The organism is Asticcacaulis sp. YBE204 (assembly GCF_000495855.1).
GTDB lineage: Bacteria > Pseudomonadota > Alphaproteobacteria > Caulobacterales > Caulobacteraceae > Asticcacaulis.
The window spans coordinates 57672-114604 of sequence record NZ_AWGF01000004.1 but is presented as its reverse complement, the minus strand read 5'-3'; the positions used below and the strand labels follow the sequence as shown (position 1 = coordinate 114604).

Annotated in this window: 55 protein-coding genes (2 of these 55 cut by a window edge); 7 read left to right on the top strand and 48 right to left on the bottom strand. The window is 62.3% G+C overall.

Annotated features, from left to right (window positions below; all coding sequences use genetic code 11):
• The 4 genes from ptsP to AEYBE204_RS27635 all read left to right on the top strand — a co-directional run.
• A protein-coding gene (ptsP, locus tag AEYBE204_RS27650; protein ID WP_235068122.1) for a phosphoenolpyruvate--protein phosphotransferase crosses the window boundary here: on the top strand, nucleotides 1-1046 show its final stretch. It extends 1156 nt beyond the left edge of the window; only the last 1046 of its 2202 coding nucleotides appear in the window; its start codon lies beyond the left edge, outside the window; its stop codon occupies nucleotides 1044-1046.
• 330 nt (nucleotides 1047-1376) lie between these two features.
• Nucleotides 1377-1667: a co-chaperone GroES gene (gene groES / locus AEYBE204_RS27645; RefSeq protein WP_023461702.1), complete on the top strand. Its 291-nt coding sequence runs from the start codon at nucleotides 1377-1379 to the stop codon at nucleotides 1665-1667.
• Nucleotides 1668-1751: 84 nt separating this feature from the next.
• The gene (groL, locus tag AEYBE204_RS27640; protein WP_023461701.1) at nucleotides 1752-3395 is read left to right on the top strand and encodes a chaperonin GroEL; all 1644 of its coding nucleotides are present in this window, start codon (nucleotides 1752-1754) and stop codon (nucleotides 3393-3395) included.
• Nucleotides 3396-3481: 86 nt separating this feature from the next.
• On the top strand, nucleotides 3482-4252 hold the full coding sequence (locus AEYBE204_RS27635; RefSeq protein ID WP_023461700.1) for a hypothetical protein: 771 nt from the start codon (nucleotides 3482-3484) through the stop codon (nucleotides 4250-4252).
• 268 nt (nucleotides 4253-4520) lie between these two features.
• Here AEYBE204_RS27635 and AEYBE204_RS27630 read toward each other — a convergent pair whose 3' ends face one another.
• From AEYBE204_RS27630 to AEYBE204_RS27550, 17 genes are all read right to left on the bottom strand, one after another.
• Nucleotides 4521-5546: an alpha/beta hydrolase gene (locus AEYBE204_RS27630; protein WP_023461699.1), complete on the bottom strand. Its 1026-nt coding sequence runs from the start codon at nucleotides 5544-5546 to the stop codon at nucleotides 4521-4523.
• Between the two features lie 337 nt (nucleotides 5547-5883).
• The gene (locus tag AEYBE204_RS27625) at nucleotides 5884-6444 is read right to left on the bottom strand and encodes a DUF3916 domain-containing protein (RefSeq protein WP_023461698.1); all 561 of its coding nucleotides are present in this window, start codon (nucleotides 6442-6444) and stop codon (nucleotides 5884-5886) included.
• 2 nt (nucleotides 6445-6446) lie between these two features.
• Nucleotides 6447-6740 carry a type II toxin-antitoxin system mRNA interferase toxin, RelE/StbE family gene (locus tag AEYBE204_RS27620; RefSeq protein ID WP_023461697.1) on the bottom strand — a complete coding sequence of 98 codons (294 nt, stop codon included), beginning with the start codon at nucleotides 6738-6740 and terminating at the stop codon, nucleotides 6447-6449.
• Nucleotides 6733-7014: a CopG family ribbon-helix-helix protein gene (locus tag AEYBE204_RS27615; protein WP_023461696.1), complete on the bottom strand. Its 282-nt coding sequence runs from the start codon at nucleotides 7012-7014 to the stop codon at nucleotides 6733-6735. The genes AEYBE204_RS27620 and AEYBE204_RS27615 overlap by 8 nt, the downstream gene beginning before the upstream one ends.
• A gap of 118 nt (nucleotides 7015-7132) precedes the next feature.
• Nucleotides 7133-7618, bottom strand: a complete 486-nt coding sequence (locus AEYBE204_RS27610; protein ID WP_023461695.1) for an SRPBCC domain-containing protein — start codon at nucleotides 7616-7618, stop codon at nucleotides 7133-7135.
• Nucleotides 7615-7959, bottom strand: a complete 345-nt coding sequence (locus tag AEYBE204_RS27605) for a helix-turn-helix transcriptional regulator (RefSeq protein ID WP_023461694.1) — start codon at nucleotides 7957-7959, stop codon at nucleotides 7615-7617. The genes AEYBE204_RS27610 and AEYBE204_RS27605 overlap by 4 nt, the downstream gene beginning before the upstream one ends.
• A 58-nt stretch (nucleotides 7960-8017) precedes the next feature.
• A complete protein-coding gene (locus AEYBE204_RS27600; protein ID WP_023461693.1) occupies nucleotides 8018-9868 on the bottom strand; it encodes a polysaccharide lyase family protein in 1851 nt (616 codons plus the stop codon).
• A gap of 105 nt (nucleotides 9869-9973) precedes the next feature.
• Nucleotides 9974-11566, bottom strand: a complete 1593-nt coding sequence (locus AEYBE204_RS27595) for a sodium/sugar symporter (protein ID WP_023461692.1) — start codon at nucleotides 11564-11566, stop codon at nucleotides 9974-9976.
• A 352-nt stretch (nucleotides 11567-11918) separates the two neighbouring features.
• On the bottom strand, nucleotides 11919-14486 hold the full coding sequence (locus tag AEYBE204_RS27590) for an exo 1,3/1,4-beta-D-glucan glucohydrolase (protein ID WP_023461691.1): 2568 nt from the start codon (nucleotides 14484-14486) through the stop codon (nucleotides 11919-11921).
• 554 nt (nucleotides 14487-15040) lie between these two features.
• Nucleotides 15041-16072: a LacI family DNA-binding transcriptional regulator gene (locus tag AEYBE204_RS27585; RefSeq protein ID WP_023461690.1), complete on the bottom strand. Its 1032-nt coding sequence runs from the start codon at nucleotides 16070-16072 to the stop codon at nucleotides 15041-15043.
• 111 nt (nucleotides 16073-16183) lie between these two features.
• Nucleotides 16184-16813 carry a bifunctional 4-hydroxy-2-oxoglutarate aldolase/2-dehydro-3-deoxy-phosphogluconate aldolase gene (locus AEYBE204_RS27580; RefSeq protein WP_023461689.1) on the bottom strand — a complete coding sequence of 210 codons (630 nt, stop codon included), beginning with the start codon at nucleotides 16811-16813 and terminating at the stop codon, nucleotides 16184-16186.
• Between the two features lie 61 nt (nucleotides 16814-16874).
• Nucleotides 16875-17885, bottom strand: coding sequence for a glucokinase (gene glk / locus AEYBE204_RS27575; RefSeq protein ID WP_023461688.1), 1011 nt, complete (start codon nucleotides 17883-17885; stop codon nucleotides 16875-16877).
• Between the two features lie 7 nt (nucleotides 17886-17892).
• Nucleotides 17893-19707, bottom strand: coding sequence for a phosphogluconate dehydratase (gene edd / locus AEYBE204_RS27570; protein ID WP_023461687.1), 1815 nt, complete (start codon nucleotides 19705-19707; stop codon nucleotides 17893-17895).
• Nucleotides 19708-19716: 9 nt separating this feature from the next.
• Nucleotides 19717-20457 (bottom strand): 6-phosphogluconolactonase, encoded by a 741-nt coding sequence (pgl, locus tag AEYBE204_RS27565; RefSeq protein ID WP_023461686.1) that lies wholly within the window; start codon nucleotides 20455-20457, stop codon nucleotides 19717-19719.
• Nucleotides 20450-21931: a glucose-6-phosphate dehydrogenase gene (zwf, locus tag AEYBE204_RS27560; protein WP_023461685.1), complete on the bottom strand. Its 1482-nt coding sequence runs from the start codon at nucleotides 21929-21931 to the stop codon at nucleotides 20450-20452. The genes pgl and zwf overlap by 8 nt, the downstream gene beginning before the upstream one ends.
• A gap of 300 nt (nucleotides 21932-22231) precedes the next feature.
• Nucleotides 22232-24904, bottom strand: a complete 2673-nt coding sequence (gene ppc / locus AEYBE204_RS27555; protein ID WP_023461684.1) for a phosphoenolpyruvate carboxylase — start codon at nucleotides 24902-24904, stop codon at nucleotides 22232-22234.
• Nucleotides 24905-25199: 295 nt separating this feature from the next.
• Complete coding sequence (locus AEYBE204_RS27550) at nucleotides 25200-25601, bottom strand: group III truncated hemoglobin (protein ID WP_023461683.1); 402 nt, start codon at nucleotides 25599-25601, stop codon at nucleotides 25200-25202.
• Between the two features lie 136 nt (nucleotides 25602-25737).
• Here AEYBE204_RS27550 and AEYBE204_RS27545 point away from each other — a divergent pair, with 136 nt between their 5' ends.
• The 3 genes from AEYBE204_RS27545 (at nucleotide 25738) to AEYBE204_RS27540 (ending at nucleotide 27809) form a co-directional block, all read left to right on the top strand.
• Nucleotides 25738-26322, top strand: coding sequence for a hypothetical protein (locus tag AEYBE204_RS27545; protein ID WP_023461682.1), 585 nt, complete (start codon nucleotides 25738-25740; stop codon nucleotides 26320-26322).
• Nucleotides 26323-26465: 143 nt separating this feature from the next.
• On the top strand, nucleotides 26466-26939 hold the full coding sequence (locus AEYBE204_RS0120070; protein WP_023461681.1) for a hypothetical protein: 474 nt from the start codon (nucleotides 26466-26468) through the stop codon (nucleotides 26937-26939).
• A gap of 114 nt (nucleotides 26940-27053) precedes the next feature.
• Nucleotides 27054-27809, top strand: a complete 756-nt coding sequence (locus tag AEYBE204_RS27540; RefSeq protein WP_023461680.1) for a sensor histidine kinase KdpD — start codon at nucleotides 27054-27056, stop codon at nucleotides 27807-27809.
• 173 nt (nucleotides 27810-27982) lie between these two features.
• Here the strand turns inward: AEYBE204_RS27540 and AEYBE204_RS27535 are convergent, their stop codons facing one another.
• The 31 genes from AEYBE204_RS27535 to AEYBE204_RS27400 all read right to left on the bottom strand — a co-directional run.
• Nucleotides 27983-29230 (bottom strand): dicarboxylate/amino acid:cation symporter, encoded by a 1248-nt coding sequence (locus tag AEYBE204_RS27535; protein ID WP_023461679.1) that lies wholly within the window; start codon nucleotides 29228-29230, stop codon nucleotides 27983-27985.
• A 109-nt stretch (nucleotides 29231-29339) separates the two neighbouring features.
• Nucleotides 29340-30569, bottom strand: coding sequence for a caspase family protein (locus tag AEYBE204_RS27530; protein WP_031230176.1), 1230 nt, complete (start codon nucleotides 30567-30569; stop codon nucleotides 29340-29342).
• Nucleotides 30570-30572: 3 nt separating this feature from the next.
• Nucleotides 30573-31088 (bottom strand): hypothetical protein, encoded by a 516-nt coding sequence (locus tag AEYBE204_RS27525; RefSeq protein ID WP_155908301.1) that lies wholly within the window; start codon nucleotides 31086-31088, stop codon nucleotides 30573-30575.
• A 50-nt stretch (nucleotides 31089-31138) separates the two neighbouring features.
• Nucleotides 31139-32731, bottom strand: a complete 1593-nt coding sequence (locus AEYBE204_RS27520; RefSeq protein WP_023461676.1) for a sodium/solute symporter — start codon at nucleotides 32729-32731, stop codon at nucleotides 31139-31141.
• 319 nt (nucleotides 32732-33050) lie between these two features.
• Nucleotides 33051-34559 carry a Do family serine endopeptidase gene (locus AEYBE204_RS27515; protein WP_369751811.1) on the bottom strand — a complete coding sequence of 503 codons (1509 nt, stop codon included), beginning with the start codon at nucleotides 34557-34559 and terminating at the stop codon, nucleotides 33051-33053.
• 154 nt (nucleotides 34560-34713) lie between these two features.
• Nucleotides 34714-35298 carry a cytochrome c-type biogenesis protein gene (locus tag AEYBE204_RS0120065; protein ID WP_023461674.1) on the bottom strand — a complete coding sequence of 195 codons (585 nt, stop codon included), beginning with the start codon at nucleotides 35296-35298 and terminating at the stop codon, nucleotides 34714-34716.
• Complete coding sequence (locus tag AEYBE204_RS27510; protein ID WP_023461673.1) at nucleotides 35295-37265, bottom strand: heme lyase CcmF/NrfE family subunit; 1971 nt, start codon at nucleotides 37263-37265, stop codon at nucleotides 35295-35297. Before AEYBE204_RS27510 ends, AEYBE204_RS0120065 begins: the two co-directional genes overlap by 4 nt.
• A complete protein-coding gene (gene ccmE / locus AEYBE204_RS27505; RefSeq protein WP_023461672.1) occupies nucleotides 37262-37756 on the bottom strand; it encodes a cytochrome c maturation protein CcmE in 495 nt (164 codons plus the stop codon). Before ccmE ends, AEYBE204_RS27510 begins: the two co-directional genes overlap by 4 nt.
• A gap of 83 nt (nucleotides 37757-37839) precedes the next feature.
• The gene (gene ccmI / locus AEYBE204_RS27500; RefSeq protein WP_023461671.1) at nucleotides 37840-38913 is read right to left on the bottom strand and encodes a c-type cytochrome biogenesis protein CcmI; all 1074 of its coding nucleotides are present in this window, start codon (nucleotides 38911-38913) and stop codon (nucleotides 37840-37842) included.
• 58 nt (nucleotides 38914-38971) lie between these two features.
• The gene (locus AEYBE204_RS27495) at nucleotides 38972-40336 is read right to left on the bottom strand and encodes a hypothetical protein (RefSeq protein WP_031230172.1); all 1365 of its coding nucleotides are present in this window, start codon (nucleotides 40334-40336) and stop codon (nucleotides 38972-38974) included.
• 112 nt (nucleotides 40337-40448) lie between these two features.
• Nucleotides 40449-41858 carry a sensor histidine kinase gene (locus tag AEYBE204_RS27490; protein ID WP_023461669.1) on the bottom strand — a complete coding sequence of 470 codons (1410 nt, stop codon included), beginning with the start codon at nucleotides 41856-41858 and terminating at the stop codon, nucleotides 40449-40451.
• Between the two features lie 193 nt (nucleotides 41859-42051).
• Nucleotides 42052-42732, bottom strand: coding sequence for a response regulator transcription factor (locus AEYBE204_RS27485; protein WP_023461668.1), 681 nt, complete (start codon nucleotides 42730-42732; stop codon nucleotides 42052-42054).
• Between the two features lie 180 nt (nucleotides 42733-42912).
• The gene (locus tag AEYBE204_RS27480; protein ID WP_023461667.1) at nucleotides 42913-43275 is read right to left on the bottom strand and encodes a hypothetical protein; all 363 of its coding nucleotides are present in this window, start codon (nucleotides 43273-43275) and stop codon (nucleotides 42913-42915) included.
• 53 nt (nucleotides 43276-43328) lie between these two features.
• Complete coding sequence (locus tag AEYBE204_RS39895; protein ID WP_200862169.1) at nucleotides 43329-44111, bottom strand: DUF3800 domain-containing protein; 783 nt, start codon at nucleotides 44109-44111, stop codon at nucleotides 43329-43331.
• A gap of 67 nt (nucleotides 44112-44178) precedes the next feature.
• Nucleotides 44179-45162 (bottom strand): DnaJ C-terminal domain-containing protein, encoded by a 984-nt coding sequence (locus tag AEYBE204_RS27475; protein WP_023461665.1) that lies wholly within the window; start codon nucleotides 45160-45162, stop codon nucleotides 44179-44181.
• Between the two features lie 197 nt (nucleotides 45163-45359).
• Nucleotides 45360-48989, bottom strand: a complete 3630-nt coding sequence (locus AEYBE204_RS27470; RefSeq protein ID WP_023461664.1) for a glycoside hydrolase TIM-barrel-like domain-containing protein — start codon at nucleotides 48987-48989, stop codon at nucleotides 45360-45362.
• A gap of 128 nt (nucleotides 48990-49117) precedes the next feature.
• On the bottom strand, nucleotides 49118-49549 hold the full coding sequence (locus AEYBE204_RS27465) for a peptidase (protein ID WP_023461663.1): 432 nt from the start codon (nucleotides 49547-49549) through the stop codon (nucleotides 49118-49120).
• A complete protein-coding gene (locus AEYBE204_RS27460; RefSeq protein WP_023461662.1) occupies nucleotides 49542-50210 on the bottom strand; it encodes a DUF2163 domain-containing protein in 669 nt (222 codons plus the stop codon). Before AEYBE204_RS27460 ends, AEYBE204_RS27465 begins: the two co-directional genes overlap by 8 nt.
• Before the next feature lie 36 nt (nucleotides 50211-50246).
• Nucleotides 50247-50855 carry a DUF2460 domain-containing protein gene (locus tag AEYBE204_RS27455; protein WP_023461661.1) on the bottom strand — a complete coding sequence of 203 codons (609 nt, stop codon included), beginning with the start codon at nucleotides 50853-50855 and terminating at the stop codon, nucleotides 50247-50249.
• On the bottom strand, nucleotides 50855-51373 hold the full coding sequence (locus tag AEYBE204_RS27450) for a hypothetical protein (protein ID WP_023461660.1): 519 nt from the start codon (nucleotides 51371-51373) through the stop codon (nucleotides 50855-50857). The genes AEYBE204_RS27455 and AEYBE204_RS27450 overlap by 1 nt, the downstream gene beginning before the upstream one ends.
• The gene (locus AEYBE204_RS39890) at nucleotides 51363-51533 is read right to left on the bottom strand and encodes a phage tail assembly chaperone (protein WP_023461659.1); all 171 of its coding nucleotides are present in this window, start codon (nucleotides 51531-51533) and stop codon (nucleotides 51363-51365) included. The genes AEYBE204_RS27450 and AEYBE204_RS39890 overlap by 11 nt, the downstream gene beginning before the upstream one ends.
• Nucleotides 51534-51597: 64 nt before the next feature.
• Nucleotides 51598-51897, bottom strand: a complete 300-nt coding sequence (locus AEYBE204_RS27445; RefSeq protein WP_023461658.1) for a GTA-gp10 family protein — start codon at nucleotides 51895-51897, stop codon at nucleotides 51598-51600.
• Nucleotides 51884-52291, bottom strand: a complete 408-nt coding sequence (locus AEYBE204_RS27440; protein ID WP_023461657.1) for a phage major tail protein, TP901-1 family — start codon at nucleotides 52289-52291, stop codon at nucleotides 51884-51886. The genes AEYBE204_RS27445 and AEYBE204_RS27440 overlap by 14 nt, the downstream gene beginning before the upstream one ends.
• Nucleotides 52292-52427: 136 nt before the next feature.
• Nucleotides 52428-52844: a DUF3168 domain-containing protein gene (locus AEYBE204_RS27435; RefSeq protein WP_023461656.1), complete on the bottom strand. Its 417-nt coding sequence runs from the start codon at nucleotides 52842-52844 to the stop codon at nucleotides 52428-52430.
• Nucleotides 52844-53167 (bottom strand): hypothetical protein, encoded by a 324-nt coding sequence (locus tag AEYBE204_RS27430; protein WP_023461655.1) that lies wholly within the window; start codon nucleotides 53165-53167, stop codon nucleotides 52844-52846. The genes AEYBE204_RS27435 and AEYBE204_RS27430 overlap by 1 nt, the downstream gene beginning before the upstream one ends.
• Entirely contained in the window at nucleotides 53164-53433 is a 270-nt protein-coding gene (locus tag AEYBE204_RS27425; RefSeq protein WP_023461654.1) for a head-tail connector protein, read from the bottom strand. The genes AEYBE204_RS27430 and AEYBE204_RS27425 overlap by 4 nt, the downstream gene beginning before the upstream one ends.
• A gap of 140 nt (nucleotides 53434-53573) precedes the next feature.
• Complete coding sequence (locus AEYBE204_RS27420; RefSeq protein ID WP_023461653.1) at nucleotides 53574-54782, bottom strand: phage major capsid protein; 1209 nt, start codon at nucleotides 54780-54782, stop codon at nucleotides 53574-53576.
• Nucleotides 54783-54874: 92 nt separating this feature from the next.
• Nucleotides 54875-55321, bottom strand: a complete 447-nt coding sequence (locus AEYBE204_RS27415; RefSeq protein ID WP_023461652.1) for an HK97 family phage prohead protease — start codon at nucleotides 55319-55321, stop codon at nucleotides 54875-54877.
• Nucleotides 55318-55542 carry a hypothetical protein gene (locus tag AEYBE204_RS27410; protein WP_023461651.1) on the bottom strand — a complete coding sequence of 75 codons (225 nt, stop codon included), beginning with the start codon at nucleotides 55540-55542 and terminating at the stop codon, nucleotides 55318-55320. Before AEYBE204_RS27410 ends, AEYBE204_RS27415 begins: the two co-directional genes overlap by 4 nt.
• The gene (locus tag AEYBE204_RS27405; RefSeq protein ID WP_023461650.1) at nucleotides 55535-56734 is read right to left on the bottom strand and encodes a phage portal protein; all 1200 of its coding nucleotides are present in this window, start codon (nucleotides 56732-56734) and stop codon (nucleotides 55535-55537) included. Before AEYBE204_RS27405 ends, AEYBE204_RS27410 begins: the two co-directional genes overlap by 8 nt.
• Nucleotides 56735-56857: 123 nt before the next feature.
• Nucleotides 56858-56933, bottom strand: the 3' end of a protein-coding gene (locus AEYBE204_RS27400; protein WP_023461649.1) for a DNA-packaging protein. The gene runs 1112 nt beyond the window's last position; only the last 76 of its 1188 coding nucleotides appear in the window; its start codon lies beyond the right edge, outside the window; its stop codon occupies nucleotides 56858-56860.

Below are 56933 nucleotides of genomic sequence, written 5' to 3'. Positions count from 1 at the left end.
TCCTGCGGCCGCGTCAGGACGTGCTGGAGGCCGCCCATGCCCGCCTCGACATGCGCGCCGCCCGCCGCGCCGAATTCGACAAGCTGATCGGCGTTCAGGCGGCGACCCGCGACGGCCACCGCATCTCGATGCTGATGAACGCTGGCCTTGAGTTCGACCTCGAACTGATGGACGAGACGGGTGCCGAGGGCATCGGCCTGTTCCGCACCGAGTTTCAGTTCATGGTCTCCGAAGACCTGCCGCGCCTCAAGCGTCAGACCGAACTCTATGCCCGCGTGCTCGATCTGGCAGGCGACAAGCCGGTGACCTTCCGCACGCTCGACCTCGGCGGCGACAAGATCCTGCCCTATATGGAAACCGAGCGCGAGGAAAACCCGGCACTGGGCTGGCGCGCCATCCGCATGGGGCTGGACCGTCCGGCCCTGCTGCGGATGCAGGTGCGCGCCCTGATCACTGCCGCCGCCGGACGCGAACTACGCATCATGTTCCCGATGGTTGCCTCGGTCGACGAATTCCGTCAGGCGCGCGAATATGTCGATGTCGAGCTGGCCTGGGCCAAGCGTCGCGGTCGTCCCCTGCCCAGCGTCCTGCGCGTCGGCGTGATGATCGAATGCCCGTCGCTGCTGTTCCACCTCGACGCGCTGCTGCCGATGGTCGATTTCGCCAGCGTCGGCACCAACGACCTGACGCAGTATCTCTTCGCCGCCGACCGCACCAATCCGCGCATGTCGGACCGCTACGACATTCTGTCGCCGCCGATGCTGCGGGCCCTGTCGATGATCCAGAAGGCCGCCGAGGAATCCGGCACGCCGGTGTCGGTGTGCGGTGAAATTGCGGGCAAGCCGCTGGAGGCCTTCGTGCTGATCGCGCTGGGCTTCAACCGCCTGTCCATGCCGCCCGCCGGGATCGGTCAGGTCAAGCGGATGATCCTGTCGCTCGACCGCGACACGGCCGCGCGTGCGATCCAGAAGATGATGACGAGTTCCTATGGCTCGCTGCGCAGCGAAGTGCTGGCCCTCGCCCGCAAACTGAACGTGAGTCTCTAGCCTCCCTCCTCCCTACGTAGTGGGGAGGTGGATCGGAGCCGACAGGCGACGAGACGGAGGGGGCGACGAAGTCGCAAAACCTCAAACGCCAGTGTCTGACATTCTGACGGAGTCATCCCCTCCGTCAGCTTCGCTACGCTCGCTCCCTCCTCCCCACTGCGTAGGGAGGAGGGAGTCTCACCCCGCACCGCATCATAAAAAATTCGCGGAATAAGATTGCCCGCGTCCTTGACTCTCCCCCTCATCGGCCCTACCTCAAGGGCGCATTAGCACTCACCCCCGGTGACTGCTAACACTCTCATTCAAAAACCGTAAACCGGAGATACCCCAATGAGCTTTCGTCCCCTGGGTGACCGCGTGCTGATCAAGCGCGTCGAAGAAGAAGCCAAGACCAAGGGCGGGATCATCATCCCCGACACCGCCAAGGAAAAGCCGCAGGAAGGCGAAGTCGTCGCCGTCGGTCCCGGCAACCGCAACGAAAAGGGCGAGCAAGTCGCCCTCGACGTGAAGGCCGGCGACCGCGTCCTGTTCGGCAAGTGGGGCGGCACCGAGGTCAAGCTTGACGGCGAAGACCTGCTGATCCTCAAGGAATCCGACATCCTCGGTATTGTGACGCGCTAAGGCGCGTCGGGCTGGGCATCGTCGTGCGTTCATCCGCACCCCTGCCTTTTTTGATATTCACGCAACCAAATAGGAACCACTAAGATGGCTGCTAAAGACGTACTGTTTTCCTCGGACGCGCGCGACAAGATCCTGCGCGGCGTCAACATCCTCGCCAACGCCGTGAAGGTGACCCTCGGCCCCAAGGGCCGCAACGTCATCCTCGAAAAGTCCTTCGGCGCCCCGCGCTCGACCAAGGACGGCGTCTCGGTCGCCAAGGAAATCGAACTGGCCGACCGTTTCGAGAACCTCGGCGCGCAACTGATCCGCGAAGTCGCCTCGAAGACCAACGACAAGGCCGGTGACGGCACCACCACCGCGACCGTTCTGGCGCAAGCCATCGTCGTCGAAGGCCTGAAGTCGGTCTCGTCGGGCCGCAACCCGATGGACCTCAAGCGCGGCATCGATAAGGCCGTCGCCATCGTCATCGCCGAAATCAAGGCCTCGTCGAAGCCGGTTACCTCGAACTCGGAAATCGCTCAGGTCGGCACCATCTCGGCCAACGGCGACACCGAAGTCGGTCAGATGATCGCTGACGCCATGGCCAAGGTCGGCAACGAAGGCGTCATCACCGTCGAAGAAGCCAAGACCGCCGAAACCGAGCTGGACGTCGTCGAAGGCATGCAGTTCGACCGCGGCTACCTGTCGCCGTACTTCGTCACCAACCCGGACAAGATGGAAGCGGTCCTCGAAGACCCGTACATCCTGATCTTCGATAAGAAGATCTCGACGCTTCAGCCGATCCTGCCGATCCTCGAAGCCGTCGTGCAGTCGGGCCGTCCGCTGCTGATCATCTCCGAAGACGTCGAAGGCGAAGCACTGGCGACCCTCGTCGTCAACCGCCTGCGTGGCGGCCTGCGCGTCGCCGCCGTCAAGGCACCGGGCTTCGGCGACCGCCGCAAGGCCATGCTGGAAGACATCGCCATCCTGACCGCTGGCCAAGTGATCTCCGAAGACATCGGCATCAAGCTTGAGACCGTGACCCTCGACATGCTGGGCCGCGCCAAGAAGGTGACGATCACCAAGGAAAACACCACCATCGTCGACGGCGTCGGTGAAAAGGCCGAAATCGAAGGCCGCGTCGCTCAGATCAAGCAACAGATCGAAGAGACGACCTCGGACTACGACAAGGAAAAGCTGCAAGAGCGTCTGGCCAAGCTGGCCGGTGGCGTTGCGGTCATCCGCGTCGGCGGCTCGACCGAAGTCGAAGTGAAGGAAAAGAAGGACCGCGTTGACGACGCCCTCAACGCGACCCGCGCGGCCGTGGACGAAGGTATCGTTCCGGGCGGTGGCACGGCGCTGCTGAAGGCATCGAAGAAGCTGGCCGACGTGACCGGCGACAATGACGACCAGACCGCTGGTATCGCCATCGTGCGCCGCGCGCTTCAGGCTCCGATCCGTCAGATCTCGGAAAACGCCGGCGTCGAAGGCTCGATCGTCGTGGGTAAGATCCTGGAATCGGACGACGCGTCGTTCGGCTTCAACGCCCAGACCGAAAAGTACGTCGACCTCGTCGCCGACGGCGTCATCGACCCGGCCAAGGTGGTGCGTACCGCTCTGCAAGACGCCGCTTCGGTGTCGGGCCTGCTGATCACGACGGAAGCCGCCGTGGTCGAAAGCCCGAAGAAGGACGCAGCCCCGGCCATGCCCGGCGGCGGCATGGGCGGCATGGGCGGTATGGATTTCTAATCCATCCTCTCGGCACACTGCTGAAAACGGAAAGAGCGGGTCGCAAGGCCCGCTTTTTTTCGTTAGGATCGGTGCGGGAGAATGAAATGAGCTTTCGCGCCGGACTTATTGCTATCGGACTGGGTTTAGGCGTGTGTCTGTCGCCTGACCTGTACGCGGCCACACCAACCGAAATTATTCGCGAGACGCGAACAGTCATGGTCGATGGTATAGCCGAGACGTGGTTACTGGTGTGGACAGGAAAACCCAAATCCGCCTGTGGGCCCGATGACGTGGAAATGTCCATCACCTGTCCTTGCTCCGGTTTTGCCTATGGCGAAATGGGGCAGGTCTGGCTCGTCAGAAAACGTGCGGGCCAGAAGATCGAACGACTGAACCTGTCGCAATTTTTTAAAAACACCAGCTTCGAGATGAAAGGTCAGGCGATCCTGCAAAGATGGCCGGAACATCGCGATGACTACGATCGGGCTCAGGCCAATCCAGTGGCGACGGAACAACGAATAGTCCAGCGGACCCCCGTTATTCTCATGAACATAGCCGACTATAACCACGATGGCCGCGCGACAGAGTTTCTGCTTCAGGTGGACACCCTGCCCTGTGGCAAACGGCAATTCATCGCCCTCGGTCTGTCTGCCGACGGCGTGAAATTACAGGCCCTAACGTCAAAAGAATCCGCTGAACCGCTTATACTCAACGCAGGGGGTTGGGCGGCGTTGAAAGCCTCGCCCAAGCCCCGGACGGTCGAGGTCTGGCCCTGCGACGATCACGGCAGCGCGGTTCATAGCACGGTAAGGGTTTCGGCCCACAACGGAATCATATCGGCAAAATTTTACAATCGCCAATGCCGCCCAAACTGATCACCGAGGTCTGAACCGCTTGGCGACGGGTAATTTCAGCATCCGTCATAGCCTCAGAAGCAAAAAAGAGCGGGTCGCAAGGCCCGCTCTTTTTTGCTTCATTTTATCGACTATTGGCCCCGTGCAGAAATAGAACCGCGAAAGTGGCGGTTTGCGACTTTTCGCTCCGAAGCGGACAGTGGCGCCAAGCTTACAGGCTGCTCAATCCCAAATGTAGACGTTGCGGTATAAATCCGGAAGGTCGTTTGTGGGTGTTAAGCCGCAGCGACTACTTTGCACGCACGTCGGCAACCGTCTGTTCAATAGCGTCGATCACCGCCTTAGGCTGATTAATCTGGATATAGTGACGGCTGTCGGGAACCACGATATGGCGGCCCCGCGTCGACAGGGCGGCGAGCTTGGCATGGGCGGCCATCCACCTGTCCTCGTTTTGCTTATGCTGATCGGGATTGTCCCCCGGCCTTAAGGGCATACTGCCATGTGTCAGGATAATCAGCGGCTTATCGCCGAATTGAGGGTTAAGAGCGTCAATTTGGGCCGTATTCACGGAAATCCAGCTTGGCGCTGATGGCGTAATGCTCTGAATCTCCGAAATTTTGGTGCTGATGGTCACGGGGTTCGCCTGTTGCAATCTGTCTGTGCGCCGCAGGACGTCGTCAAGCGAACGGTTTTCACGAACACAGGCCTTGGCGGCATCCGTCTTCGGCTCCTGCAACTCGCCAGACTTCGCCAGGGCAAGGCACGCCTCTAACGGTGCCCACGGCGGCGGGGGCTGATCCGTCGGATCAGACGGCGGCGTCCACCTGCCCATGTCGGCATAGGATGGATCGACCAGAACCAGAGCCGCGACGTCGTCGGGATATTTTCCCTGCAACCCTACGCCGTAAAGACCCGCAACCGAATGGCCGACATAGATAATCGGGCCGTCCGTTCCCATAGCCCTGAGCAACAGGTGGATGTCTCTGACCGTCGCGTTCACGTCCGACGCGCCCGGCGGAGGATCGGAAAAGCCATATCCGGCGCGATCATAACTGCAAGCCCGCGTTGTCTTCGCGACCTCGCCCTGAACATAGCGCCACGACGCCGTCGTATCGCCGCTGCCGGCATCGAAGAGAACCGTCGGCGCGCCCTGACCTAGGCAAAACAAATTAATGCGGCGATTGCCGTCGATGGCGACCAGACGCTGAGGATGAGCATAATTTTCGGACGGGATCGCGGGTTGCTCTGCAAGCGCGTCTGCCGCCACGAAGCTCAATGTCAGAGCGACAAAAACCGACGTTTTCACTTTGCGCATTTTTCCCCCGGCTCAAACGTGAATCATCTCTGAGGATGAACTGTATTTCCCGTTAACAACTTAATACCGACGTTATTAAATAACAAGGCTTTCCCTTTTCTTAAACGGCAAACCAAGGCACGTAGGCGGCTGGTCTGGTTTTGGATGTTATTGCGGCCTTGAGTCCGCTTCGGGTGTATGACTGCGGAGGAAGCCGCCGTGGTCGAAAGCCCGAAGAAAGACGCAGCCCCGGCTATGCCCAGCGGCGGCATGGGCGGCATGGCGGCATGGATTTCTAATCCACGCTTCACATTCTCGAAAACAGGAAGAGCGGGTCGCAGGACCCGCTCTTTTTCGTTCAGAGCACTTCGCTATAGATCCACACCTCTCGCGTCTTTTCGTAAGGCGGATCGATCGTGTCATCGCGCCAATAGGTACGATAGCCGCGCGCTTCAAACCCTTCCGGCACACGCAGACCATAAGATTTCAAAAGGCCCCGCGAGGGAAGCAAGGGGATCCATAGGTCATCAGAATTGTGCCGCTCGGCAAACCTCTGCCAGTAGCTTTCGTTGAAAAAGATATGCACGCCACTATCGAACAGTTTCGGCAAGGTCAGGATAGCGGTGACCCGCGCGCCTTGCGCCGCGTCAGGCTTATGGTTCCGCATATTGACGGCTGCCCTCAGAACCAGTTCGATATAGCGCCGCTGCGTATGCCGTGACGAATTCGGCAAATTGACCAGACTTCCGGCCACAGGTGTCTTCCAGCTATCGAAACCGGCCCCGCGAGGGTGAGTATCCGGCCATTTATCCGCAAGAGTGTCCGACCAGAGCTTCAGGTCTCGCAGCATGGTTTTCGTGCGTCCCCGCCGGTAGCGAGACAGGTTGCCCGCAAATATTTCCATGTAACGCTTGGCCAAATTTAATTTCCTCGCATCCGCGCTGCATGTTTGAGGCGCAGGATTTCAACACGGAGCGATCGCGTTTTCACCCGATAAACGGCGATATAGTTGTGGTGGATTACCAGTTCCCTTGTACCCGTCATCCGTCCGGCACGGCCTCTCAGCGGGTAGTCGCGCAACGTCTCGATCTGCGCTCTCAGTTCCTGCCCAAAGCTGATAGCGCGATTGGGATTATCCTGAGCGATATACCGAACGAGGCCCAGAAGATCATCGACGGCCTGAGGCCGCCATTCCACGACGTAGCTGTCAGGCACCGCGTTTCAGGCCTGCGGCATGACGGGCAATTTCGGCATCCATCATGGCCATGACCTCGTCATGCGGAATACCGTCACGCGGATCGTCCAGCGCTTCCTGAACCTGCTGACGGAACCATGTATCGTAATCCGATGGCTCGGATTTCAGTTCCACATAGTCGCGCATGACGTCACTGAGAACATCGGCCACAGAACGACCTTCGGCTTCGGCGGCCGCGCTGAATGCCACTTTCAGGTCTTCGTCGATCTGGAAGGTGAGTTCGGCCTTGCCCATGATAGCTCCGTCGTCAAATGCGATATTTGTATCCGTCCGGTTCCCTGACACGATAAATATATCATATCGCCGCCATACGCCAAGGGGTGTGCGATGCCCCTTGTTGGGGAGGTATTGTCTATTTGGCCGTCAACGAAATCAGCGCTTCCAGTTGCCCAAACTGCTCGTCGAAGCCGCTGGTCGCGCCGGAAATCATGGCCTCGTCGAGCGCCGCTTTCGACGGATAGAGGTCGTGCCAGACCACCACCGTCTGCCCGTCGCGGTCCTCGAACGTCACCGTGGTGACGGCCCCCTCACCCTCGCCGCCTTCCTCGTTGGTCCAGACGATACGGGCGTTTGGCACCACCTCGATATACCGACCGAAGAAGGCCATCGGCTCCGGCATCGACGGATGGCTGATGACCAGACGGTAGGTGCCGCCGGTCCGCACATCCATCTCGCACGACAGGATGGTCATGCCGAACGACTTCGGCGTCCACCAGCGTCGGAACAGCTCCGGATCGCTCCACGCCCTGAAGACGATATGCGTCGGACCATTGACGGTCCGCGTCACCACGAATTCGCGCTCGGACGTGCGTTGCGTGGTCGTTTCTGATGTCGTCATTGGGTGTCTCCTTGTTTCAGTTCCTGCACGATCGCATCCAGCGCGTCGAAGCGCTCGGTCCATATCCGGCGCTGCTGCTCGATCCACGCCGCCTCCGTGTCCAGCATACCCCGGCCCAGCCGACAGATGCGCACGCGCCCGATCTTCTCGGTCGTCACCAGCCCCGCCGCTTCCAGCAGGCTGACGTGCTTCTTCATGCCCGTGAGGGTCATGTGGAAGCGCTCGGCCAGATCGCTGATCGAAGCGTCCGCGTAGCCAAGCTGCTCCAGCACCCCCCGACGCGTGGGGTCCGACAAGGCGGCAAAGGACGCATCGAGGCGATGGGATAAATACTGAACCATTAAGTTCAGCATTAGCGTATAAATTGACGAAGCGCAAGACCGCGTCAATTTGCAGGGTTTATCTCACCTCAAGCCGGATGGCGTCGTACATGACCTGACCGGGGGCGCCGGTGCCGGGGGCCTGATCGTCGTCGGCCGCGGCATCCGAGGCCGCCTTGACCAGCGCCGGATCAAAAACCTGACCGTCGGCGTGGCGGAACGTCAGGTCGTTGTCGCCTTTCAGCCGCTTCGCGTCGAAGGTCAGGGTCACGAGGTTATAGTTCTGGTCCTGCATCCCGCCGCGATAGCCTGCCGTGCCGGTCTTGGGCAGGCGGATAGCCCCGATCTCCTGCCCGTTGATGGCCACGCGCACGTCCGTGAGCTTACCCTTCGCGGGCTGTGCCGAGGCCACACCAATCGTCAACGTCGCCTGTCCGGTCTGTGAGGGTGCATTGAAGCGCAGATGCCACGACGGGTCTTTCATATACCAGGACCATTGGGCGTAGTTCCAGTCGCGCATCGGCTGGCTCTTGCCGACCATGAAATCGACGTCGTTGGGGAACTGCTGCGGGTAGAGGGTGAACATCTGATAGCCGCGCGAGTCGTCACCGTTGCGGAACTCCGCCGCGCGCCGGTCGAAAGTCCCCAGTTGCCACAGGGTCTTGCCGTGCATCTCCCGCGCCCAAAATAGCGTCCCCGTATCCTGCTCGCCCGTCTTTATGGTGACCGTCTTGCCGGTGAAATCCGTCGGCTGATCGGCACCCGTTACGCTTAGCGCATAGGTGCCCGGCGCGATGCCCTCGATGTGGAATTGTCCATCGGCTGAGATGCTACCCCAGTAGTTATAGCCCTTGACGCTGTCCGGCCACGGCGTGCTCACGTCTGACAGGATGACCTTCGCCCCGCCCGCCGCCGCGCCGTTCAAACGCACCTCGCCGCTCAGGCTACCGCGCGTCTTGGCGTAGTCCGGCGCGGTGACAAACCCATAAGGCCACTGCGCTTTTTCGGCGCTCAGTTGCCGGTCGATATCGCTCCACAAAGCCTGCGGCGACGCGGCTTGGTTGGCGTAGATGAGGAATGGGCCGTAGACCTTCGACCACGCCTCACCGGCCTGCACATCGACCGATTTCGCACCGAAATGCGCCGATTGCAGCACGCGCAGCAGCACGTCGTCGTGGACGGTCTGACCCTGCTTGATCGGCCCGCCATTGTGGTATTCCGGCGACGGCTCCAGCATCCAGATGCCGCGGCTTTGCTCATTACTGACCGCCAGCGTGCCATAGGCCGGGACGTCGCCCCAGTAGACCGAGTTGAGATATTTCGTCTTCACCGTCCCGTCGGCCAGCCGGAAGGTGGCGTCCATCAGCTTCGAGACGACCTCGGCGCGCGGGATACGGATCAGGTTGTCGCGCGACACGCTCCACACATTGAACACGTCCGGCGAGGTCCGGAACACGAACCGCGTCTGCCACAGCCGTGCGGCAGGCATGTCGGGCGCATGCCTGAACACGACATAGGCATAGAGGCCGCTCAGGCCGTCCTTCATCACGTAGTGACGTTCGGCGCGGAAGCCGAAATGCTCGGTCGGGCCGCTGGTGACGGTCACATCGGCCTGCGCGGGCGTAGCGGCCAGCTCGACGGTCGTTGTGGCGGGCGATGGGCGGTAATAGCCCTTTTTCGGTGGCGTAGTCGTCGTCGGTCCGATCGCTTCGGCATTGGCGTCCCAGTAGATCTTCTGACCCTTTTGCACCATCTCGACCGGACCATTACGCAGGTCTTTAAACGATACCACATCGCCATTGGCATCGATCACCGCTTCGACCAGGCCGTTGTTCAGCGTGATGCGGCCGTCGGTTTTCGTTGCCGTCACCTCAGCCAGAGCCACGGACGGCAGGAGGCAACAGAGGGCGACGGTGAGGAGACGTTTCATGGATTATCCTTTGTGTTGTCCGTCAAACGCCGCGACGCTGGCGATCCGTCGATACAAAAAAGGCGTCCCTGTGCGGGACGCCTTTTCCTTGGCTTCACGCCGATCTTACCACAGCGTCACATAGAGCGCCGTCAGGATCAGGATCACGCCGACGCCCAGGATGTTGAACGCCGTCGAGGTCTTGAAATTGACCCCTTCCAGCGTCAGGGTCGAGACCGGTTTCTTGTTCGGCACGATCAGCGACACCAGCACGCACAGGGCCAGCGAGGCGCCGAAGACCCAACCAACGCGGTCCATGAACGGGACGTCCGGCAGGACGTATTTCGCCGCCGTCGACAGGATGACCGAGGCCGCCACCGCGACGAAAGCCCCTGCCGTCGAGCAGCGCTTCCAGAACATGCCGAGCGCAAAGATCACCACGATCCCCGGTGTGAAGAAGCCGGTGAATTCCTGAATGAACTGGAAGGCCTGATCGGTCTTGCCAAGCAGGGGCTGCGCGACAGCCATGGCGACGACGACCGCCACGACCGAGGCGATACGCCCGATGGTGACCAGCTTGACGTCGGGGATATCCTTGCGCAGGGGTGCTACCACATCGAGGGTGAAGATGGTCGAGATCGAGTTGATCTTCGACGCCAGCGAGGCGACGATCGCCGCGACCAGCGCCGCGAAGACCAGACCCAGCAGACCGTTCGGCAGAAGCTGCATCATGGCCGGATAGGCGTGGTCGGCCTTGGGGATATCCGGCGCCAGAATGAGCGCCGCGAGGCCCGGGAACACGACGATGACCGGCATCAGCAGCTTGAGATAGGCGGCAAAGGCGATGCCCTTTTGCGCTTCGCCCAGCGACTTGGCGGCCAGTGCGCGCTGAATGATGTACTGATTGAAGCCCCAGTAGGAGATGTTCATGATCCACAGACCGCCGACCAGAACGGCGATGCCGGGCAGGTCTGCATAGTGCGGGCTGTCCTTTGACAGGATCATGTCGAAATGTTCGGGGAACTTCGTATAGAGGGTGTGCAGACCGCCGAGAACGCCCGCCTCGCCACCAATCTTCGAAAACGAGATGAAGACGATGATCAGGCCGCCGAGAATCAGCAGGGCCACCTGCACGATGTCGGTCAGGGCCACGGCCTTCAGCCCGCCATTGATCTGATAGGCCAGAGCGAAGACGCCGATGGCGATGATGGCGTAGATCGGCTCTATGCCCGTGACGCCGGAAATCGCCGTCGCCCCCAGCCACAGGATCGAGGTCAGGTTGACGAAGACGTAGAGGACCAGCCAGAAGATGGCCATCAGGTATTTCACGCTGGGGCCGAACCGCTGTTGCAGGAAGCCCGGCATGGTCATGACGCCGTTCTGGATGAACACCGGCAGGAAGTATTTCCCCACGATGATCAGGGTAATCGCCGCCATCCATTCATAGGAGGCGATGGCCAGACCGATGCGGAAGCCCGATCCCGACATGCCGATGATCTGCTCGGCCGAGATATTGGCGGCGATCAGCGACGCCCCGATAGCCCACCACGGCAGCTGATTGCCAGCGAGGAAATAGCCCTTGGACGAGACCTCTTCATTGGTTTTCCGGTGCGAAACGACCTGCGCCAGTACGAAGATGCCGACGATATAGGCCAGCACGATATAGATATCGAGGTCGGCCAGTATGTTCTTGCCCTCGGGCAAAAGACTGGAAAGCATGGTAGCCCCCTGAGGTTGAAGCGGTCTTGACGCCGCCAATTGTCACACAATTAATCAAATCTGAACGTTTGGCAATCGATTTAGCGCTACCACCCGTTCCATACGCAAATCCCCGACCTAAGCCGGGGATCTTACTCTTTTATACCTCCCCAGCTCGCTGGGGAGCCGGGCGGCCGGTGCCGGGGACCGCACGAGCTGCGAAGTAGCGAGATGCGGTGGTGGGGGCCTTCGCTGTAAGACCAACATACACGTCGGGCCGCTTATTTTATCCTCGGCTCCTACGCGAGCCCCCCTCCGTCTGCTCACGTCGTTCGCATCCACCTCCCCCAGTAAACTGGGGGAGTAGAAGACGTTACTTCGGACACACCGCGTCGCCTTCGTTCGAGGCCAGCTTCACCGATGTATAGGTCAGTTTCAGCGGCGCTTCCGACTTCAGCGCGAACGGCATGCCGATCTGCGTCATCCTGAGCCCGATCGCCGCGTAGCAGTTCAGGCGGATTTTCACCGTATGGAACTGCCCGTCGGCGGTGAGCAGCCCGGCGATATCCATTTCCTGATAGACGAAGCGGTCGCGCCCCAGAGCCAGCATCACCGGCCCCTTCGGCGCGGCATCGAGCCTGTAGGTCAGGGCCACGGCCAGTTCGCCCGCCGACTGTCGCGTCAGATCGACGATGGTGCCACCGAAATAGGCCTCGCCCTTGCCTTGGCCCGTAAAGGTCAGCAGCCGTCCGGCCTCCTGCGCCCCCGCATCGACCACCGTCTGGGTGACGAAGCCCTGCGGTGAGGTCAGAGCGCCATCGCCGCCGGTCGCACCTTTCGGATCGGCAAGGAAGAAGCCCCACGGCGCGCGGACCCGACCGGCGGTGAAATAGGTATCGACATTGACCACCCCGGCGTCTTTCAGACCCGACTCTTCGGGTAGTGGCAGCAGATCGCCCTTATTCGCATAGGTCAGGCCGAAACCGTAGGCGAACTGCGGATCATAGCCCGGCGTCCCGACATTGAGCGGTTGTTGCGCGGCGGTTTTCGGCCACGAGAAGCTTAAGCGGCCCTTGAAATCGTGGCGCGCCTTGCCGGCCTTGTCGCCGATCAGGACGTCGGCCACACCGCCGCCTTCGGTCCCCGGCAGCCACGCCGCGACAAAGGCGTCCGAGGCATTGATCTCCGGATTGACCCAAAGGGGTCGCCCCGACAGGAAGACCGTCACCACAGGTATCCCGGCCTTTTTCAGCGATTTGATGAGCGCCAGATCCTTGCGCTCGCCCGACTGATAATCGAGGCTCTGACGGTCGCCCTGAAACTCGGCATAAGGTTCCTCGCCGACCACGACGATGGCGACGTCGGGCTTTGTCTTGTAGGTTCCATCGACCGACAAGGTCGCCGTACCGCCCGACGCCTTCACAGCGTCTGAAATACCGCCGAAGATCGACTGACCGTTCGGGAAGTCGGTATTGGCGTTACCCGTCCCCTGCCAGGTGATCGTCCAGCCGCCGGACTGCTTGCCGATATTGTCGGCCCCGTCGCCGACGACCAGCACATTGGCCCCGCCCCTGATCGGCAGCAGAGAGCCGTTATTTTTCAACAGCACCAGCGACTCACGCACCGCCTGACGCGCAACGGCGCGGTGTTCGGGCTTGCCGAGGTTCTCCCAGTGACCGGCTATGGCGCGGTCCTTCGGCGCGCCCAGCGTGAACAGCCCGCCCTTGATCTTGGCGCGGAGAATGCGGCGCACGGCGTCGTCCAGCCGTGCCATCGGGATCTCGCCCGACTTCACCTGCGCCAGCGTGTTCTCGTAAATGCCCTTCCACGAATCGGGGGCCATGAACATGTCGATCCCGGCATTGAAGGCCGACGGACACGAAACCTTGGTGCAGCCTGGCACCTGGGCCTGCGCGTTCCAGTCCGAGACCACGAAGCCGTCGAAACCCATCCGGTCTTTGAGCACGTCGGTCAGCAAATAGTGGCTGCCGGTCAACTTCTCGCCGTTCCAGCTTGAAAACGAGGCCATGACCGACAGGACGCCCGCTTCTATCGAGGGCGGATAACCGGCATTATGCACATTCGCCAGTTCCTCTTCGCTGATGAGGGCGTCGCCCTGATCCTTGCCATTGAGCGTGCCGCCGTCGCCGAGGAAGTGCTTGGCCGAGGCCATGATGTGGCCGGGCTTCACGCCGTTATCGCCGCCGTCGGCCCCTTGCAGGCCCTCGACCACCTTGCCGGCATAGGCCGCGACATCGGCAGGGTTTTCGGAATAGGATTCGTAGGCGCGGCCCCAGCGCTTGTCGCGCGACACGGCCACCGTCGGGGCGAAGGTCCAGTCGACTCCGGCGAGCGACATCTCATAGGCCGTGACCTCGCCGATGCGCTTCATCAGGTCGGGATTGCGCGTCGCCCCCAGACCGACATTGTGCGGGAAAACGATCGCGCCGACGAGGTTGGAATGGCCGTGTACGGCGTCGATCCCGAACAGCAGCGGGATTTTCCGCTTCGACGGATAGTCGAGCGAGGCGCGCCAGTAGGCGTCGGCCAGATCGAGCCATTGTTGCGGCGTGGCGCGCTCGTTGCCACCCGGCGAGGAATTGCCCCCCGCCAGAATCGAGCCGAGCGGATATTTTCTGAGGTCTTCGGGTTTAACGGTCGAGATGTCGCCCTGCACGACCTGACCGACCTTCTCCTCGATCGTCATCTCGGCCATGATCGCGTCGATCTGCGCTTCGACGACCGCATCGACCAGACCGGCGTCTTTCAGCTTCGGCCAGACAGCATTGATCTCGGTTTTCGCGGCCTCTGCCATCGGTGCGGGTGTCTCTTCGGCAGGCGTACCCTGCGCGCCGCTCTCGATCACCGTCACGCAACCCGACACGGCCAGCGCCATCGTCAAAACGCCCGCGGCGACACCGCTTTTCAAAACCGTCCGCATGATTTGCTCTCCCAGCCTGCTACCCCGTCGTTTATGTCGCGGGATTATTTGTGCTTTTTCACAATACCGCCCAGATTCTGCGGGCAAAAGCACTATGATGACGTCATTTAATGACAGCGCTATCAAGCATCGTCAAGCCAGCAATCCTGCACGTACATGAGTCGAACCGAAGTTATTAGCCGGAGGGTCAGTTTTATTATTTTAATAAATTCAATTATTTAATTAAAAATATGCGCAAAATTCAAGTGCCGCCACCCCTCTCCTCCCCAAAAATAAACCGGCACGTCAAAAAGGGAGTTGACAGCGTTGTCAGTCAATTCTAATCTGAACTCTGTTGTTGTTCCTCCTTTTCCCCGCCCTTCGCCCCGAAGGTCAGGGATCGGTGTTTAAAATCATAGCCGGGCGCGGCTTCTTTCCCTTTTTCACGGCTGCGCTTTCGTATGATTTTAAATCGTTATCCGGATTTGGCATTATTCGGATAGCAAAGCCCCTTATATCCGGCAGCCGGGTTCGCCCGGTCTGCCGGTTTTTTTTGCCCTGAATGTAAAGCGTCTTCAGCGCGCCCGCACCGACTCGCGCATGATCAGGGCGAACGGCAGCATGCGGTCCTGATCGGCCCCGGCATCGTTACGGTTCAGCAGCAGGTCGGCGGCGGCATAGGCCATGTCCTCGACCGGCTGACGCACGGTAGTGAGCGGCGGCCAGGTGCGCAAGGCTCCCGGCGCGTCGTCGAACCCGGCCACCGACAAATCGTCCGGCAGGCGCAGGCCCGCCTGCTGGGCATGGGCCATGACCCCCAGCGCCATATAGTCGTTTGACGCGAAAATCGCCGTCGGGTGCTTCGTTCCCGGCGCCAGAATCGCCCGCGCCGCCTCGACACCCGATTCGTAAGAGAAATAGCCCTGCCGCGTCCATTCCGGTCGCGGCTCCATGCCGTCTTCGCGCAGGGCCCGCACAAAGCCTTCGTAGCGCTGATGGGCGCCGCCGTGTTCGGGGTGGCCCAGCACGAAGCCGATATCCGTGTGGCCCATCTCGATCAGCTTGCGCGTCAGTTCATAGGCGGCCTGCGCGTCGTCCATGCGCACGCACGGCGACCGGTCGGGATTGAGGAACGGTGACACGCGCACATAGGGTACGCCCGCCGCCTCGATGGCCTGAAGCACCACGGCCATGTCGCACAGGGGCGGCGAGAGAATAATACCGTCCAGCCGAATCGTCGCCAGCAGGTTGGTGATCTGCCGCGCCAGATCGGGGGCGTGGCTGTCCTGAGGTTCGACCAGCAGATGATATCCCGACCCGCGGGCGCGATTGATGACGCCCTTTTGCAGCTCGGTGATATAGGCGGGGTTGGGGTTGTCGTAAAACAGGGCCACCAGAAAGCTGCGCGACCCGGCCAGAGAGCGCGCCAGCAGGTTCGGGCGGTAGTGCAGCAGTGTCGCGGCTTCCTGCACCTTGTCGCGGGTTTCCTGACGGACATTGGGCTCGTCGTTCATGACGCGCGAGACGGTCTTGATCGATACCCCGGCCAGACGCGCGACGTCGTTGATCGTCGACGCCCCGCCGACACCGGTATTGGGCGGCCTCATCCTGCGGTTACCTTAACAACTGTGGCCAAGCGCCCGATCCCCGTACTTATCTACGTATCAAGAAATGACGGCGCGCCCCTCCTTGTCAAGGGCGCGCCCTGCCGGAGGGGCTCAGGCCTTGAACTTATTGACCGCCTCAGCCGTCAGACGCGTGATCTCGGCCCAGTTGCCGTCCTTCATCGCCTTTTCCGGGGCGACCCATGACCCGCCGACACATAACACGTTGTCGAGGGCCAGGAAGTCGGCGGCATTGTTCAGGCCGATGCCGCCCGTCGGGCAGAACTTGACCTGCGGCAGGGGCGCGCCGATGCCCTTGAGCATGGGGATGCCACCGGCAGGCACGGCCGGGAAGAATTTCAGACGCGTAAAGCCCCACTCCAGCGCCTTCATCACTTCGGACGCGGTCGAGACGCCCGGCAGCAGCGGCAGCGAATCCTGTTTGGCGAGGCTCTTGGTCAGGCCCGGCGAGACGCCGAACTTGGCGCCCGCCTCGGCGGCCTTTTCGGCGTCCTTCGGCGTCAGCAGCGTACCGGCGCCGACGATGGCGTCCGGGCGCTCTTTCGCGATCAGCTTGATGGCGTCCAGCGCGCAGTCGGTGCGCAACGTGATTTCGAGCACCGTGATGCCGCCCGCGATCAGGGCATCGGCCAGAGGCAGGGCCATGCTGAGATCGGGGATAACCATGACCGGCAAGACGGGACCGGTGGTCATGATGGTGTGAACGTCGAGCGGCTTGGACATGGTGTTTCCTTAATTTATCAGTCCCTTCCCATGTCGCCGGGAAGGATATTCAATTGCGGGTCTACGCCCTTATTTCGGCGTCCGTCAAGGCATTAGCCGCCCCGACCAGAGCCGCATAGGGGTGGGTGATGACGCGCGACGGTATCGCTTCGACCAGCGCTGTCATCGGGGCCTTGGCCTCCATGCGGGCGCGGAAGCGCGTGGCGTCAAGATATTTGATCAGCTTGGGCGTGATGCCCCCCGCGATATACATGCCGCCGGTCGCGCCGTGGAACAGGGCCAGATCGCCGCAGACCGAGGCGAGAATGTCGAAAAAGGTCTCGACCGTGTAGCGCGAACCCTGTGCGTCCGGCCCATCGAGATTGGTGATCTGCGCCGGGGTAAGGTTCAGCGTCGGTTCGCCGCGCACGAAGGTAATCGCCTCATAGAGGTGGACGAGGCCCGGCCCGGACAGGACCATTTCGATGGTCACCCGACCGTATTTCTTCGACAGGAACTTATGGATGTCGCGCTCGAAGTCGTTGACCGGCGCCCAGCTGGCGTGGCCGCTTTCGGTCGACAGGCAGGTCCGCCCCTCGACCAGCACCGCCGCGCCGAAGCCCGTCCCCGCGCCCATGACCGAGAGGGTCTTGCTCTCGCCGTCGCGCACGCCGCCGATCAGATGACAGTCCTCGTCCTTGAGGTGCGGCAGGGCATAGGCGATCGAGGCCAGATCGTTGATCAGCCGCGTCGTGGCCGCGCCCGTACACTTGGCGAGTTCGGTTTCCGTCACCACCCAGTCGAGATTGGTGAACTTGATCGCGCCGTCGACCACCGGCCCGGCCACGGCCAGGGTCGCGAAGTCGAAATCGGGGCGTTCGCCCAACGGCTTGAGATAGTCTTCGATGACCGCATAGAGGTCGGGATAGTCGTCGGTCTCGAAGGTTCTAAACCCGGAAAGCGTCGCCGTCCCGCCCACGCGCTCGGCAATCGCAAAGCGCGCATTGGTCCCGCCGATATCCCCGACAAGGCCCTTGAAATTCTGGGCGGAGGAGGACTCTAGAGTCGTTTGGCTGTCGAAATGGGCCGTCATTATAGCCTTACCAGAAAACGGAGCCGCCTGTGACGGCTTCGCCGACCAGACGTCTGAACGGCGCGAACAGCTCGCGCCCCAGCCCGTCCGCTTCCGGAGGCCGGGGTGCGCTCTCGCGCGCCATCAGTTGCGCTTCATCACCCATGAAGCTCAGGTTCCCGTTTTCGCAGTCTACGCGTACAATATCCCCTGACCGTAATTTCGAGATCGGTCCGCCGTCGACGGCTTCTGGGGTTAGATGTATCGCGGCCGTCACCTTACCACTGGCCCCCGACATCCGTCCATCCGAGACCAGGGCGACCTTGCGCCCCTGATCGAGCATGGCGGACAGCGAGGGGGTCAGGCTGTGCAGTTCCGGCATACCATTGGCCTTAGGCCCCTGAAAGCGCACAACGCAAATAAAATCACCGTCCGGCAGAGTTCCCGCCTTGAACGCCGCCAGAAAATCGTCCTGATCGTCGAAGACGGCGCACGGCCCCTCGACGAACTGATGCTCGGGCTTGACCGCCGAGACCTTGGTCACTGCGACGCCGAGATTGCCGGTCAGTTCGCGCAGGCCCCCTTCGGGCGAGAAGGGATTGGTCACGGGACGCAGGATAGTCTCATCGAGGCTCGTGGCCGGACTCTCCTGCCAGACGAGTTGCCCGTCTTTCAGCGTCGGTTCCTTGCCATAGGCGCTCAGGCCCTTGCCCCAGATGGTGTTGACGTCCTCATGCAGCAGGCCTGCCGAGAGCAGTTCCCTGATCACGAAGCCGATGCCGCCCGCCGCGTGGAAGTGGTTCACGTCGGCCGAGCCGTTCGGATAGACGCGCGCCAGCAGCGGTACGACCTTCGACAGGTCGTTGAAGTCTTCCGGGATCAGCAGGATGCCCGCCGCCCGCGCCATAGCCGGCAAATGGAGGGCATGGTTGGTCGATCCGCCGGTGGCCAGCAATCCCACCACGCCGTTGACGATGGCGCGCTCATCGATCACATCGGCCATGCCGATGGGGTCTTCGGACAGGGCCGAGGCCTTGGCGGCGCGCTCGACGGCGGCGCGGGTCAGGGCGTCGCGCAGTTCCCCGCGCGGCGGCACGAAAGCGGCACCGGGGACGTGCAGCCCCATTATTTCCATCAGCATCTGATTGGAATTGGCCGTGCCGTAGAAGGTGCAGGTGCCTTCGGCGTGATAGGACGCCATCTCGGCGGCCAGCAGCGCGTCGCGCCCGACCTCGCCCTTGGCATAGGCCGTGCGGATTTTCGCTTTTTCCGGATTGGGCAGGCCCGACGACATCGGCCCCGACGGCACGAAGATGACCGGCAAGTGCCCGAAGGCCAGCGAGCCCATGACCAGCCCCGGCACGATCTTGTCGCAAATCCCCAGCATCAGGGCTGAATCGAAGGCGTCGTGGGTCAGGGCGATGGCCGTCCCCATGGCGATGACGTCGCGCGAAAACAGGCTGAGCTCCATGCCCGGACGGCCCTGGGTCACGCCGTCGCACATGGCGGGCACGCCGCCCGCGACCTGAGACGTGGCCCCCGCGTGACGGGCATAGTCGAGGATCTTTTCCGGGTAGCGATAATAGGGGGCGTGGGCCGACAGCATGTCGTTATAGGACGTCACGACGCCGATATTGGGTACCTTGTCCAGCGCCAGAGCCAGCTTGTCGTTCTCGGTCATCGGCGCGGCGACGTGCGCGTAGTTCGCGCAGGACAGCTTCTTGCGTCGTGGCTCGCGCATCCGGTAACGGTCGACGCGCGCCATATATTCGGCGCGGGTCGCTTTTGAACGCTCGATGATGCGTTCGGTGACGGCTTTAAGGACGGGATTCAGCTCGGTCATTTTTATTCCTCACGCACCCCAGATGATATCGACAGGGCCGGGATATTGGGAGAGAAACGCCCCTATCGGAGACGTCCACGGATCGGGATCGGCAATCGCCGCTGCTAAGGCGTCCAGCTTGGCCTGACCGGTGATGTACAGCACGATGCGGCGCGAACGGTTGAGCGCAGGCACGGTCAGGGTAATGCGCGGCAGCTTAGGTTCGCCCCCGGTTTCCGAGGGCGCGACAGCCAGAACCAGCGCCGGGCTGTCATAGACCTCCTCGTTGATCGGATGCCCCGGAAAGATCGAGGCATAGTGCCGATCCCCGCCCATGCCGAGCAGGTTCAGGTCGAACACCGGTGCATCTTCGCTCAGGTTACGCAGCATCGTTTCCGCTTTTTCGGAACAAATGACCGGGTGGCTTATGTCCTGAATGAGACTGAGGAAACGCATACCCTTGGCGATGACCGGTGCAGCGGCTTCGGCCATCATCTTGGTATTGGACGAGGCATCGTCCAGCGGCACAAAACGCTCATCGACCTGCGACAGGGTCACCTTGTCCCACGCCAGATCGAGCGTATCGAGCTGCTCATAAACCGGTTTCGGCGTTCCGCCCCCGGCCCCGATCCACAAGGCATGACCGCGTTCAGCAATAGCGTCTGACAAGGCGGTTTCGATCGCCCTAAGCACGGCCTGTTCGGCTTGGGCGAGCGTGTCGAACGCCTGCACCGTGAACCGGCCCGCCCCGTCGAGGACGATCTCAGTCATTCCACACCCGCTTGTCACGGTCGAGCAGCATATAGGCGCTCATCGGCCCGTTGGTCCCGGCGGGGTAAAGCTGCGGCTTGGCATAGGCCTCGGCCCAGGCGGCGGAAATCCCGTCGATCCACGTCCAGGCTGCCTCCACCTCGTCGCGACGCACGAACGCGGCATTGTTACCATTCAACGCATCGAGGATCAGGCGCTCATAGGCGATGCGGCGGCGGGCCGGTTTGTCGCCATTGGCGTCGAAGGCATTGGTCAGGGACAGCGACAAATCCAGAGGCTGCAATTGCATGCCGTCGGCGCTCAGACCAGGGGCCTTGTTCATCACGGTCAGGCGGATGTCTTCGTCGGGTTGCAGGCGGATGACCAGCCGGTTCGGCTGCGCCGCCGCCCCGAAGATCGAGTGCGGCACGGCGCGGAACTGGATAACGATCTCGGTGGTCCGTGACGGCAAGGCCTTACCGGTGCGCAGATAGAACGGCGTGCCGGACCAGCGCCAGTTGGCGACCTCGGCCTTGATGGCGACGTAGGTTTCGGTGTTCGACGGCGATCCTTTTTCGGCCTCGTAGCCGGCGACCTGATGGCCTTCGGCGAAACCCGCGCCGTACTGCCCGCGCGCCGTGACCTCCTTCACCACATCGGCGGTGATCGGTTTGAGCGAGCGCAACACCTTGACCTTTTCGTCGCGCAGGGCGTCCGAATTGAAATTCGACGGCGGCTCCATCGCCAGCAGACAGACCAGTTGCAGCAGGTGGTTCTGCACCATGTCGCGCAGGGCACCGTACTCGTCGTAGTAGCCGAGGCGGTCGCCCGTGCCGACGGTTTCGGACACGCTGACCTGCACGTGATCGATCGACTGGGCGTTCCACAGCGGCTCGAACACCGTATTGGCGAAACGCAGCGCCAGCAGGTTCTGCACCGTCTCCTTGCCGAGATAGTGGTCGATACGGAAGGTGCGCGATTCGGCAAACGCGTGGGCGACCGAGTCGTTGATCACCTTCGACGAGGCCAGATCGCGGCCGAGCGGCTTTTCGATGATGACACGGTTGGGTGCGTGACTCAGACCCGCTTTTTCCAGATGCTCGCAGATCGGCTTGAACAGGGTCGGCGATACCGAGAGGAAATAGACGATATCGAGGGCGTCGATGTCGCCCAATTCCGCTTTAAGCTTGTTGCCCCATTCCGGGTCGGACGCGTCGAGCGCCACGTGGCTGACGCGTTTCAGAAACCGATCGAGCGTCCCGTCTTCGAGGTCTTTATGGATGCGCTTTTCGATCGCGCCCTGAACGCGTCCAAGGAATTCCTTTTTCGCCACGGCTTCGCGGGCGACGGAAATAACGCGGACATCGTCCGACAGGAACCCGTCCTGATCGAGCATGGCCAGAGACGGCCACAACATGCGCAAGGCCAGATCGCCGGTGCCGCCGACAAGGACGAACACGGGTTGACGCGCGGGGGACAGTTTCGATGGAGACACGTTTTGATTCCTGGATCGTTACCTTGTGACGCCCTGACCTTATATGCCTTCCCTTAAGGAAATGCGATCATTCGACGCAACATGACAACGTTGTCATAAGCCTTGTCCATCACCGGGTCAAGCCGGTATTTCTATACGCTTTGGAAGCCTAGGCCCAACGGTGTTAAAAGGCGATATAGAACCGGTTGGATGATGGCCGCAAGGCTAATCCTCACTTTACTCCCCCAGTTTACTGGGGGAGGTGGCAGCCAAAGGCTGACGGAGGGGGCCGACGCTTCCTCTGCTCCGTCGCCAACAAAATTACCCCGTATTTCTCAACGCGCTGGCAATCCCGTTGACCGTCAGTTGCATGGCCAGCTTGACCAGCTTGTGCTTGTTGCCGTCGCGGCGCTTCTTGAGCAGCTTGACCTGCATCCGGTTGAGCGTCTGCAACAGCCCGTGCGAACGCTCGATCGAGCCGCGCAGTTGTTCGTGCGTCGACAACAGCGTGCCCGACTTGCGGATACGCTTGGCCAGAGCCGTCATTTCCTCGTGCTCGGTGCGAATGATGCCGAAGATGCGCTTGGCCTCCTCAGGCTCCGCCGCCATTTCGGCGTAGAGCGCGGCGATGTCCATATCGGACTTGGCCAGCGCCATTTCCATATTGGCCAGAAACACCTCGAAGAAGTCCCACTCGTTGCACATGTCGATCAGGGTCTGATCGTCCACACCCAGCTTCTTCACCGCCGCGTTGAAGCCGTAGAACCCCGGCAGGACCATGCGCGACTGCGACCACGAAAAAACCCACGGAATGGCGCGCAGATCCTCGATCTTGCCCGACGCCGTGCGCGACGCCGGACGCGAGCCGATCTTGAGGTCGGTCAGTTCGGCCACCGGCGTCGCCGTGCGGAAGAACGACAAGAAATGCGGATCATCATAGACCAGCCCGCGATAGGCTTCGAACGAGGCCTGACATAGCTTTTCCATCAGCGGCGTGTATTTCGCTTCGGCCTCGGCTTCGCGCTGTTCGTCTGCCGTCTTTTCCGACGAGGGCAGCGAGGCGAGGAAAACCGCCGCCGCAAAAGAATCGAGCGTCTTGCCCGCCGTGACCTTGTTGCCGAACTTGCGCGCGATCATTTCGCCCTGTTCGGTGACGCGGATCTGGCCACCGACCGTGCCTTCGGGTTGCGCCAGAATGGCCGCGAACGACGGCCCGCCCCCGCGACCGACCGACCCGCCGCGACCGTGGAACAGACGCAGCGCCACGCCTTTCTGTTCGCAAACGGCCTTGACCGCCGACGAGGCCTTGTGCAGCGACCAGCGCGACGCCGTATAGCCGCCGTCCTTGTTCGAGTCGGAATAGCCGAGCATGACCTCCTGAATCGCCGGGCGACCCAACAGCGAGCGCATGGCCGGCAGGCTCAGCCAGCGTTTCATGATGTCGGGCGCGGCCTCCAAGTCTTCGATGGTCTCGAACAGCGGTGCGACGTGGATCATGGTGTGCGGCGACGGCCCGCCATAGACGAGGCCCGCCTGCTTCATCAGGACCAGCGGCTCAAGGATGTCCGACACCGACTTGGCCATCGAAATCACGTAGGAGCCAATGGCGTCAGGCCCGAAGGTGCGGATGACTTCGGCGGCGGCGTCAACGATCTTAAGCTCGCGCCGCGTCTCGTCGGAATATTTGGCGAAAGGCCAGCGCAGCAACCGGTCATTGGTCAGTTCGGCGACCAGCGCCGAGACGCGCTCGTTTTCCGACAGCGACGAATAGTCGAGCAGTTCCGACGACTGCGCGAACAGTTCGGCAATGACGCGCTCATGGATGGCCGAGTTCTGGCGCATATCTAGCGACAGCAGGTGGAAACCGCACGAGCGGGCGATCTGGATCGTCGTTTTCAGCGTCCGCCCGATCAGGCGCTTGCCGCCATTGGCGACCAGCGAGTCGCGGATCAGGGTCAGGTCGGCGATGAAGTTGTCGGCGGTCTCATAGGCCCCGGCGAGCGGCGTGGCCAGCGGGTGCGGCAGCTTCAGAATGTTCTGCGAGGTCGCCGCCAGACGCGCCTTGATATAGGTGATGGCGCGGCGATAGGGCTCATCGACACGGTGAACATTGGTTTCCGACGATTTCCGCGCCAGTTCCAGCAAAGCGTCCGACACCGGCGCCAGCTCTTCCGACAGGGTCAGTTCCATGTCGAGCTTGTCGAGTTGCTTGAAATAGAACTCCAGCACCAGCTTGGCCTGCTGATGAAAGGCGTAGTTCATCGTCCCGTCATCAACGTGCGGGTGACCGTCGCGGTCGCCGCCGATCCACGAGCCGAGTTTCAGCACCTTCGGCAGTTCGCCTTCGAGCGGGATTTCGCGGTCCCAGTTGCCGTAAAGCTCGGTCAGGGCTGGCAGGATAGCGCGACGCACCGCCCCCAGCGAGTTCTGAATCTCGTCGGCGACGGTGATGCGTTCGGGACGGTTGAGGCGCGTGTTGAACAAAAGCGCCACGGCGCGATAAAGGTCTTCCTCAAGCGCGACTTTCTCGGACGAGCGCGTCGAGTTTTCGAACGACGACAGGAACTGGGTGATGTCGTATTCGCGCTCGACGACCGAGGCGCGGCGCATTTCGGTTGGGTGGGCGGTGAAGACCGGCGACGCCAGAATGCCGTTCAGCGTGTCTTCGATTTCCTGCTGTGTGTGCCCCTTGTCGCGGGCAATCTTGACGGCGTGCGCCAGCGTAATGGCTTCCTGCGTGCCGGGAAAAGTCTCGACGCGTTTCAGATTGGCCACGTCCTCGGACAGGACGGTCAGGGTCGACAGACAGGTCAGGATGCGCGCGGCGTGGGCGGCTTCGGACTCGCTCAAGTCGTTGACGTCGAAGGCTTCGGTGCGCAGGGAATCGATCTTGGTCAGGACCCCGGCCCGGCCGAAATCGGCCACGGCCTCGTTCAGAAATCCCTCCAGCATGGCGGTGTTTTGCTTGACGTGATCGATCATGGTGTCGGTCATCGGGCCGGCCTCTCAGGTGCAGTATAGTTTAATTTTGGCTTGGAGGGTGCAAGGGCGGCGGTAAACGCGGGCGTCCCTCAAGTCGGATATTCTCCAAACTAGCGCAAAATTTGTGCGCCGCAAGGTAAGTTTGCACACGATTTTGTCAGAGTTATTAATATGACAAACGAATACAAATGCTTGCATGTCCTGCGTTGTCAAAAAATTTTAGGCAGCACCTAAGCACCTGACGCTAAACGGAAAAACCGGTTTCAATTATAACCGGTTTGCGCATATGGTAGCGATATCAATGGATTCAGCTACCGCTTTCCGACGGATTTAGACTCTCCTGCATCGCGATCGCCGCCTGAAACGACTGCCCGATCCGCCACGCTTTTTCGCGCAGCAGTTCCGCGCGCGGGGCATCGAACAGCTCCCCCGTCGTTTCGGCCCACAGGTCGAGCCAGCGGTCGAAATGCGCGCCTTTGAGGTTCAGCACGAAATGTTTGGGGAGGGGCCGGCCTTTGAACGGCTCCACCCCCGGCACGGGGCCGTTGATCACCATACCCCAGAACGCTGTCAGGGTCTCAAAATGCTCCGGCCAGTCGTGCACCGCGCGCTCGAACACCGGCCCCAGCAAGGCATCGGCCCGCGCCTTGTCGTAGAACCGCTCGACAAGGGCGCGCAGCTCTTCGGGCGGGATAATAAAATCGGGCATGTCTTAAAACCGGTTAAGCATAGGCCCACACCAAATCCTAAAGACTTTCAATTAGTCTTGGACCCGATGCGGAACGTCCGACCTGTATAGTCAGGTTCTGCCGCTGCGTCCTGCGACAAATCGTTCCGGAGTTCTCATGGCCAAGGCTGTTTTTCATCGTCACCAGCGCGTCTATGTCGAGCCGGTCGGCACCTGGGCCATCATCGACAAGGTCAATCCCGTCTGGGCCAAGGGTTTCGAGGAACCCGTCCGCGTCACCTACGACTGCGGGTTGGGGCGTGAATTCCGCGCCGAGGAACTGACCGCCGAGAGCGAGGTCGATCTGCAATCCGAAGACGGCGCTGCCAGCCATCAGTGGCGCCTGATGCGCGCCAAGAACAAGTGGCAGACGCCGGAAAACTGTGCCCACCACCCCTTCCCCGGCACCTATCCGATCGTCGTCACCGATCCCAACGACTGGGGCGGGTGGCGCGTGCCGGGGGCCGAATACGACCGCGACCCCGCCCTGATCGAAATGCAGGCGCGTCTGATCGCCGCCGCGCCGCGCTTCATGCGGCTGGCCAAGGACCTGACCGACTATGTGAAAAGCGAGGGCGACGACCTGCCCGACGCGATGATCCGCATGGCCAAGCGCTTCGATCAGTTGCGCAAGATCGTCGAGACGCAAGCCTCCGACGCCTATGCCAAAACCGCGCCTCAGGACAGCGATTCCGCCGAATAAACCGCGTGTAAGCCGTCTGATTATAAAGGATCTTGATAAAATCCTTTTCCGATTTTTATCATGACCTTATGGGTGGGAGACCGGCTCCGCACTGCGTGCTTGTGTCACAGAGGTTAGGCTATGGGGCTACAAGGAGCGTTCCCATGCCCGACGACCTGATCACCAAGACCCCGCCCGCCGATACGCCGACTTCGCCCGCGCCCCAAGACTTCGCGACCGAACCGGCGTCCACCGAGGCCCTGCTTATCGATCTCGAAGACGCGCGTCACCTCAAGAAGGACCTCGAAGACCTGCTCGAGGGCGTCGAGACCGCGCATCTCAAAGCCGAGGTCAAGGCGCATATTTCCAAGCTGAACAGCTGGGCCGGCCGCTATGTCGAAGGCCTCGACGCCGCTCAGCAACTGTCTGAAACCGGCCTTGACATGCTGGAAGAAGCCCGCGCTCAGATCAGCCTGCAACTGGACGAATATCTGCGCCTCGAAGGCGAAGGCGGTCAGGTGGCGACGCCGGAACAGAACCGTCTGATCGACGAACTAAGCCGGGCGCTGCGCCGCATCGACCGCCTGTCGAAAGCGATGGCCTCCACCATCGAAACCCAACTGACCGACAAGAGCTAACGGCATCGCCGGTCGGGTGAAAACCCGGTCGGCGTTATGCTTTCACTTGGCCTTATCCGCCGAAACGCCTATAGGTATTCTCAGGGCCGAAAGAGCCTATAAAGGTTGAGATAGATGAACGCGTTTACCGGTACGGATACGGCTGCGAACGGTCAGGAACCTGACCACATCAAGGAATCGCTGTACCGTCAGATGCTGTCCGCCGTCTCGCACGATCTCAAGACTCCGCTGGCCACGATCATCGGCTCGCTCGAAGTCTACACCCTTCTGGAAGCCAAGCTTTCGGAGGAAAAACGCCGCTCGCTGATCAATTCGGCCCTGTCGGAGGCCTATCGCCTCGACAAGTTCATCACCAACATCCTCGACATGGCCAAGCTGGAAAGCGATTCGGTGCGGCCGCGCGAAGAACCCGCCAATCTGACGCCGCTGATCAAGGATTCGATCACGCGTCTGGGGCCGCTCAAGGACAAAGGCGATATCCGGTTGCACGATCTGGGCGGTGCCGAAGCGTTCAATACCGATACGGTTCTGCTTAGCCGCGTCGTTGGGCTGGTCATCGAGAACGCGCTGAAACATACGGGGAAGACGCCGGTCGTCGATATCGATTACGGCGCGACGGGCGACGAGGCCTTCGTCCACGTGCGCGACCACGGCCCCGGCATCCCGCCGGACAAGATTCGCTCGGTCTTTTCCAAATATACCCGTCTGCAACGGCAGGATCAGCAAAACGCCGGGACAGGCCTCGGCCTGAGCATCGCCGAACTGATCATGGCGTTGCTGGGCGGTCGCATCGAGGTGAAGAACCACCTGGAAACCGGCGCTGTGTTCAGCCTCTATGTACCGCTCAAACGCGCCGAAGTGGCGGCCTGACTCCCTCCTCCCTGTCGCGCAGCGATGGGGAGGTGGCATTTGACAGCTCCGCTGGCAAATGACGGAGGGGGGATGACTCCGAAATCCGCAGCGCGCTAAACGGCTTGGTGTCATCCCCCTCCGTCATTTCGCTTTGCTCAATGACACCTCCCCACTGCGTAGGGAGGAGGGAGTCACTTCTTACCCGCTGGCAACAACGCGCTCTCTGGCTCGATCAGACCATTCTCGCGCGCCACCAGCGTCGGGATCAGGATCTGACCCGTCACATTGGTCGCCGTGCGCACCATGTCGATGATGCGGTCGATGGCGGCCAGAAGCGCGATCCCTTCCAGCGGCAATCCCGCCGTGGCCAAGGTAAGCGTCAGCATAACCGTGGCCACGCCGGGCACGCCGGCGGTGGCCAGCGACCCCAGCATCGCCGTGAGGGCGATGATGACGTAATGGCTCGGTGTCAGGGTAATGCCGAAATAGTTGGCGACAAAAATCGAGGCGATGGCCGGATAGATGGCCCCGCAGCCGTCCATCTTCATATTGGCCCCCAGCGGCACGGCAAAGCCCGCATAGGCCGGATTGAGCTTCAGCTTCTCAATCGCGGCATTGAGCGACACCGGCAGGGTGCCCAAGGACGAGCAGGTAAAGAAGGCCGTCTGCTGCGCCTCGAACACGCCCTTGTAGAACGCGACGACGCTCAGGCCGTGCAGCTTGATCAGGATCGGATAGACGACGAAGACGTGGATCAGACAGGCCAGATAGATGGCGCCGATAAAGCTCAGCAGCGGTGCGAGGCTCTCAAGGCCATACGACCCGACGACCGAGGCGATCAGACCGAACACCCCGATCGGCGTCAGTTGGATCACCCAGCGCGTCAGCTTGAACATCAGCTGGCTGCCCTGTTCGACGATATGACGGAGATTACGCGTCTTTTCCCCCAGCGCACTCAGGCCTGCGCCGACGAACAGCGCCACGAAGACCACGCTCAGGACCTGACCTTCGGCGAAGGCCTTGAGGATATTGGTGGGCACGATGCCGATCAGGACGTCCTGCACCGGCGGGATGACCTTGGGCGTGACCTCGGCCAGCGGCAGACCGGTCAGGCCGCGGCCCGGCTCGATCAGATGCCCGATGGCGAAACCGAGCCCCACCGCCAGACCGGCGGTAATGATGAACCAGATGATGGTCACGACGCCCAACCGCACGGCCTTGCCACCCCCGTTCTCACCTAAAGCTCCGTCGCCCAGCCGCGCAATCGACGCCGCGATGGTGAAGAAGACCAGCGGCACGACCAGCATCTTGATCAGGCGCACGAACAGGTCGCCGACGGGTTCGACATAGGGCACGGCTTGCTCACCGAACGCCACGCCGATGCCGGTCCCCAGTGCAAAAGCGATCAGAACACGCAACCAGAACGGAATTTTCGACATGGGAAGGCCTCGTAAATCTGACGCGAGCATAGGCCGAAATCCGTATCCCGCAAACCAGCATTGTTGACGGTTCAGATTAGCCAGACTGTTGCGCCGGCAACTATCCAAATCAGAACTTCGGCACCTGCCATTTGATGGGGAAGCGCACGCGCTGACCCGGCGGGAATTTACCGGTATCGACCCGCGCCTTGCTGGTGAGCGCCTTGTGCGCCGCCTCGGCAAAGCCCATTTCCACCGGCGTTTCCGACACGGTCAGGCATTGGCTCAGGCGGCCATCCGGCTGGACGACGCATTCGACGACAGATCGCCCGGCCACGTCCTTGCGCAAGGCTTTGGAAGGGTAGAAATCGATCCAGTCCGGCACCCCGGCCACGTCGTTCAGCGTTGCCGTCATCACGGTACTCACGCCACCGGGTCCGGCGCATTCGGTAGTCTTCTGACGCTCGCGCGCCGTCGCAGCAAACGCCCCCTGGGGATAACTGATCAGATAGGCCTTGTAATCGGCGCAGGATTTCGCCCCGTCCCAAACGGCCTTTTCCTTGTCCCAGTCGCTGGGGCCCGCAGGCGGCAAAGGCAAGGGCGTCGGACCGGCGACCACATCGCAGGACGCCAGACATATCTGATCGTAGAGCCGGTTGTTCGACCACGGGCGTTGTTTATTCTGGGTTTTCTTCGAGACCAGTATCTGCACGCGGCTGAACACCTGCGTCACGTCCTGACCCGACCGGCGGATTTCCTGCGCCAAAATCGGCGCATAGACCCCGACATCGGCGACATCGCCCGTATCGGTCGCATAGGCGATCAGGGTATTGGTCGAGGCGGTGACCGGCACCAGCCCCTTTGACCCCGCCTTGCCGAAGGTCGGGGTCGTGCGGCAGGCATCGATGACCATGATCACCGCCTTCGCACCGGTCGCCGAAAACTGCTCATTAAGGTCGGACAGGGGCACGCCGAATTCCGGCAGGTCCGACGCCGTGGTCAGTTCCGAATCGACCCCCAGCAGGTAGTTGTCGTTGGCGTCGCTGGCCGGATCGCGCGACCCGTGGCCGGTGTAGTAGATGAAGGCCACTGCCCCCGGTGTCGCCGAGACCTTGCGGCGGAACTCGCGAAACGTCGTCGCCAATCCTTGCTTGGTCAGGTTGCTGGCGCGGGTGACCGTGAAGCCCACGGCGGTCAGGGACGCGGCGACCTCACCGGCTTCGGTATCCGCCCCGGCGAGAGGCGACAGGTTGCCGCGATAGGCGACCTGATCGATGACCAGGGCCAGCTTGACCTGCGCCGCCGCCGGCGCAGCCATCAGCATCAGGCACAGACTTAGAAAGACAGCGAAAAATCTCATCTCCTAACCTATGCGCCACATGACGACCATCCACAGCCTCTGGCCTTCGGCGTAGGGCTTGCGCGTCCGTCCCCGTTCCGTCAGAAGGCGCACCGCCGTCTCCCCCAGTTTGAAACCCGGTCGAAAATCCGTGACGATGCGGCACGCACTCAAACGGTTGCCGACCTCCGCCAGACATTCGACGATAACATTGCCTTCCACGCCCTTTTCGAGAGCGCCCGTCGGATAGTCCGTGTCGCGAATGACCTGACCCCGCAGATCCTTGAACGAAAGGGTTATATATTCCGCCGACGGCGTGAGGCACTTATTGTCCCGCCGCCATTCAAGCGCAAACCGTGAATAATCGCCCAGCCGGGTCTTTTGCAGGTAGGCTTTCCGACCCTCGCAGGTCTTGGGCGACGAGGTCCACAGCTGTTCGTCCCGCGCGATTTCCTCACGCGACGGATTGAGCGATTGCGCCGTCACCGGCAGGGCCAGCGTCACGCTTACGGCTGCGCATATAAGGCTGGATCGTAGCATGATACCCCCGTTCTGCGAGATTCATACCTGCAAAACCGGGCCTCGCCAACCTATAAAAAAGGCACCACCACGCAGGCCGTCACGACCAGAAGCCCGACCGACAGCCAGCGGTAATTGCGATACCACGGCACGGTTTTCAGCGCTTCGGTTTCCCGCCGCCAAACCGCGCCGGTGAAGATCAGCCCGTCGATGCCCTGCGGGGCGTGCCGCATCAGGCTGCCCGTGACCACCGCCGCCGCGCTGACGGCGAAGATGAGGCAAGCGGCGACGAGGAAGTGCAGCGGCACGACGTGCCACAGTTCGATCCCGACGAACAGACCCAGACTCACCGCCGTGCCGAGAATCAGGCCGCACGCCGCCCCGAACCCATTGGCCCGCCGCCAGAACAGCCCCAGCAGAAACAGGGTGGCAATCGGCGGCACGGCGTAGGACAGCATGGCCTGAAGATAGTTCCACAAGGTGTCCTGAATCCGCCCCATAACCGGCAACCACAGGACCGACAGCCCCATGACGATCAGGATCACGGCGCGGCCCGCATTGAGCAGCGTTTTTTCCGAGGTCTGCGGCCGGTGGACCCTGATGAAGTCGAGCGTCACCAGAGTCGCCGCGGCATTATAGGTGCTGGCCAGGGACGACAGGATGGTGACGAGGAATGCCCCGGCGATCAGTCCGATCAGGCCCGTCGGCAGCAAATGCATCACCAGCGCAAGGAACGACTGATCCGGCTGGGCCAGATCGGGAAACAGGAGCGGCGCGCACAGGCCCGGCACAATCAGCAGCCCCAGGGTCGTCAGCTTCAACGCCCCGGCAAACAGGCTGCCCCAGCGACCGTGATCGAGCGACGCCGCCGCCAGCACCTTCTGGACCATGAACTGGTTGGTACACCAGAAATAGAAGCCGATCAGCGGCAGGCCGGTGACCAGCCCCGTCCACGGCAGGATCGGGTCTGCGGCGGGCCGGACCAGTTTCAGCCGCTCCGGCGCAGTCTGCGCCACTACCGCCGCCCAGCCGCCGACGGCGTCGAGCGCCAGAATGCACAGCAGCGCGCAGGCTGAGATCAGGATGACCGCCTGCACCGTATCGGTCAGCAGGACCGCCCTCAGCCCGCCGACGACGAGGAACAGACCGGCGCACAGCGACAGCAGCGCCCCTACCTCGAACAGGCTGAGCGCCGGGAACAAAAGCCGGAACAACAGGCTGCCAGCAAACAACAGGCCCGCCGTGTCGACGAAGGTCATCAGCACGATCGACAGGCCCGACACATAGGTCCGCGCAAAGCGTCCGTAGCGCTTTTCGAGGAATTCCGGCACGGTGAAGACGCCGGATGACAGATAGGTCGGCAGGACGACGGCGCAGAACAGGGTCAGGACCAGCACCGCCACCCAGTCGTAATTATAGACGCTGATGCCGTGAGCATAGGCCGCGCCACTCACCCCGACCAGCGCCGGCGCCGACAGGGTCGCCGCGAACAGGGTGAAGCCCACCGTCGGCCAGCGCGCCTGACGCGCGCCTAAGAACTGCTGACTGAGGGTGGTGATTCTCGACCGCCCCAGAAGCGCTCCAAGCAAGGGCATGGCCAGCAGGACACAGACATAGCCACCGGCAACCGCCGCATCGATGATGCCTATCTCTGCGCTGGCCATCCGTCCCCCTGTTTTTATCGTTCCTGCGACCCTACATCCTTCCCCGTTTACGGGGAAGGTGGATTTGACGCCGACAGGCGGCAAAGACGGAAGGGGGAAGCGGTGTATCAAAATGCGCGGTCAGGGTTTGTATGATCTATGGCCTCCCCTTCCGTCGGCTTCGCCGCCACCTTCCCCGTAAACGGGGAAGGATTATAAGCCTTCTGGCCCCGTAAACGGATAAGGATTATAAGCCTTCTGGCCCCGTAAACGGGTAAGGATGTAAAAAAGCCCCGGACCTTGCGATCCGGGGCTTTTTGTTTTGAAGCGGCAATACCGCTTACTTCAGGCTCAGCGGCAGCGGCAGATTACGGCCGCCGCGGTTGACCAGAAGCAGGATCGACGGACGGTTGGCCGCCTTCATGCCTGCGACGATCCTGTCGAAGTCGGCGCGGCTGGTGACCGGCTGATTGTCGGCGCGCACGATGACGTCGCCTTCCTTCAGGCCCTTCTTCGCGCCGTCGGAGGTCGGCTCGATCGCCTTGATCACCACGCCGGTGACTTCCGGCTCGATGCTGTACTGCTTGCGGTCGGCAGGATCGATCGGCTTGAGGCTCAGGCCCAGCACCGGCGGGATCTTTTCGCCGTTCGGTGTCGTCTGATCGCCGCCGTCGCCGTTGACGCCCTTGGCCAGAATGTCTTCCGACGGACGCAGCGCCGCCACGATGGTCAGCTTGACCAGCTTGCCGTTGCGCAGCACCTCGACCTCGACCTTTTCGCCCGGACGGACATTGGCCACATTGCGGGTCAGGTCGGTGTGAATCTTCACCGGCTTGCCGTTGACGGTCTTGACGATGTCGCCGATCTGGATGCCGCCCTTTTCCGAAGGGCCGCCCTTGGTGGTTTCGGCGACATAGGCGCCGTCCTTGTTGGGCAGATTCAGGCTTTCGGCGATTTCCTCGGACACCGGCAGGATAGAGACGCCGATGTAACCGCGCTCGACCTTGCCGCCCGCCATCAGCTTGGTGGTGATGGCCGAAGCCGTATCGGCCGGAATGGCGAAGCCGACGCCGGCATTGCCGCCCGACGGCGTGATGATCGCCGAGTTGACGCCGATGACGCGACCGTTGAGGTCGAAGGTCGGACCACCGGAGTTACCGCGATTGATGGCGGCGTCGATCTGCATGTAGTCGACATAGCCCTGCGCGCCGTCCGGACGCCCGAAGGCCGAGACGATGCCGGCGGTCGCCGTGCCGCTCAGGCCGAACGGATTGCCGACCGCGATGACCCAGTCGCCGACGCGCGGACGCTGCGTGGTCTCAAACTCGACATAGGGGAAGTTCTTGCCCTCGACCTTGAGCACGGCCAGGTCGGTCGCCGGGTCGCGCCCAACGACGGTCGCCTTGAGCTTGGATTCGTTGTTGAGGACGACGGTGATTTCATCCGCGCCTTCGATGACGTGATTGTTGGTCACCACATAACCATCGACGGTGATGAAGAAGCCGGAGCCTGCGCCACGCACTTCCTGCTCGTTGCCCTCGCCCTGCGGCGGGGCTTCGAAGCCGGGGATGTTGAGACCGGCGGGCATCTTGACCTTGCCCTTGGTCTCGATGGAGACAACGGCAGGCGAGACGCGGTCGATGATGTCGGCGAACGACATGGGCGCGCCTGCGGGCGGCTTCATCGGCTTGACGGCGGCGGTCTTGACCAGGGTCGAACCGTCGTAACCCCCATTTGGGCCACCTGACTGGCCCATGCCCGATACGGCGGCACCGGCCACCGCGGCACCCAGCATCAGGCCCCCGGCGATCCCGGCAACCATGCCTTTGTGCGTCTTAACTGAGGTCAAAAGCTTCCCCATGAGAGTCCAATCCTGAGATTATTTTAAGTACTGTAACCGTGAACATAGGCATTTTAAGACCGGAAACCAGAGTTTTCTCCGATCCTGACCGATCTTTAATGTCATAACCTATCTAAACCGTATGGTGCGGCGAAATCGTGGCTTACGATTGTGACCCGTTATCGCCATCCAGAAGCCGATCAAGCCGCGCCTGCTCGTCAGGGGTCAATGCGGAAGGCTCTGTTTTTTCAGGCCTCTTATTCATTAGCGCGAAAATCATGCCGCCCGTTAGCAAAACCGCGACTGGCAGCAGCCACAAAAGCGCCGTCGTCAGGGCAAAACGCGGGCGGAACAGGACATAGTCGCCATAGCGCGCCCGCATCGTGTCGCGGATCTGCGTGTCGGTCAGGCCCTCGGCGATATGCAGGCGGATATCGCGGCGCATATCGGCGGCAATATCGGCGGAGGAGTCGGCGATCGACTCGTTCTGACAGACGACGCATCGCACTTCGGAATAGAGGTCACGAGCGCGCTGGTCCTGACGCGGATCGGGCATGGCCTCGCCCGGCAGCACGGCAGCGGCGATTTGGGTCAGGGCGAAGAGGAGAACGAGGAAAACTTTAATCCCCTCGCCCCTGTGGGGAGAGGGTGGTCCGAAGGACCGGGTGAGGGGGAGTAACACACTAAGTAGCCCCCTCACCCTAACCCTCTCCCCATGGGGAGAGGGGATTAAATGCGAATCCCTCATCCTTTGTTCCCCTTACTTGCCACACCCACGCGCAACCGCCGGTCGAACAGCGACAACACGCCCCCCACCGCCATCAACAACGGCCCAAAAAAGATCAATCGCGCCCACGGATTATATAAAGCCCGCACCTGCCAGCCCTGCGGAGACGGCTCGCCCAGCACAAAATACAAATCGTTCAACGGGCGGAAACACAAAGCCACCTCGGTCGTCACGGTCGACGACGCCGGATAGAACCGCCGCTCCGGCATCGCTTCGCACACCTTGCCCCACGCGTCACGCACGGAGAGGATACCGCGCTGGGCCTCGTAGTTCGGACCGGCGACCCGCGTCAGGTCGGTCAGCGTCACCTCATAGGCCCCCAGTTTCAGCTTTTGTCCGACGGCCAGATGATCGACGGCGGTCAGCTTGGTTTGCGTCTCGACCACCGCCCCCAGTACGAACAGACCAAGCCCCACATGCGCCAGCACCATGCCGTGCGTCGCCAGAGGCAGGCCACGGAACCGCCGCCACGCCTCGGCAAACGGTACTTTCAGCAGTTGCGTGCGCGACTGGATGACCTGCCACGAGCCGAGGATGACCCAACCGCCGAGCCCGAACCCGACACCGAGGCTGAGCGCGCTTTTGGCGTCGCTATGCCCCATCAGGGTCGCGCCGAGCAAGGCCAGCAAGAGGCTGATGCCGGCGGCCAGAATCAGGCGTTTCCACACGCTTTTCAGGTCGCCGCGCTTCCACGCCATCAGGCTGGCGAACGGCAGGATCAACATCGCCGCCCCCATTGCCGGAATGAAGCTGAGGCCATAGTACGGTGCGCCGACAGAGATGGTCTTGCCCGTCGTGGCCTCCATCAGCAGGGGATAGAGCGTCCCCAGACAGACCGTCGACAGGGCCACGAAGATCAACAGGTTGTTGAGCACCAGAGTCGATTCACGGCTGACGGACGCAAAGACGCCGCCCGAACTGAGCGATCCGGCGCGCAGCACGTAGAGCGTGAACCCGGCCCCGGCGGTGAGGAACAGGATGATCAGCAGCAAAATTCCGCGCTGCGGATCGACGGCGAAGGCGTGGACGCTGGTCAAGACGCCTGACCGGACGAGAAACGCCCCCATCATCGAGAAGGTGAAGGCGAGCAGCGCCAGAAACACCGTCCACGCTTTCAGCGCGTCGCGCTTTTCCGTGACGATGGCCGAATGCAGCAAGGCGGTCGCCGCCAGCCACGGCATGAAGGAGGCGTTTTCCACCGGGTCCCAGAACCACCAGCCACCCCAGCCGAGTTCGTAATAGGCCCAGAACGACCCCAGCGTGATCCCGACCGTCAGGAACACCCAGGCCAGCAGGGTCCACGGCCTGACCCAGCGGGCCCAGGCGCGGTCGATCCGCCCTTCGATCAGGGCCGCGACGGCGAACGAAAACACGACTGAGAACCCGACATAGCCGAGGTAGAGCAGCGGCGGATGAAACGCCAGAGCCGGATCTTGCAGCATCGGATTGAGCGAGGCGCCCTCGTAAGGGACTTCGGCCAGACGGGCGAGTGGATTGGAGGAAAACAGCGTAAACCCGGTGAACAGCGCGCCCAAAAGCCCCTGCACCCCCAGCACCTTGTGCTTGAGGCCGTCGGGCAGGTTACGCCCGTTCAGCGTCACCAGCGCCCCGAAAACGAGCATCACCATGCACCACAGCAGCATCGAGCCTTCGTGCGAGCCCCACGCGCCTGAAATCTTGTACAGCAAGGGTTTCAGGGTGTGCGAATGCTTGGCGACGTTCGACACCGAAAAGTCCGAGGTAATAAAGGCGTATAGCAGCGCCGCGAATGCGAGGATCGCCGCCACCGCCGCCGCCAGCGACAGGCCTTCGCTGAACCGCGCGATGCCACGCAACGGCTTGACCGCGCCGCCGGCGACGGTCAAAGCCTGCGCGAGCGACAGCACGAAGGCCAGCCCCAGACAGAAGGTGCCAAGCTCTACAATCATCGGGCCTCACCGAAAGGTTTGGAGTCCGGCTTCTGCGCCGATTCCGGCCGCCATTCGCCCTGCTCTTTGATGGCCTTGACCACCTCTTTCGGCATGTAGGTTTCGTCGTGTTTGGCCAGCACGGTGCGCGCCTCGAAGCGGTCGGCCCCCGACATCTGGCCTTCGCAGACCACGCCCTGTCCTTCGCGGAACAGGTCCGGCAGATCGCCCTTGAAATGGACGTTCATCTCGGCCTTTTGATCCATGACGACAAAGGTCACCTCGCCATCTGTGCCTTTCACCACGCTGCCGGCCTTGACCAGTCCGCCGAGGCGCATCGTCCGCCCCGGTGCAACCTGCGCCTCATAGGCCTGAGCGGGGGTATAGAAATAGACGACCTGATCCTTCATGGCGAACAGAGCCAGAGCCACGCCCGCCACCAGTACGGGTGCTGCGAACAGGAAGATCATCAGACGCCGCCGCGCCTTCATCGATTTGGGGAGCAGGGTCATTTAAGCGGCACTCGATTTCTTTCCCCTCGCCCCTGCGGGGAGAGGGTGGTGCGAAGCACCGGGTGAGGGGGCTAAATTGTACCTCATTGCGACCCCACCGGGCGTTGCGCCGTCTCTAAAATGCGTTTGGCCACGTCCGGACGATCGGCATAGATGCGGTCGATATCCGCCAGCACGTGCCGTTCCCCTTCGACGTTTTTCAGCACGCGATACGAGCGCAGCAAGCGCGCCCAGCCGTCCGGATCGTCAGGCGTCGCCTTCAAGCGCGCCTCAAGCCCTGCGACCATGCCGCCGATCTGAGATTGCGTCACGGCCGCCGTCTGCGCCGCCTGATCGAGCGCGGCGACCTCCTGAACCACGGTCGCGCGGCGGCCATCGTCGGCGGGCAACACGTTCAGCAGTCGCTGAAAGAACCCGCGCGCCGCGTCGAACTGCCCGTCCGCCGCGGCGATCTTGCCGGCATAGAACAGGCCCGACAGGTCGTTCGGATCACGCTTCAAGGCTTCGGCAAAGGCGTCGCGCGCCTCCGCACCACTGTCACCTTTATTCATCAGCGTCAAAGCCTCGCCCATATTCGACCAGGCCTCGGCGTTCTGCGGCGCCAGCTTCACCGCGCGCTGAAACGACACCGCGCCGTCGTAATGATCGCCAGCAATGACCTGCATCCGGCCCAGCATCATCCAGTATTGCGGATCGTTGCCGTGCTCGGCTTGACGGCGTTTCAGCACCTCGGCCAGCGGCTTGGCGTCGAGCGTTTCGGGGTTCGTATTGGCCTGCGCGATCCAGCCGTTGAGGCGCTGCGCATAGGGCTGATCCGGCGCGCCCGGTTGCCCGACAAACAGATAGAGGGCCAAGGCTCCACCGGCGATCGCAAACGCCCCGATCAGGCCGACGGTTTGCACGATGCGCGGATCGGACGCCTTGGCCTCTCCCTCGCTGGCCTTCAAAAGCGCGCGGGCGGCCTCGGTCTTTTCCTCGCGCGCCATAGCCTCATCGAGGTGCCCCGCCGCCACCCGGCGGTCGAGATCGGCGACAAAGCCTTCGTAAATACCGCGCGCCGTGTCCACGCTACCCGTCGGACGGCGGCGCAGCCACGCCGCCGCCAGCCCCAGAAGGGCGGCGCTCAGCAGAGCCGCGATCAACGAAAACAGGATCATGAAGAGGCGATACGGAACGGTTGTGTCAAACCTACGGCTTAAGCCAGTTTACGCCGTCCTACGCAACATTTTTCGGCAGACGGAACACGTCGGCGGAGCCGATGCGGCGACGCGCGATATTGGCCTTGTCCTCACCGAACAGGGCTTGCATCAGATCGGTGACGCGCTCGAAACAGCCCATGACCGCCTGAGCGTCGAACGGATCGTCGGCTACCGCGATACCCAGCACGACCTCGAAATAGGCGTCCATGATCGTCTCGCAGCCCTGAATGGTCCGCGTCAGCAGGCTGGCGAAACCACCGTGATTGGCGGTCGGGCGAATCTGGTTGAGGAAGGCGATGGTATGGACCGCCGCCTGATAGTTTTCCTCCGACGCGCCCTTGAAATCCGGCACGTCGCGGGTGGCACGGCCGAAGATGCGCTCGGTCTTGAGCGGCAGGGCGATGTCGACGATCTTTTCGACGCCTTTCAGCCGGTCCTCGACCAGGGCGGCGATCGACTGGTGAATCTTCGTCACGCGCTTGCCCCACGCCCCATCGCGCGACAGCTCGATCGACTGCTCGAAGCTGTGCAGAATGGTCAGGCACTGCGTTACCCAGGCACCGGCCTCAGACAATTGCGCGGTCTCGCGGTTGCGCCGGCGCAGCAGACCTTCCAGCACCTTGAGCCGCATTTCGGCGGCCTCGATCAGGCGCTCGCCGAACCCGGCCAGTTCCGATTCGCTGAGGAAGCGGTCGTTCGGGCGGTCGGACACGGTCGCCACGAACTTCATGATCAGCGCCCCGTCGTCCAGATTGGCGAACAGCGCCTCAAGGAAACGCAGGCCCCCGTCTTCGGACGTCTTGCCCGCGTCCTTGAACATCAGGCGGATGGCGGTGGCCTTTTCGGTATCGATGCGCCCCATCCAGTCGGGCAGACGCAGGACTGCCGAGCGCAGCAAGCGGTGCAGGTCGAGATAACAGGCCAGTTCGGTCAGGGTTTCGGCATCGTCTTCGTCGGCATTCGGGGGCAAAATCTCGTCCGGCGTGTCGCGGAGGATCGCCGCCCCCGCCGTGACCAGTCGATAAAAGACCACCGGCGTCTCGTCATCGCCGCGCAGGCCGCGTGCGGCGACGCGGGCCTCGGCGAACAGCTGCGGCTCGTGCCGTTCCAGCGCCCGCCACAGGCGGTTCAAGGCCCAGTTCGGGAATTCGACGCCCTCAAGCCCGTCTTCGCGCGCCTCGAACAGCGGCATGAACGGGCGGAAGACCGATTCCTTGATGTAATGGGATTCCAGTTCGGCGCTGACCAGACGGCGCACGGCGGTCAGGCCCTCGTCCTGAGACAGGCTCAGGCTGTTTTCCAGCGGACGCAGCAGCGCGACCGGCAAGGTCCGCACCAGCCCCCTGACCTTCTCCAACCGCTGCTCAGGAAGTACGCCCATAAGACCTGCAAACCCATGCGCGACTTAACGACGCGACCAAAACTCAGAATCGCGAGTATGAGGCCGGGATGGTTAAGATTAGGTGACTGCGGATTTTCCACAGTAAATTGAATTAGCTGATAAAATTGGCCGGTAATATGACAACGCATTTCAGGCCGCCCAGGCTCGATTTGTCGAAGCTGAGCTTGCCGCCATAGGCGCGGACCAGTTCGTCGACGATCGACAGGCCCAGCCCCGACCCCGGCGCCGATTCGTCTAGTCGTGCCCCGCGTTTCAGCACTTCATCGTAGCGCTCCGGCGGCATGCCCGGCCCGTTGTCCTCGATCAACAGCGTCATGCCGTGCGCCTCGTCGCTCAGGCTGGCCGTGACGCGGACCTTGCCCTTGGACCAGATACAGGCGTTTTCCAGCAGGTTCCCGGCGATTTCCTGAAAGTCCTGCTTCTCGCCGCGAAAGGCCAAATCCTCCGGCGCGCGCCAGTCTATGGTCACGTCCTTGTCGCGGAAGACCTGTTCCAGCGTGACGGCCAGTTCGTCGAGCACCGGCTCGACCGGGGTGCGTTCGCCCATGTTCTGGGCGCGGGCGGCGGCGCGGGCGCGACGCAGGTGGTGATCGACCTGTTCCTTCATCAAAGCGCTTTGCTTGCGGATCGTGTCGGCCAGAGGGTCGGGGTTGTCACCCGCCGTCGCCAGCAGCACCGACAGCGGCGTTTTCAGCGCGTGGGCCAGATTACCGACGTGGGTCCTCTGGCGCTCGACCACGTCCTGCCCATACTCCAGAAGCTTGTTGACCTCCTCGGTGACCGGCGTGATTTCGGCCGGATAGCTGCCGTGCAGGCGCGAGGTCTTGCCCTTGCGGATGTCGTGCAGTTCGTCGGTCAGCCTGAACAGGGGTCGCAGACCGATGCGCACCTGTAGGTAGATCGCGATCAGCGATCCCAGCGCCAGCACGATCAGCGCGCCGCCGGTAATAAGCGCGAACTGGCCGACATTGCGGTCCAGTTCCGAACGGTCCTCACCGGCGATGAACAGCAGGTTATGATTCTGAATGCGCAGATAGACGGCGGTTTGACGCAAGGGCTGACGGCGCGGGCCGATACCGTTGTAGAACTCGGCCTGCCCCGACATCTTGTCGAGCTTTTTCGGCCCGTCGAGCGAGCGTTCGACCAGCGAGCCCGACTTATGCACGCCGATCACGTGGTCGTCGTTATCCAGCTCGATGATCTGCCAGTAAAGGCCGGAATAGATGTCGTCGGTACGGATATTGTACAGTTCGGGGATCTTGATCCGCCCGTCACCGTCGAATTCAGTGTGCGTATAGAGGTTGCGCACGATGTCGTTGATCCCGGCCTGAAAGCGGGTGACGCTGGCATAGTTGAAGAACGCCGTCAGGCCCGCCGAGATCAGGATCAGAGCGAAGATAAACCAGATCGAGGCCAGCCGGATCAGCCGCCCGGCCAGCGACCCGCGGCCTTGAACAAGGGCACCGAAAAATCGTCTTAGATTCTGAATGACGGCAGCCAATTCCTGTCCTTCTTATACCTCCCCAGCTCGCTGGGGAGGGGGACCGCACGACGCCGCGTTAAGCGGCTAGATGCGGTGGTGGGGGTTCTTGCTTTGGAAAGAACGCGGATGTGGAAGCTTAAGAAGATACCCCACCACCCCTTTGCTTCGCAAAGCGGTCCCCCTCCCCACCTTCGGTAGGGAGGAGTAGTTTCTAAATCTCGCTCACTTCATCATGCAAAGGCTTCAACCGGTAACCCAGACCGCGCACGGTCTCGATACGGTCGGTGCCGATCTTCTTGCGCAGGCGGCCCATGAACACCTCGATGGTATTGGAATCGCGGTCGAAATCCTGATCGTAGAGATGCTCGACCAGTTCCGTACGCGAAATGACGCGGTTCTGATGCAGCATCATATAGTGCAGCAGACGATATTCCAGCGAGGTCAGGCGCAACGGCTCGCCATTGACCGAAGCGCGGGCGGCGCGCGGATCGAGACGCACCCCGCCACAGACCAGCAGCGGCTGGGCATGACCGGCGGCGCGGCGAACCAAAGCCCGCAGACGGGCCAGCAATTCTTCGGTATGGAACGGCTTGGTCAGATAATCGTCGGCCCCGGCGTCGAAGCCCGACACCTTGTCCGACCATGCGCCGCGCGCGGTGAGGATCAGGACCGGCGTCGTCTTGCCGTCCCGGCGCCAGCGCTCCAGCACCGACACGCCGTCGATTTTAGGCAAACCGAGGTCGAGGATCACGCAGTCATAGGGTTCGGTGTCGCCAAGAAAGTGCGCCTCTTCTCCGTCGGGGGCGTGATCGACGACGTAACCGGCGTCCTGAAGCGAGGATTTGAGCTGACGCGACAGGTCGGGATCGTCTTCGGCAAGCAGAATACGCATGTTTAGCCTTCTTATACTCCCCCACTTGTGGGGGAGGTGGATTTTGCGAAGCAAAAGACGGTGGGGGGCCTTTGTAGAGACCGCGAGGCCCCCCTCTGTCACTTCGAGTGACCAACGCTGGCGAAAGCTATACTTTCGCTGGCGCTATACCCCCGTAGCACGGGGGAGTATTAAGCGACGTTACATCCGGCTGACCGAGCACGAGCCCAGATCGACGCGGTAGGAAACGATATTGGCGTCGATCTTGACCTTGACGATCACGGCATTGCCCGACCGGCTGGCCGAGACATAGGTGCCGCGGCTTTGCGACACGACCATATCGATGGCCTGATCGACGGAGCAACCACCTTTCTGCGCCAGAACCATCGGCGCAGGGACGTCACGATCCAGACGCAGGCGGAACCCCTGACGATCGGAGCCGAACCCGGCCTCGTGCGCCTCGGAACGGGTGTGCGTTTCACCGGCATCAAGCGACGCGTTGGCATGGGCTGCAACGGGCGCGCTCAGCAGGCAGACGGCAAGAAGGGGCAGGAACTGTTTCATAGCCACGTTTATAGAATTACAGACCTGAACCTTAGCTGAACGAAACCGAAAAATCATCGCTGACGACAAATCAAGCAATTACATCTTTGATTAGCGGGTGTGTAATGCGTTAGCCCGTGCATAACTCCTCCAACCGCATCGATCCTATTGGAAAAAATATCAAAGAGCGACGCATCTCCGTTCTCATAATAACGACGTGTTGCGTGCGCGATCATGTCTGCATATTGAATCATTCGCGTAGCTTTGGAGTCTACGAACAGAGGCACATCTGATAAATTATATAGCTGTCCCCATCTGTGACCAATTGTCCTAAAATCCAGAGAAAGCTTCTGTAAAGAAGTTTCGTAAGAGGACTTGTCTAAAATGATTAGTCCTCTTTGAGTATTTCCCGCATTATGGAGCCTACCTAAAAATCGATCAAACCTATTACAAATTTGCTCAAATGCGAATTCCATAGGATCGTTAGGTGAAACAGCCGCTTTATGAACCACAGAAGCAAATATATGCACTTGGCTTGATCGGCTTAAAACTTCCATAGCCTCGCGATAAGCCGCGAGGCGCTGATCTTTTTCAATTCCCCGCCATTGCTTCTTGCCACCCCGAATGTCATTGCCACGGAACTCCAATCCAGCAGGATTATCTGGCCATACGCGTCGAGCAATTTGATCTAATTCTTGTGAGAACCAATGGGGCTTTCGTTCAAAAACTGCTAAACCAGCTAAAACAATATGGCTGTCTTCAGCGTTTTGAACTGACCCGGAATCATCGAGATACAATAGATACATTAAAATATCCAAAGGCAGCCGGGAGGAGCAATAGGCCCCAACGGCTCGCATCGGCGAGCCTCCCAACTGCTAATGTCTATATAAGCACTATAAGTTTACAAAACAATATAATTTCGTTTTACCGCTTGCGTGTCGCCGGATGGCTGGGCGTATAGGGCGCATCCTTGCGCCAGTCCTCGGCATAGGCGACGAAATCGTCATCGACCTTATCCGGCAGCGCCAGCACGATCTTGGCGAACAGATCGCCGCGCGCATTGGTCTTGGCATCGAAACCGCCGCGCCCTTTCAGACGCAGCACCCCGCCGGAATTGGAGCCCTTGGCGATGGTCACATTGACCGGACCGTCAGGCGTCGGAGCCTGCACCTTGCCACCCAGCACTGCGTCGGGGATCGCCACATAGAGGTCCATATGCAGATCGTTGCCTTCCGGACGGAAGACCGGGTGCGGGCGGAGCGTCAATTCGACCAGCGCATCGCCGTGCGGCCCGCGCCCTGATGGTGAGGCCGCCCCCTGCCCTTTGAGGCGCAGGGTCTGGCCGTCCTTGGCGCCCTTGGGGATATTGACGTCGACCGTGCGACCATCGGTGAACTGCACCCGGCGCGTATTGCCGGCAATCGTGTCCATCAGGTCGATATCGAGCCGGATTTTCAGGTCATTGCCCTTCGCGGCCTGACCGAAACCGCCGGGATTGGCCCCACCGCCGCCGAAACCGCCAAACCCGCCACCGAAGCCACCGCCCGCATTGCCCTGACGACGGCTACCGCTGCCGAAGATGTCGAAAATATCGTCCAGATCGACGCCGTCGAAATTACCACCTGCGCCGCGGCCATAGCCGCCGGAAGCACCGCCTCCACCACCAAACCCACGGTGGGTCTCGCGCCCGTCGGCATCCATCTGACCCGCGTCGTACTTCTTGCGCTTGTCGGGGTCTTTGAGCAGGTCGAACGCCCCCGACACGCGCTTGAAGCGGTCCTCGGCGGCCTTGTTATTGGGGTTGCGGTCGGGGTGCAGTTCCTTGGCCAGCTTGCGGAACGCCTTCTGGATATCGTCCGCGCTCGCGCTCCGCGGCACGCCCAATTCAGCATAAGGATCGCCAGCCAAGTTCCAACCTCCATACCACTCATACCTCCCCACTTGTGGGGAGGGGGACCGCGACGGCGGAGCCGGAGTGGTGGTGGGGGCCTTTGCCGCGACACACTCAGGGCCGGTTAAGGCCCCCCTCCGGCGCTACGCGCCACCTCCCCCACAGGTGGGGGAGTATTTAAGCGAATAGCCGTTGGCGAAGGACAGGCCTCAAGTCAAGTCATTAAACCGACGCGCAACGGCGGACCATAGCCGGATGTAGTCGATTTCTGAACGATTTCAAGGCGGCTTTCGGCATCAAACCCACCCGGATAGTCGAGCGCGCGCAGATCGTCGCCATAGACGAACCGGCTCTCCATCGCCTCGGTTTCACGACGCAGGGTCTCGCCCTGATAAAAGCGCAAACGATAGACCTCCGCCGCCTCGTCCATCGGCGGTTCCAGATCGAGATGGTCGCCGCCGTAACGCGCGCACCGCAGCCAGCGGATCGCCAGCCCGTCGGTCTCGCGCCGCACCCGCCCATGCACCGGGGCGCGCGGTCTGAGCGCCAGACCGGTCCACACCGCTTCGACCTCGATGGCACCGTCCGCCGCGCCGCCGAAACCGCTGCGACCGGCCCGCCACAGACGCGGCAAACCCACTTCGTCGTTGGACATCTCGGCGCGCGTAAAATCCGCAGGCAGGTGAACGACCGCCGCACCATCCGCGATGGCAAACGCCCGCGTGCCCCATTGCCCGCGCAATAGCCCGCGCAACCGATAAAGACGCGGCCCCAGCGGCACGACCTCGCGATACTGAATGATCTCCCACTCATCGCCCTTAACGCAGATGAAGTTCTCGCCGCCCAGCACATCGGCCTCGGCGCGCGATTGCAGGGCTTCGCCTTCGAGATAGATATCGAGAAGGGCCTCACGGAGCCACACCCCCGATTGCCCCGCCGCCAGCGCCATGCGCGTCTCGCCGATGCCCGCCGCCTGACGCACCTGACCGCGCAGACGAAGCGCGCTCTCACTGGCTCCGGCGTAGATATCGACGCCCATAAACGGCGCGGATGAGGCGACCAGAATGGGCCGCGTATTGGTCTCATCGGCCCCGAAACACGGCAGTTCCAGCAGGGTGAAACCGCTCAAGATCGGCGTAATAACGCCTTCACCACCGCCCGAAGGTTCGCCCGACACCACCGCCCGTGACGACGGCACCGGCGTCAGCAGCGCCGAAGGTCGTTCCGACAGGTCGATCCCACTGATGCGATAGTTCACGCCTTCGAACGCCACCGCATCGCCGATTTCAAAGCGCAGGACCTGCGCGGGCGACAGATCGACACTGAGGCTTTCGCGCACCCCCTGCGCCTGAGCGAGCGTGTAACCGGCAAAGTCGCGCGCCTGTGCCGCCGTCAGAGCCAGCGACAGGTCGAGGCTCAGCGTGTCGCCGCCGGCCGTGTCGGCGCGCGCATGGACCGCCTGCACCTGATAGTCGCGGTCGAGGTCGTAACAGCGCAGGATCAGCGCACCCGGAACCTCCATCAGATCGCGCCGTGCCAGCACCGGATCGCGGTCATGGAACGCCAGATCATCGCGCGACAGCTCCACCGCCGTACTATCGGCGACCACTATCAGCCCGTTCCGGTCGGCGATTTCCAGCCCCAGATAACTGAGCACCGGCTCCAAAGCCTGCGCCGCGCGCATCGGCTGTTCGATGACGTAGCCGTCGATCTGGCCCGACGACGACGACACGTCAATTTCCGCCCCGGCCTGAGCGGCTATTGCGGTGAGCAAATGCTTAGCCGAGGCCCCGCCCATGCGCCCGTTGAGCCAGTGGCCCGTGCGCCAGTTGTCGCCGTCGCCCCACACCTCTGATTTCTGCGGAAAGGCCGGATAGGGCCGCGCGTCCCAGCACCACACATCCATACCACTCAGCATCGGCGCGCCGTAGACCATGCTGACCGGATTGTTGGCGGGATCGTTATAAAACTCGGCCAGTGCCGTCAGATAAGCCCGCTGCGCCCGATCGTCGCGTTCACCGGTCGAGTACGGCGGCACAGCGCTTTCCGACGACTTCGGATCGAGGAACAGGTTCGGCGCGTTCGGCCCCTTGTCGATGGCCCCGCAGCCATACTCGATGAACCGAACCGGCTTGGATTGTGGCACCCACGCGGTTGGCGTCGCAGAACGCATCCCATCTGGCCGGTCGTGGTGCGCATTCGCCCACCAGTTCAGGACGTCCTTAGGTCGGAACAGCCAGTCTTCGCCATGGGAGGAGCCATCGATGATCGGTGTACGGATCTGCGCGTCGCGATCCTCCTCCGACGCATAGTACCAGTCGAAGCCCTCGCCGCCGCGCATCCGTGAAGTCAGATAGGCCTCGTCGTAAATCGAATCCGCGACCTCCGCATCCAGATGTTCGCCGTCGCGCCAGTCGGTCAACGGCGCGTACCAGTCGATGCCGACGAAATCGATATTGGCATCGACCCACAGCGGGTCGAGGTGGAAATGCACCGCGCCGCCCGCCTGATGACCGAAATATTCGCTCCAGTCGGCGGCGTAGGAAATCTGCGTTTCCACCCCGACGATGGCGCGGACTTCCGCCGCCAGCGCCTTCAGCGCCGCGACCGCCGGATAGGTGCCGCCGATGCGTGCGGTGGTCACCCCGCGCAGTTCGGAACCGAGCAGGACCGTATCGACGCCACCCGCCTCGACGCCCAGTGCCGCCAGATGTGTGACAAAGCGGTTCAGGCCCCATTCGTTGGTAAAAAACGCCGCCACATCGCTGCCTGACGTGATCCGTCCGCGCCACGGAAAACCGGCGCAGTCCATCAGGATGAACGGCACCAGCGTGACCGCATAGCCGCGCGCTTTCAACGCCCGGATGGCATCGACCACTGTCTGATCCGACGGCGTGCCGCCATAGGCCGGACGGTCATCCAGCGTGCTGATCAAATGCGCCTCGGCGCGGTTCAGCCCCGCCACGGACCAGTGCAACGGCTTGGTCTTTTTGTCGCGCTGTTCGACGCCGGGTTTGATCTGGCACACGCCCGCATCGAGGCTGTCGCCGAACCAGCTCACCACCAGATTGACGCGTTTGACGTTCGGCAGCTGTGCCTGAAGCTGATCGAGCGCGACGAGAAAATCGGGTCGCCCGTCAGTGCTGTTCTGCGTCTCCCAGCGCGCGCCGCTGAGGCCTTCGAGCACGGCATTATGCGCGGTCGCATAGACGAATTCGCCCGCGCCGGGAATCAGGCAGACCCCGTCGATCAGAGTCTCCAGACCGTCACCCGGCGGTCTGCGGAACACCTCGACCGACAGGCTGGGCGGGCGGTTGCCGAAGGCCGCCAACGGCAAGTCTTCGAACACCAGATAGGCCAGACCGCGATAGGCCGGGGCCGAGCCTTCGATCGCCTCGATCAGGGCGTCCGGCATCTGGTCCTCGCTGCCGGTATAGAGCCGGTAAGCGAGCGCCGACTGATCCAGCAATTGTCCGTCGGCCCAGATGCGCCCGATGCCGTCGATGGGGCCTTCACACAGACCCACGGCGAACGACAAACTATAGGCGTAGGACTCGGTCTTCGGCGACGATTTCGACGCGCGCGTGGTCGAGCGGTTTTCCTTCAACCGCGCCGTCCAGATGATCGTCCCCGCCACGCGTCCGCGACCATAGACCTGCTTGATCGGCGCGCCCTGATCCGCGGACGCGACGCGCACGCCTTCCAGCCGCGAGCCCAGTTGCCGGACGGGCGAAAGCGCATTGACCACAGTACGGTCGATGGCCTGCCCGAGAGTCGAGCCGATGATGCCACCGACCGGCCCGCCCAGAGCTGTACCGATGGTGGTAAGAATAACCTGTGCCATAGATTCCTTTCCCCTCGCCCCTATGGGGAGAGGGTGGCCGAAGACTTTAGTCTTTGGCCGGGTGAGGGGAGTCCGGGGTGCCGATGGCAGCCCCCTCACCCCAACCCTCTCCCCACAGGGAGAGGGGGTTAAAACCTAAACGCCGCAACCACGTGCCGTCGCCACCACGTCCCGAGCCAGGTCTCGACGACCGCATGGCTCCAATAGGCATGGATCAGAGCGGACCTCGGATCGGCCATATCGCCGGCGCTGAGGATCGCCGCGTGCTTGGCGACGGCGCCGGGTTTCAGTCGAAATACCAGCACGTCACCGGCCTGCGCTTCACCCACCGCGACCGGCATCAGATAGCGCGCCAGACCGTCCAGCAAGACCTCACGGCCGCCGATCTCGGCCCAGTCGCCGGTATAGGGCGGCAGGTCCCATGGCTCTTCGCCCTGCACACTGCGCCACACGCCGCGCACCAGCCCCAGACAATCGCAGCCGACGCCTTTGAGGCTCATCCGGTGCTGATAGGGCGTGCCGATCCACGACCGCGCCTCGGCTAAAACCAGATCACGCACGACCCGCCCCTGACCGTGACCGCCCGTCCATCACGTCGCCGGAACGGGGGTAAAGCGTGACAAAATCCTCACCCGGCAGGTCGGGGAAGCCACGAAAATTGAGCGCGTTGCCGTGTACGCCGTGACAGGTCGCATAGCGCTTGTCGCACGGCCCGTCGCCCATCGCGCCGCACCGCGCATCGCCGAACACGGCGTCGCACAGCGGTGTAAACCGCCGCCCTATAACGCGCTGAAGTCTGGCCGCGGCGCCTTCGACGTGGGCGACGAAGGTTGAGCCCGCGCCCACCCCGCCGCGCGCTTCGATCCGCGCCAGAGTCCCCGCGCCCATCGTCACAGGGTCACCGCTGGACCACTCGACGACGAAGCTCTCGACCGCCGCGCCGTCATAAAGCCCTGCGCGTATATCGGCAGGATCGAGCGCGTCGGCGGTCAGCACGCCCGACACCGAAGCGTCCGACGCCTCCATGCCGAGATCCACAGATGCCGCGCCCTGCGTCAGACCGGTGGCCGCTTTGCAGACCACATCAAGCACAGTCAGGTCGCGGTCGTGATCGGTAAAGCCCAAACGCTCACCATCGCTGCGTGTGATGATCCACGCATGGCAGAAACGGACCGCGCCCTGCACCAATGCCGCACTTATCGTTTCCGGAATATGTCGCATGATGCTCCTTCCCCTCGCCCCTGCGGGGAGAGGGGGTTAAACTCTGATCTCGACCAGCGGCACCGCCGCCACGCGGCCGGCGTCGAAGCCTTCCAGCGTCAGGTCCAGTCGGTCGGAATCAAACCTGACCGGCGTGTCGAACTCGAACCCGGCGCGGATAACGACACCCGCCGCCGGGGCCGCTGAAAACGTTACCAGACCCGTCGTGTGATCGACGCTGAAGGCGGTCGTGACGACGCCGTCCAGTGCCACCTTGACCGTGTCCGCGACCGGCTTAGCGATCGCCCGCGTCACGCCGCCATAGGCCTTGGTCAGTTGAAACACCGTCCGCGCGCCGTCGCCCGTGCCGATCACCTGATCCGTCGCCGTTACCGCCGCATTGACCGCACTACTCTTGAAATCGGCGAAGTCCTTGAAGCGGAAGCCGTACAACTGACCTTCGCGTGCCTCGAAAAAGGCCAGCAGTTCCGCCGCGTCGTGCAGCGAGCGGACCCCTGCCCCGATCAGATACCGGCGGCGACCCTGCGCCCAGGGACTGATCCGTTGCTCATGACCCGACGCCAGAGTCGTGATCTGCGTCCGCCGCTCGACCCCAGCCCCCGACCCAAAGGCCAGACGCGCGGGAAAACTGACGTCGTGAAACATCACCGGCTCCCTAATCTGGCGGCGCGGTGCAAAGCCGCCGCGATCTGCGCTTCCGACCGCACGAGGCTGTCGGCCCCGCCCGCGATGTTCAGCGACACATTGACGGTCGGGCCACCACCGCTGCCGATCTCGCCCGAGGTCGCCGGACGGAACCATTCCGGCCCACGCTCGCCGACCAGATAAGACCCGCCCGCCGTGACGTAACCGCCATCGGCGCGCGCGCCGGAAAAGGCCTTCGAGGCTCCGTTCAACACGTCACCCAAAACGCTGGCTAACGATCCGCTGCCGGACGATCCCGCTGCTGCATTGACGGCGTTGATGATCGCGGACGCCAGTTCCGACAGGCTGATCTCACCGTCCTTCGCCGCGCGGCTCAACGACCGCGCCAGAGACGATCCGGCTTTCGAAAACGCCTGATCTATGGCGTCGGCGGATTCCTGCGCTGGCCCCTTAAGGGCCTGCAAGGCGACCGCCGCTTCGTTGATTTGGGCGGTCAAGCCGTCCAGTTCACTGTTCATATTCGTCATCCGGAAAAAGGGTCATCAGGTCGGTCAGGCCCCGCTTATCCAGCGGCACCGCCTGTTCCGGCGGCGCGGTCAGCCACAGCCATTCACGCCAGCTCAGACGCCAGAAGGCGTCGGGCGACAGGCGCAGTTCGACCACGCCCAGCCGGAACATCGCGGCCCATTTTTTTGTCGCGCATTCGTTTCCGAAAACCGCTTCACACTTTTCGGAATGCGCTCTAGTCATCATTCATTGCGCGGAACGCCGCGACGATAGCCTCGATGGCCTCAGCCAGACTGATGTGCAGAACCGGCAGTTCGATCTCGTCGAGGACCAGCGCCTTGAGTACCGCCCAGACGTCCTTCGCGCCCATCGTCGCCAGTTTGGCGGCCAGCGCCTCGAAGCCCGTGACGTCGAAATGGGTTTCGAGTTCCGCCAAAGCTTTCAGCGTGACGCAAAGGCGCAGATCCTTGCCGCCGATACAGGCGACGACTTCGCCACGCGCTTTATTGATGAGGGGTGTATCAGAGGCTGACAAAGGTCACCTCCCCCGCCGAAGCCAGCGTCAGGGCAAAGGTCGCTTCGGCGTCGTGATCGCCGGCATAGTCGAGCGAGGCGATCAAAAACGCGCCGCTGAACTGTCCGAAATCCGGCACGATGATCTGCCAGTTTCGCGCCGTCTGGGCGAAGAAGGCTTCGCGCATCACGGCGTCGGACGCGGCGTCCTTGAAGACACCGGAGCCGGACACCGAGAGCGCCTTGACACCCGCCCCGGCCATCAGTTCGCGCCAGCCATTGGGGCTTTGCGAGTCGGTGACATCGACGGTCTTTGCATTGAGCGACACGGTGCGCGCCCTGAGGCCCGCGACGGTAACGTAAGCCGTACCGTCATGAATTTTCAGCAGCATGTCGCGGCCTTTTTGCAGGGCCATATGAGTCTCCTTTCAAACGAAGAACGCCAACCCGCTAGGGCGCGGCGAAAAGGGCTGGCTTTTGAGCATTGAAGGCGACGTGTACTTTTGTACACGAGCCGAAACGCGCAGAAAGACGGCGCTTTGCAGACCCGCCCTAGATAGGGTTGGCCTCGGTGACCACCCGCAGTCGGACCAGCCCGTAGATCGACCGCTTGTCGGCACTCCGGAACACATCGAGATAGCTGACGCGCACCGAGACCAGATGCTGATCGTCGAGGCTCAGCGCCGCCTGATCGAGCACCACGCGCAGTTCGAAGGCGATGGCTCTCGCCTCTTCGGTGCCGGAAAAACGCGACACCGCCATCAGGGTAATGACCTGTTCGGTGGCCGTATCGGCACCGCTGACGGCCTGCGCTTCCACACGCGTCAGAGCGACATACGGAAAGACCGGATCGGGCGGCACGTCGTCGTAAATCCGCACCATGTTGCCGAGCCAGACCTTCAGCGTATGCTGGCTTTTCAGGTGCGCGATCAGGGCCTTTTGCACGTCGCGTAAAGGATCGAGCGCCATCAGTGCACCCGCCCGAGACGCACGCGCACGGTCCCGTTCTGGTCTTCGTCGATAGACAAGACCGTCCAGTCCTGTCCGCGGATTTTAAGATAACCGCCGCGTTCGATGCCCGAAGCCGATCGACAGGTGAATTCCGCATACTGACGGATCAGGGTTTCACCTTCAAACTCTTGCGATTCCTGCGGCACGTCCGTTTGAAAATCACCCCAGATCGTGCCTTCATATTGCGGCGCCTGGTTCGATCCTCCGTATACGGTTTCCGTTCGGATCAGGCGGTAGATTTTCGCCGGGGTCTTCAGATCGGCGGCCTTAAGCGGGTTCATAGCCGCACCTCGCGATAGGGGGCGATCCACGGCTCAAGGCCGTCCAGCGACACCTCGCCCTCGCCGCGCACGGCATAGGCCCGCGCCACGAGATCGAGGACCGCCAGCCGCAACGGCGCGGCGGAATTCACATCGAGTACAATACCCAGCGCGGCTTCCAGACGGGCCTTGGCCGCAGCCACCAGCGCAGCGATCAGCGCGTCTTCGTCGTCGTGCGACACGCGCAGGAAAAGCTTCGCTTCAGCGAGCGAAACGGGGTCTGACATGAGAGATTTCCTTAAATCCCCTCTCCCCTATGGGGAGAGGGTGGTGCGAAGCACCGGGTGAGGGGGAGGCCGGGGGAACCATCGTTGCCCCCTCATCCGGCTTCCTGCGGAAACCACCTTCTCCCTCAGGGAGAAGGAAGTTACGACGCCGCGATCTTCAGCACCTTGATCGCGTCGAAGTTCTGCACGCCGCCGCCGACGCGCTTGGTCGTATAAAACAACACGTACGGTTTCGCTGAATAGGGATCACGCAGCACGCTCAGGCCGGCGCGATCGACGATCAGATAGCCCTTGGCGAAGTCGCCGAACGCCACCGGCAGGGTGCTCGCGCCGACATCGGGCATGGCCTCGATCTCCTGCACCGGATAGCCGAGCAGCTGCGGCAATTGCCCCGCCTGCGTCGATGGCTGCCAGATATACTGACCGTCCGAACCCTTGAACTTGCGGATCTTGGCCGCCGTGCGGCGGTTCATGACGAAGTGCGCGTTCGGACGATACTTGGCCTCGGTCGCATAGGTCAGGTCGATCAGGGCATCGACCGGGCCGGACGACGCAAAATCCGCCGCCGCGCCCGACACGATATGACCGATCTGCCCCCAGGTCGCCGAGGCGTTGGCGGCGGTCGTGTAGTTGAGGAACCCCTTCGGCTTGTTGGTGCCGTTGCCGATGACGAAGGCCTCGGTTTCCTGTGCCGCAAAGCTGTCCTCGATCTCGGACGCCAGCCATTCGTCGAGATTGATGAAACTGTCGTCGAGCAGGGCCTGCGTGGCCGCCGGAGACGCATAAAGCTCCGCCGCCGGGAATTCCAGAAGCGCCAGCGTCGCCGGATCGGTTTCCGGACGTGCGGCGGCCTCGGCGACCCAGCCCGCGACGACGCCGGCGGTCGAGACCGGTTTCTTGAATGTTGCCGCGCCGACCGTGCGGACGGTGGCCAGCGAGCGCATTACTGATACCTGCGCCAGACGGCGTTCGACGAAGCGCTCGGTCTCATAGGGTGCCAGCGCGCCGGAACCCGACGCGGTGGACAGCCCGGCCTTCAGTTCCAGCGTTACGCGGCCCGAGCGCATATAGCCGTCCCAGGCGGTTTTGGCCTCGGTCTGATCCGGTTGCGCGGCGGCGATATCCGGGCGCGCCTTCTGGCTCAGCAGGCGGTCGAGGCGTGCCTGAGCGGCATTGAGGTCGCGGTCGATGCGCTCGACCTTGTCGTCGAGCAGGCCGTCGCCCTGCTTCTTTTCCAGCGCGTCGAGGCGCTGATCATTGGCCGATTTGAAGGCCTCGAAGGCCGACAGGACTTCGTGCAAGGCCGCCTTGACCTCGGTCGAGGCGGTGACGTGTTTCGTTTCGTTCATATAAGTCTCCTTCTAAATCCCCTCGCCCTTTGGGGAGAGGGTGGTGCGAAGCACCGGGTGAGGGGGAGTCCGGGACGCCTATGGCAGCCCCCTCACCCCAGCCCTCTCCCCATAGGGGCGAGGGGGTATTCTTCTTGAACGCGCCTGAACCGCGCGCTGCTCAGCATCGGAAACGTCACCAGCGACACCTCCCACAGGGCCACGGCGCTCAGAACGCGCAGCCGCCCGGTTTCGTCAAAGCGGCTCTTTTCGGTGCGGAACCCGATGCTCAGACCGTCGATCACACCCGCCTCAGCCAAGGCCATGACCATGCGACCTTCGGGCGTCGCGTCGATAATCCGGCCCCGGACGAACAGCCCGGTCTCGTTCTCGACCACCTCATCCCAGACGCCGATCGGGGCCGCGACCTTGTGCTGGTAAAGCATCCGCACGCCTTCCGGCCCGGTGCGCAAAAGACTGTCGCGAAAGGCCCCCGGCACGACGACATCGTCGTTGAGATCGCGCTCGTAAAACCGCGAGGCGTAGCCTTCGATGATCATATGCGCGCCTCGTCCAGCTTGATTTCGATCCGCGCCAGAGCCGCGCGTGTGGCCAGCGCCTGTTCTTCCAGCCGCGCCAGTCGCTCGACCACCCCGGCCTGCTGCTGAAAGCGCGCCTCCAGCGTGTCGAGCCTCGCCCCGGCGCGCCCGAACCACATCAAAGCCGCCGCCGATTGCAGGATGATCGTCATGATCACCCCGCCGGTGAAAATCTCACTCATATGAATCTCCGTGGTCGGAGGGTTGGGCGGCTACGGCGCTCAACCCCGCCAGACGCCGCTTTTCGCTGGCGTCCATGAAGGTCGAGGCCTCCAGCCGCGCCCACAAAGCCTCGCGCTCCGCCGACAGGGCGGGCAGGCCATCGATATCGGCGACGATACGCGCGCCGGGGAACTTCGGACTGAGCCAGTTCGACAGCGACCGCGTCGTCTTTTCGACCAGCGGCAGGACCGTATGACGCCAGAAGGCGGCATTGGCCTCGCGGTAGTTGGCGTAGGCATTGTCGCCTGGGATCCCCAGCAGCTGTGCCGGGATGCCGAAGGCGAGCGCGATGTCGCGCGCCGCGGCGTGCTTGCCTTCGATAAAATCCATGTCGGCGGGCGACAGCGACATCGGCTTCCAGTCGAGCCCGCCTTCGAGCAACAGAGGCCGCCCGGCATTATCGATCCCGGCATGATCCTCGGTCAGTTGCGTCTTCAGCCGTTCGAACTGCTCGGCGCTCAGGCGATCCGACGCCTTGCCGCCATAGACCAGCGCCCCGGACGGTCGCGCCGCATTATCGAGCAGGGCCTTGTTCCAGGCCCCCGACGCATTGTGAACGTCGATAGCAAAGGCTGCGGCCTCCAGCGGCGAAAAGCCGTACCAGTCGTCGAGCGGGTGCCACAGCTTCAGGTGCAGGACCTTCAGCCAGCCGGTCTCATCGCGGGCGATCCGCGTCGTCCGTCCACTGACCTTATAGTCGTAAGCTTCGGGCCAGCCCTTGGCATTGGGCACGACCTGCACGCGCTCGGACCGCAGGGCCCACAGCTCGAACGGTTGATCGTCGATTTCGGCGGCCTCGATATAGGCGTTGCCGGCGGTTTGCAGCGAGGCATAGAGCGCCTCGCGCAGATCGGCCCCGCCCTGTTCGGCGTTGGGGCGTTCGAGCAACGCTGCCAGCGGATGCGCCGTGTCGTGCCGCCCGTCGCAATCGACGCGCAAGGGCACCGACGCCGCGGCTTCGGCGATCATCCGCACGCAGCGATAGGCGACGGCGTTTTTCGCAAAGCCTTCGCGGGCGAGGGCTTCATATTCGCGCGGCGTCCACTGCGCCCGCCCCTGCCCTGTCAGGGCGATCAGGGCGCGGGTTTGCGAGTCCTTGGTTTCGGGCACAGAAGGTCGCCGCCCGAAAAGGGTGTTGAAAAAATCAGGCATAATGTCCTCGATGAATCCCCTCTCCCCGTGGGGAGAGGGTGGTGCGAAGCACCGGGTGAGGGGGAGTCCAAGACTCCGACAGAAGCCCCCTCACCCCAGCCCTCTCCCCACAGGGAGAGGGAGCTATAATCTGCGCATCCGGGGCTCCGCTCTTCCCGTGATCATCAGCGCCGTGATCGCCCAGACCAGCGCATCGGCG

Excerpts from the sequence above, each read along its gene's own strand:
- groES (WP_023461702.1), top strand. The coding sequence starts at position 1,377 with ATGAGCTTTCGTCCCCTGGGTGACCGCGTGCTGATCAAGCGCGTCGAA.
- groL (WP_023461701.1), top strand. The coding sequence starts at position 1,752 with ATGGCTGCTAAAGACGTACTGTTTTCCTCGGACGCGCGCGACAAGATC.
- AEYBE204_RS27635 (WP_023461700.1), top strand. The coding sequence starts at position 3,482 with ATGAGCTTTCGCGCCGGACTTATTGCTATCGGACTGGGTTTAGGCGTG.
- AEYBE204_RS27630 (WP_023461699.1), bottom strand. The coding sequence starts at position 5,546 with ATGCGCAAAGTGAAAACGTCGGTTTTTGTCGCTCTGACATTGAGCTTC.
- AEYBE204_RS27615 (WP_023461696.1), bottom strand. The coding sequence starts at position 7,014 with ATGGGCAAGGCCGAACTCACCTTCCAGATCGACGAAGACCTGAAAGTG.
- AEYBE204_RS27610 (WP_023461695.1), bottom strand. The coding sequence starts at position 7,618 with ATGACGACATCAGAAACGACCACGCAACGCACGTCCGAGCGCGAATTC.
- AEYBE204_RS27605 (WP_023461694.1), bottom strand. The coding sequence starts at position 7,959 with ATGGTTCAGTATTTATCCCATCGCCTCGATGCGTCCTTTGCCGCCTTG.
- AEYBE204_RS27600 (WP_023461693.1), bottom strand. The coding sequence starts at position 9,868 with ATGAAACGTCTCCTCACCGTCGCCCTCTGTTGCCTCCTGCCGTCCGTG.
- AEYBE204_RS27595 (WP_023461692.1), bottom strand. The coding sequence starts at position 11,566 with ATGCTTTCCAGTCTTTTGCCCGAGGGCAAGAACATACTGGCCGACCTC.
- AEYBE204_RS27590 (WP_023461691.1), bottom strand. The coding sequence starts at position 14,486 with ATGCGGACGGTTTTGAAAAGCGGTGTCGCCGCGGGCGTTTTGACGATG.
- AEYBE204_RS27585 (WP_023461690.1), bottom strand. The coding sequence starts at position 16,072 with ATGAGGCCGCCCAATACCGGTGTCGGCGGGGCGTCGACGATCAACGAC.
- AEYBE204_RS27580 (WP_023461689.1), bottom strand. The coding sequence starts at position 16,813 with ATGTCCAAGCCGCTCGACGTTCACACCATCATGACCACCGGTCCCGTC.
- glk (WP_023461688.1), bottom strand. The coding sequence starts at position 17,885 with ATGACGGCCCATTTCGACAGCCAAACGACTCTAGAGTCCTCCTCCGCC.
- edd (WP_023461687.1), bottom strand. The coding sequence starts at position 19,707 with ATGACCGAGCTGAATCCCGTCCTTAAAGCCGTCACCGAACGCATCATC.
- pgl (WP_023461686.1), bottom strand. The coding sequence starts at position 20,457 with ATGACTGAGATCGTCCTCGACGGGGCGGGCCGGTTCACGGTGCAGGCG.
- ppc (WP_023461684.1), bottom strand. The coding sequence starts at position 24,904 with ATGACCGACACCATGATCGATCACGTCAAGCAAAACACCGCCATGCTG.
- AEYBE204_RS27550 (WP_023461683.1), bottom strand. The coding sequence starts at position 25,601 with ATGCCCGATTTTATTATCCCGCCCGAAGAGCTGCGCGCCCTTGTCGAG.
- AEYBE204_RS27545 (WP_023461682.1), top strand. The coding sequence starts at position 25,738 with ATGGCCAAGGCTGTTTTTCATCGTCACCAGCGCGTCTATGTCGAGCCG.
- AEYBE204_RS0120070 (WP_023461681.1), top strand. The coding sequence starts at position 26,466 with ATGCCCGACGACCTGATCACCAAGACCCCGCCCGCCGATACGCCGACT.
- AEYBE204_RS27540 (WP_023461680.1), top strand. The coding sequence starts at position 27,054 with ATGAACGCGTTTACCGGTACGGATACGGCTGCGAACGGTCAGGAACCT.
- AEYBE204_RS27535 (WP_023461679.1), bottom strand. The coding sequence starts at position 29,230 with ATGTCGAAAATTCCGTTCTGGTTGCGTGTTCTGATCGCTTTTGCACTG.
- AEYBE204_RS27530 (WP_031230176.1), bottom strand. The coding sequence starts at position 30,569 with ATGAGATTTTTCGCTGTCTTTCTAAGTCTGTGCCTGATGCTGATGGCT.
- AEYBE204_RS27525 (WP_155908301.1), bottom strand. The coding sequence starts at position 31,088 with ATGCTACGATCCAGCCTTATATGCGCAGCCGTAAGCGTGACGCTGGCC.
- AEYBE204_RS27520 (WP_023461676.1), bottom strand. The coding sequence starts at position 32,731 with ATGGCCAGCGCAGAGATAGGCATCATCGATGCGGCGGTTGCCGGTGGC.
- AEYBE204_RS0120065 (WP_023461674.1), bottom strand. The coding sequence starts at position 35,298 with ATGAGGGATTCGCATTTAATCCCCTCTCCCCATGGGGAGAGGGTTAGG.
- AEYBE204_RS27510 (WP_023461673.1), bottom strand. The coding sequence starts at position 37,265 with ATGATTGTAGAGCTTGGCACCTTCTGTCTGGGGCTGGCCTTCGTGCTG.
- ccmE (WP_023461672.1), bottom strand. The coding sequence starts at position 37,756 with ATGACCCTGCTCCCCAAATCGATGAAGGCGCGGCGGCGTCTGATGATC.
- ccmI (WP_023461671.1), bottom strand. The coding sequence starts at position 38,913 with ATGATCCTGTTTTCGTTGATCGCGGCTCTGCTGAGCGCCGCCCTTCTG.
- AEYBE204_RS27495 (WP_031230172.1), bottom strand. The coding sequence starts at position 40,336 with ATGGGCGTACTTCCTGAGCAGCGGTTGGAGAAGGTCAGGGGGCTGGTG.
- AEYBE204_RS27485 (WP_023461668.1), bottom strand. The coding sequence starts at position 42,732 with ATGCGTATTCTGCTTGCCGAAGACGATCCCGACCTGTCGCGTCAGCTC.
- AEYBE204_RS27480 (WP_023461667.1), bottom strand. The coding sequence starts at position 43,275 with ATGAAACAGTTCCTGCCCCTTCTTGCCGTCTGCCTGCTGAGCGCGCCC.
- AEYBE204_RS39895 (WP_200862169.1), bottom strand. The coding sequence starts at position 44,111 with ATGCGAGCCGTTGGGGCCTATTGCTCCTCCCGGCTGCCTTTGGATATT.
- AEYBE204_RS27470 (WP_023461664.1), bottom strand. The coding sequence starts at position 48,989 with ATGGCACAGGTTATTCTTACCACCATCGGTACAGCTCTGGGCGGGCCG.
- AEYBE204_RS27460 (WP_023461662.1), bottom strand. The coding sequence starts at position 50,210 with ATGCGACATATTCCGGAAACGATAAGTGCGGCATTGGTGCAGGGCGCG.
- AEYBE204_RS27455 (WP_023461661.1), bottom strand. The coding sequence starts at position 50,855 with ATGTTTCACGACGTCAGTTTTCCCGCGCGTCTGGCCTTTGGGTCGGGG.
- AEYBE204_RS27450 (WP_023461660.1), bottom strand. The coding sequence starts at position 51,373 with ATGAACAGTGAACTGGACGGCTTGACCGCCCAAATCAACGAAGCGGCG.
- AEYBE204_RS39890 (WP_023461659.1), bottom strand. The coding sequence starts at position 51,533 with ATGTTCCGGCTGGGCGTGGTCGAACTGCGCCTGTCGCCCGACGCCTTC.
- AEYBE204_RS27440 (WP_023461657.1), bottom strand. The coding sequence starts at position 52,291 with ATGGCCCTGCAAAAAGGCCGCGACATGCTGCTGAAAATTCATGACGGT.
- AEYBE204_RS27435 (WP_023461656.1), bottom strand. The coding sequence starts at position 52,844 with ATGGCGCTCGATCCTTTACGCGACGTGCAAAAGGCCCTGATCGCGCAC.
- AEYBE204_RS27430 (WP_023461655.1), bottom strand. The coding sequence starts at position 53,167 with ATGAACCCGCTTAAGGCCGCCGATCTGAAGACCCCGGCGAAAATCTAC.
- AEYBE204_RS27425 (WP_023461654.1), bottom strand. The coding sequence starts at position 53,433 with ATGTCAGACCCCGTTTCGCTCGCTGAAGCGAAGCTTTTCCTGCGCGTG.
- AEYBE204_RS27420 (WP_023461653.1), bottom strand. The coding sequence starts at position 54,782 with ATGAACGAAACGAAACACGTCACCGCCTCGACCGAGGTCAAGGCGGCC.
- AEYBE204_RS27415 (WP_023461652.1), bottom strand. The coding sequence starts at position 55,321 with ATGATCATCGAAGGCTACGCCTCGCGGTTTTACGAGCGCGATCTCAAC.
- AEYBE204_RS27410 (WP_023461651.1), bottom strand. The coding sequence starts at position 55,542 with ATGAGTGAGATTTTCACCGGCGGGGTGATCATGACGATCATCCTGCAA.
- AEYBE204_RS27405 (WP_023461650.1), bottom strand. The coding sequence starts at position 56,734 with ATGCCTGATTTTTTCAACACCCTTTTCGGGCGGCGACCTTCTGTGCCC.